Genomic DNA, 56,869 nt, shown 5'->3' on the forward strand with positions numbered 1-56,869 from the left:
CCGCGCGTTGCTGGCCGCTGGCCGCGGCCGGGACCCGATCGGGCGCTCCCGCGGCCCGTCGGGTCCCGGCCGGCGCGGTCAGCGGGCCCGCTTGGCGCTGGCCTGCTCGACGGCGGCCCAGTGCTCGTCAGCCACCCACAGCCGGGCGAATGTCCGGGCGGCGTCCTCGGCGTGCTCCTCGGTCAGCGGCGCACCGGCGGCGCGGCGCAGGACGTGCTTGATGCCGCGGGCGGGCGCGCCGGTGAGGGAGTGGGCCAGCGCCCGCCAGCCCTCGTCGAACCCGGCCCGGGGCAGGACCTGGTCGACCAGCCCGAGGCCGAGCGCCTCGGCGGCGGTCAGGACCCGGCCGGTGCCGGCGAGCAGCAGCGCGCGGCCGGGCCCGACCAGCGCGGCCAGCCGTTCGGCGCCGCCCCACGCCGGCATGATCGCCAGCGTCGACTGGGTGAATCCGATCTTGATGTCGTCGGCGGCGACGCGGATGTCGGCGGCCACCGCGACCTCGGCGCCGCCGCCCAGGGCGTGCCCGTTGACGGCGGCGATCACCGGGGCGGGAAACGCGGCGAGCCGGTCGCAGATGGCGCGCATCCGCAGGGCCATGGCTGTCGCCTCGTCCTCGGTGCGCAGGGCGGCGAGTTCCTTGAGGTCGCCGCCGGAGACGAACGCCCGGTCGCCGGCGCCCCGGATGACCAGGGCCCCGGCGCCGTCGGCGGCGTCGAGGGCCTTCTCCAGCTCACCCATGGTGGCCAGGGAGATGGCGTTGCGCGCCTCGGGCCGGTCGATCGTGATGACGGCGAGCCCGGCATCCAGCTCTAGATCAATCATGGACCCAACTCCAGGTTGAGAATACTATTCTAATTTGAGAGAGTAGCATTCCCGCCCGAAATGCACCGTTCCCTGTGAGATTGCCGGCGCCTCGCCACATGAGGGGCGTCCACGGCCCGCGGGGACGGGGGAAAGCTGTGGAACCTGCCCCGTTGTCCTGGGAGAGTCTGGGAATCGCACAGATCGGAGCTCGCGCGATGCGCACCGTCCCCCCTGAGCTGGTCAAGCGGTACGAGTCCGAGGGCTGGTGGACGCCCGAGACGCTGGGCGACATTCTGGCCACGGGCCTGGCCGCCGCGCCAGACGCGCAGTTCCGGGTCCATTCGGCGGCGCGGCCCTTCAGCGGCACGTTCCGCGAGGTCGAGCTGGTCGCGCGCCGGCTCGCGGCCGGGCTGCGCGCCCGCGGGGTCGGCCCCGGCGACGTCGTGGTGTTCCAGCTGCCGAACTGGATGGAGGCGGCGGCGACCTTCTGGGCCTCGGCGTTACTCGGCGCGGTCGTGGTGCCGGTGGTCCACTTCTACGGCCGCAAGGAGGTCGGCTACATCCTGGAGCGGACGTCGCCGAAGGTCTTCGTCACGGCGCAGGGCTTCGGGCGGCTGGAGTTCCAGCCCGATCTCGTCGCCGGGGTGCCCGTCGTCGGCGTGGTGGGGCGCGGGAGCGGCGAGCCGCTGGCGTTCGACGACCTGCTCGCCGACGACCCGATGCCCGGCACCGTCGCGGCGGACCCGGGTGCCCCGGCGGTGATCGCCTTCACCTCGGGCACCACCCGCGACCCCAAGGGCGTCATCCACAGCCATCAGACCCTCGGCTTCGAGACGCGCCAGCTCGCCGGGCTCTACCCGCCGGACCGCGGCCGCCAGCTCACCGCCGCGCCGGTCGGGCACTTCATCGGCATGCTGAACGCCTTCCTCATCCCGGTGCCGGAGGGACGTCCGATCAACCTGGCCGACGTCTGGGACCCGGCGCAGGCGCTGGAGCTGATGCGCACCGGCGGCCTCACCGTCGGCGGCGGCGCCACGTACTTCATGACCAGCCTGCTGGACCACCCCGACTTCACCCCCGAGCACCTGGTCGGGATGCGCTACGCCGGGCTCGGCGGGTCGTCCGTCCCGGCGGCGGTCACCACCCGGCTGGACGAGCTGGGCATCACGGTGTTCCGCTCCTACGGCAGCACCGAGCATCCCTCGATCACCGGCTCCCGGTACACCGCGGCTGCGGACAAGCGCCTGTTCACCGACGGGGACGTCCTGCCCGGGGTGGAGATCCGGCTCGAACCGGACGGCGAGATCCTCAGCCGGGGGCCGGACCTGTGCCTGGGCTACCTCGACGAGGAGTTGACCGCGCAGGTCTTCGACGCCGACGGCTGGTACCACACCGGTGACGTCGGGGTGCTCGACGCCGACGGCTACCTGACGATCGTCGACCGCAAGGCCGACTTCATCATTCGCGGCGGGGAGAACATCAGCGCGCTGGAGGTCGAGGAGGTGCTGCTGACCATGCCCGGTGTCGCCGAGGCCGCGGTGGTCGCGGCGCCCGACGCCCGGCTCGGTGAGCACGCGGCCGCGGTGCTGCGCCTGCAGGACGGCGCCGTGCTGCCGACCCTGGACGAGGTGCGCGCCCACTTCCAGCAGGCGGGGCTGGCCAGGCAGAAGTGGCCCGAGGAGCTGGTTGAGATCGCGGACTTCCCGCGGACCCCCAGCGGTAAGATCCAGAAGGCTGTCCTGCGGGCAGGCATCGCGCGCCGGGACACCGCGCAGCAGGCAGACATCGCGCGGGACACCGCGCAGCAGGCAGACATTGCGGCACGGCAGGGAAGAGAATAGGGTTCTCCGTATCAGTAAGGGAGGATCTCATGCCTACGCGAGTGTCGCCGTACCCCGTCTTCGACGCGGACAACCACCTGTACGAGACCGAGGACGCCTTCACCAAGTTCCTGCCGGAGGCGTATCGGGGCGCGATCCGGTACGTCCAGGTGGACGGCCGCACGAAGATCGCGATCCGGGGCCAGATCAGCGACTACATCCCCAACCCGACCTTCGAGGTCGTCGCCCGCCCGGGCGCCCAGGAGGAGTTCTTCAAGATCGGGAACCCCGAGGGCAAGTCCTACCGTGAGATCATCGGCAAGCCGATGCGGTCGATCCCGGCTTTCCGTGAGCCGAAGTCCCGCATCGAGCTGATGAACGAGCAGGGCCTCGAGCGGACGCTGATGTTCCCGACGCTGGCGAGCCTCATCGAGGAGCGCATGCGGGACGACCCGGAACTGACGCACGTCGTCATCCACGCCCTCAACGAGTGGCTGTACGAGACCTGGCAGTTCAACTACGAGAACCGCATCTTCACCACGCCGGTCATCACCCTGCCGATCGTCGAGAAGGCGATCGAGGAGCTGGAGTGGGTCGTGGCGCGCGGGGCGAAGGCCATCCTGATCCGGCCGGCGCCGGTTCCCGGTTTCAACGGCTCGCGGTCCTTCGGCCTGCCGGAGTTCGACCCGTTCTGGGAACGGGTCGTGCACCACAACATCCTGGTCGGCCTGCACTCCTCGGACAGCGGCTACAACCGCTACACCCAGGACTGGGAGGGCAAGGTCCGCGAGTACCTGCCGTTCCAGCCGGACGCCTTCCGCATGTTCGGCCAGTGGCGCCCCATCCAGGACACGGTGGCCGCGCTGGTCTGCCACGGTGCGCTGTCCCGGTTCCCGACCCTGAAGATCGCGGTCATCGAGAACGGCGCGTCCTGGGTCGCCCCGCTGCTCTCCGAGCTGAAGGACATCTACAAGAAGTACCCGCAGCAGTTCCTGGAGAACCCGATCGAGGTGGTCCGGCGCAGCGTCCACGTCAGCCCCTTCTGGGAGGAGGACATGGCCAGGCTCTCGGAGCTGATCGGGGTCGACCGGGTGCTCTTCGGCTCCGACTACCCGCACCCCGAGGGCCTGGGCGACCCGGTGAGCTACGTCGAGGTGCTCAAGGACCTCAGCGCGGAGGACCAGGCCAAGATCATGGGCGGCAACCTGGCCAGGCTGATCGACGCATGAAATGGGAGACCATCCCGGAGATGGTGCTCAGCGCCGCCGACCGCTTCGGTGACGCCGAAGCGGTCGTCGACGGGGCACTGCGCCTCACCTACACCGATCTGGTGGGCCGGGTCCGTACCGCCGCGGGTTCCTTCGCGGCGGCGGGCGTCGGCAAGGGTGACCGGGTGGCGATCTGGGCGCCGAACTCCGCCGAGTGGATCATCGCGGCCTTCGGGCTGCTGACCGCCGGTGGGGTGCTGGTGCCCGTGAACACCCGTTACAAGGCCGAGGAAGCGAACGACATCCTCACCCGCAGCGGGGCGAAGATGGTCCTGGTCCAGGAGGGCTTCCTCGGGCAGGCGTACACCGGCATCACCGCCGTGCCCGCCGTCGACATCAAGTCGGGCTTCCTGACCTCCGGGGCGCCGCTGGACGCACCGGTGGTCACCGATGGTGACGACATCGCAGACATCCTGTTCACGTCCGGGACGACCGGGCGTCCCAAGGGCGTCATGATGAACCACCACCAGACGCTGCGGCTGTACGCGGAGTGGTGCTGCCAGGCGGATCTGCGGGAGGGCGACCGGTACCTGATCGTCAACCCGTTCTTCCACAACTTCGGCTACAAGGCGGGGATCGTCGCCGCCCTGATCCGGGGCGCGACCATCGTGCCGGTGGCCGTCCTGGAGATGGACCGGCTGCTCGAGCTGATCGAGCGGGAGCGGATCACCATGCTCCCCGGCCCGCCGACGCTGTACCACTCGCTGCTGGCGGCGCGGGGCAGCGCGGACGTCTCCTCGTTACGGTGCGCCGTCACCGGTTCGGCCGACATCCCGGTCGAGCTGATCCGGCGGATGAAGCAGGAGCTGCCCTTCCAGTCGATCATGACCGGGTACGGCCTCACCGAGGCGGGCACCGCCACCGCCTCACGGCCGGGGGACTCCTTCGAGGACATCGCCACCACCGTCGGCAAGGCCTGCGACGGCGTGGAGATCTCCATCGCCGACGACGGCGAGGTGCTGATCCGCGGCTACACGGTGATGCAGGGCTACCTGGACGACCCCGCCGCCACCGCCGAGGCGATCGACCCCGACGGCTGGCTGCACACCGGCGACCTGGGCACCCTCGACGAGCGCGGGTACCTGCGGATCATCGGCCGCAAGAAGGACATGTTCATCGTCGGTGGCTTCAACGCCTACCCGGCCGAGATCGAGGGCTTCCTGCTGGGGCATCCCGCGGTCGCGCAGGTCGCGGTCATCGGTGTGCCCGACGATCGCCTCGGCGAGGTCGGCAAGGCGTTCGTGGTCCGGCGCGGGCCGGTCACCGCCGACGAGCTGATCGCGTGGAGCCGGGAGAAGATGGCCGGCTTCAAGGTGCCCAGGCACGTCGAGTTCCTGGAGAGCCTGCCGCTGAACGCGTCCGGAAAAGTGATGAAGGACCAGCTGCGCTAGCACCGCACCGAACACCGAACAGGGCAAGTCGAGGTATCGGTTTCCGCCTCCAGAAAGTAATGAAGCGACGATGAGCGATTCTGTCCAGACCAATTCCGGCCTGCCGGTCAGTCCGGTGTACGGCCCCGCCGACCGCGGGGCCGAGCCACCGGAGCCGGGCCGCTTCCCCTTCACCCGCGGCAACTACGCCAAGGGGTACCGGGGGCGCACGTGGACCTTCCGCCAGTACTCCGGCTTCGGCACCGCGGAGGAGTCCAACAGTCGGTACCGCTACCTGCTCGACCAGGGCGGGACGGGCCTGTCGGTGGCGCTCGACCTGCCCACCCAGTGCGGGTACGACTCCGACGACCCGGAGGTGACCGAGGAGGTCGGCCGGGTCGGCGTCGCCGTCGACACGCTCGCCGACGCCGAGGTGCTCTTCGACGGCATCCCGCTGGACAAGATCAGCACCAGCTTCACCATCAACGGCACCGCCGCGATCCTGCTGGCCTTCTACGTGGCCGCCGCGGAACGTTCCGGGGTGCCCCGGTCGAAGCTGACCGGCACGATCCAGAACGACATCCTCAAGGAGTACGCTTCCCGCGGGACGTGGATCTGGCCGCCGACGCCGTCGCTGCGCCTCATCGCCGACACGATCGAGTTCTGCGCCGCCGAGGTGCCGCGCTTCAACGCCATCTCGGTCGCCGGCGCGCATTTCCGCGACGCCGGCGCCAACGCGGTGCAGGAGATGGCATTCACCCTCGCCGACGGTGTCACCTACTGCGACACCGTGATCGAGCGCGGACGCCTGACGATCGAGCAGTTCGCCCCGCAGGTCTCCTTCTTCTTCTACACCCACGGTGACTTCTTCGAGGAGATCGCGAAATACCGGGCCGGCCGCCGACGCTGGGCGACCATCGTGCGTGAGCGGTACGGCGCGACCGCCGACAAGGCGTCGATGTTCCGCTTCGGCTGTGTCGCCGGCGGCGCCTCGCTGTACGCGCCGCAGGCGCAGAACAACATCGTGCGGGTGGCCTACGAGGCGATGGCCTCGGTGCTCGGCGGCGTCCAGTCGATGTTCACCGCCGCCTGGGACGAGCCGTTCGCGCTGCCCAGCGAGGAGTCGGCGACCCTCGCCCTGCGCACCCAGCAGATCCTCGCCCTGGAGACCGGCGTCACCCGCACCGCGGACCCGCTCGGCGGCTCCTACTTCGTCGAGGCGCTCACCGACGCCACCGAGGCCCGCATCGTCGAGATCATGGACGACCTCGAGGCGCACGGCGGCATGGTCCGCTGCATCGAGGACGGCTACCTGCAGGGCCTGATCGCCGACGAGGCCTACCAGCTGCACAAGGACATCGAGGACGGCACGGTGCCCATCGTCGGGGTGAACCGGTTCGTCGCCGACGAGCCGGCACCCGACCTGGCCACCTACGAGCTGGACGCCGACGGGCGCGAACGACAGCTGAAGCGGCTGGCGAAGGTGAAGGCCGAGCGGGACGGCGCCGCCGTGCGGGCCAGCCTCGACGCGCTCGCCCGCGCCGCCGAGGGAGACGGGAACCTGATGCACAACCTGATCGACTGCGCCAACGCCTACTGCACGGTCGGCGAGATGGTCGCCGCCCTCAAGGCGGTCTGGGGCGAGTTCCAGCAGCCGGTGGTGTTCTGATGCCGGCCCGGGTTCTCGTCGCCAAGCCCGGCCTGGACGGGCACGACCGCGGCGCGAAGATCATCGCGCGGACGCTGCGGGACGCCGGTTTCGAGGTCGTGTTCACCGGCATCCGCCAGCGCATCGAGGACATCGTCACGATCGCGCTGCAGGAGGACGTGGCGCTGGTCGGCCTGAGCATCCTCTCCGGCGCGCACATCGCGCTGACGGCCCGCACCATCGAGGCGCTGCGCGCGGCCGACGCGGGCGACATCGCGGTCGTGGTCGGCGGCACCATCCCGCCGGCGGACGTCCCGAAGCTGCTGGAGGCCGGCGCCGCCGCGGTGTTCCCGACCGGTACGCCCCTCGACGAGGTGGTCACCCGGGTCCGGGAGCTGACAGCGGCCTCCACCACGTCCTGACGTCGGCCGCCGCACCGGGTGCGGCTGCCGGGCTGCAGGGAAGCGCGCGAGCGCGACATCGATGTGACGAGATCGGGAGGGTCCAGTGCGGGTCGGCGTGATGATCGGACCGGAGCGGGGTGACTCCGCGCGCAAGGTCGGGCGGATGATCGACGACGTCCTGTGGGCCGAGGGCGCGGGGATGGACACCGCCTGGATCCCCCAGGTGCCCTCCGACTTCGACGCGCTCATCGCGGTCGCCCTGATGGGTGCCCGCACCGAGCGGATCGAGCTCGGCACGGCGGTCGTCCCGCTGCAGCCGCAGCACCCGATCGCGCTCGCGCGCCAGACCCTGTCGGCGCAGGCGGCCACCGGCGGGCGGCTCGCGCTCGGCATCGGGCCGTCGCACCACTGGATCGTCCGCGACATGCTCGGCCTGCCCTACGACAAGCCGGCCGGGTTCACCCGCGACTACCTCGAGGTCCTCAAGGCCGCGCTGAGCGGGCCGGGGCCGGTGGACGTCGAGAACGGCACCTTCACCGTCCACAACCCGATGGAGATCGGGCCGGTCGCCCCGCTGCCGGTGTTCCTCGCCGCTCTCGGGCCGGTCATGCTGCGCATCGCCGGTGAGCAGGCCGACGGCACCGTGCTGTGGCTCGCCGACGAGCGTGCCGTCGGCGAGCACGTGGTGCCGCGGATCACCAAGGCGGCGGCCGACGCCGGCCGCCCGGCGCCGCGGATCGTCGCCGGCATCCCGGTGTGCCTGTGCGCGCCGGGGGAGGAGGACAAGGCCCGGGAGCGGGCGAACCGCATCCTCGGCGAGGCCGAGGTGTCCCCGAACTACCAGCGCCTGCTTGACCAGGGCGACGCCACCAGCGTCGGGGACATCGCCGCGGTCGGCGACGAGGCCGCCATCCTCGCGGCCTTCCGGCGGTTCGCCGACGCCGGCTGCACCGACCTGTCGGTGCGGCTGCTGCCCATCGGCGACAACCGCGACGAGCTGATCGCCTCCAAGCGGCGGACCCGGGAAGTGATCGCGGCCCTCGCGGCGGAGGTCAGATGAGCCCGGGACCCCTGGCCGGCATCCGCATCCTGGAGGTCGGCCACATCCTCGCGGGCCCGTACGCGACGATGATGCTCGCCGATCTCGGCGCCGAGGTGACGAAGCTCGAGCCGCCCGGCGGGGACCTGTCCCGGCAGGTCAGCGACGCCTATTTCGCCAGCCTCAACCGCGGCAAGCGCAGCATCCGCCTCGACCTGACCAGTGAGGAAGGGCAGGCCCGCCTGCACGAGCTGGCGGCCGACGCGCACGCGCTGCTGGTCAACCTCAAGCCGTCGGCGATCCGCGCCTTCGGCCTGACCTACGACGCGCTGCGCCAGTACAACGAGAAGATCGTCTGTGTGGCGCTGACCGGATTCGGGCTGTCCGGGGGCGACGAGCCGGCGTTCGACTACGTCATCCAGGCGGCCACCGGGGTCGCCGCGCTCACCGGTGACCCCGACGGCCCGCCGACCCTGCCCGGGTACTCCTCGGCGGACAACTCCGCCGGCCTGACCGCGGCGCTGGCGCTGCTCGCCCAGATCGTCTCCGGCCGCGGCGGGCAGCTGGAGGTGTCGCTGCGCGACGTCATGCTCTCCCAGCTGAACTACCGGGCCTCGGCCTACCTCAACGAGGGCACCGAGCCGCGGCGGATGGCGTTCGGCGCGCACTCCTTCTACGTCCCGGCGCAGCTGTTCCCGACCGCCGACGGCTACCTGGCGCTGTTCGTCACCCACGACGGCTTCTGGAAGAAGTTCTCCACCGAGGCCGGCGTGACAGGCTTCGAGACGATGGCGGAGCGGGCGGCCCGGCGGGAGGAGGTCCTCGCCGTGGTCACCAAGGCGCTGGCCGGCGACACCGCCGAGGGCTGGGAGTCTCGGCTTCGTCGCCTCGGTGTCCCGGCGGCCCGGGTGCGCACCCTGCCCGAGGCGCTGGAGGCGACCCCCGACATGGTCGTGCGCGCCGGCGACTTCCGGCTGGTCGCCAACCCGATCCGGATCGCCGGCCACGAGCCCGACTACGGGCCCCCGCCGCGCCTGGGCGAGCACGGAGACTCGGAGCAGCGGTAGCGGGTCCGGCGGAGGCGACTCCGAAGTGTCGAGGATCTTGGGCGTTCTGGACTGGAGCCCGTCGCCGAATCCCGAGCCTCGGGCTTCCGCTTCCGCCGATTCCGTCGCCGCTGCTCCCGAGCAAGAAGTGAGGATTGGGGTTGCTGCAGCAACCGAAATCCTCATTTCTTGCGGACTGCCGGGTGACTTCGTGTCCTGATTTGTCGATATCGGGGTGAATTGCTGGTGCTGTGCGGCGGCGCGGGATCCCCGGTGGGTCGCCGTGCGGTGGGTGGGCGCAGACCGCCAGGTCATTATCGGTGCCCCGGGGTCCGCCACTCCTCGAGATCTTGCTACGCGCTCTCTGACGACGAAAATCCTCCACACCTGCCCGGCGGCAACGGCCCGTAAGGCGCGGCCGGCCGGGGCTCAGGCGCTCTGGCGCTGGAAGACCCGGGTCCCCCACAGCGCCAGCAGGGCTGTCAGCGCCACGGTGACCAGCGTGCCCACCCACACGTGCTGGTCGCCGAAGTCGCCGCGGAACAGCGCGCGGCTGGCGTCGACGACGTAGCTCAGCGGGTTGGCCTGGGAGGTGTGCCGCAGCCACGCCGGCGCCAGCGACATCGGCAGCAGCACACCGGACAACAGCAGCAGCGGCAGCGAGACGCCCTGCACGAACGGGGCGAACGCGTCCTCGTCCTTCAGGATCAGACCCATCGCGTAGGACGCGGCCGAGATGCCCAGGCCCAGCAGACAGACGAGGACGAGTGTCGACGCGACGCCGCTCCACGAGGCGCGCAGCCCGAACGGCAGGGCGACGACGACCAGCAGCAGGGCCTGGACGGCCGTCACGACCATGTTGCTCAGGGTCCGGCCGAGGATGAGGGAGGCGCGGCTGGCGGGGGTGACCCGCTGGCGTTCGATCACGCCTTCACGCAGTTCCTGGATGATGCCGAAACCGGCGAAACCCGCGCCGAAGATCGTCAGCTGGAGCAGCAGGCCGGGGACGAACACCCGCCAGGCGTCGTCACCGCCGAGGCCGCCGCCGGTGACGTTCTTCAGCAGCGGGCCGAACAGCACCAAATAGATGATCGGCTGGGTCAGGCCGAAGAACACCCACACCGGGTTGCGCAGCAGCACGCGCATCTGTCGCTGGAAGACGACCCAGATCTCGGTTCGCATCACGCCGCCGCCTCGTCGCGCAGGGTCCGGCCGGTCAGGGTCAGGAAGACGTCGTCGAGCGTCGGCCGCTCGACGCTGATCGAGGTCGGGCTCAGGCCGGCGGCGTCCAGACCGCGCAGGATCGGCGCGACGGCGACCGTGCCGTCGTCGACCGTCACATGCAGCCCGGTGTCGGTGGCGACCAGGTCGCGGATCGGATGCGCCTCCTTCACCACCGCCTCGGCGCGGTCGCGGGCCTGCAGGTCGGGCAGGCCGAGCCGGACGACGTCACCGGCGACCCGGGACTTCAGCGCGGCCGGTGTGTCGTTCGCGACGATCAGGCCGCCGTCCATGACCAGGATGCGGTCGGCGAGCGCGTCCGCCTCGTCGAGGTAGTGGGTGGTCAGCACGACCGTCACTCCCGCGTCGTCGCGCAGGGAGCGGATGTGCGTCCACAGGTTCGCGCGGCTCTGCGGGTCGAGCCCCGCGGTCGGCTCGTCGAGGAACACCAGCCGCGGCCGGTGCATCAGGCCGATAGCCACGTCGAAGCGGCGCCGCTGACCACCGGACAGCTCCAGCAGCGCGCGGCACTCCAGGCCGGCGAGGTCGAGCCGCGGGGCGAGCTCCGCGACACGGGCCCGCGCGTCCGCCGCGGACATGCCCTGCAGCCGGGCCTGGGTGACGAGCTCCTCGCCGACCCGCAGCCCCGCGCTGGGCGCCGCGCCCACCTGCGCGACGTAGCCGATGCGCCGGCGCACCTCCCGGGCCTGGCGGACCAGATCCAGGCCGGCGACCGTCGCTGTGCCCGAGCTCGGGAGAAGCAACGTGGTGAGCATGCGCAGGGTGGTGGTCTTGCCGGCGCCGTTGGGACCGAGCAGACCGACGATCTCGCCTGCGCGGACGTCGAGGTCGATGCCGCGGACCGCGTCGAGGGGACCGGTCTTCGTTTTGAAGGTGCGGGTGAGGCTCCGCGCCTGAATCAGATCATCCGCTGCCACGGGCGCAGCATCACACAGGGGCCTACGACTAGTCAAACTTGAGTAAATGGAGCCTCGTCGTTGCCGGGTGTGGCCGTGCCGGGGAGCGTGCCCGCGCCGGTGCCGCAGTCGGGCCCGGGCGCGGGGGGGGCGGGATCGCCGGCGAAGCGGTACGCGCCGGCGCGGATCCGGTTGATGAACTGGCGGGCCCAGGTGATCTCGGCGCGGATCCGGCCGGAGGTGAAGTCGAAGATCTCGCGGACGTGCTCGGGGATGCCGCCGTCGGCGCCGGTGGCCCCGTCGACGATGGAACCGCGTGTGAACGCGGCCTCGGCCAGCTCCGACTCCAGGGCGGTGACGCGCGACTGCAGCGCCCGCACCAGCTCGTCGCGCGGCATGAAGAGCATCAGGCACAGGGCGGGGATCAGCGGTTCCGCCGGGCGGCGCACCGTCCACCAGGCCTCCCGCAGCAGGAGGGTGAACTCCTTCTCACCCTCCGGGGTGAGGACGTAGGCCGTCCGCTCCGGCCGGTTGCTCTCGCTGTCCCGCGCGTGCACCGCGATGCACCCGTCCCGTTCCAGGGTTCGGATCGCGCCGTAGACCGAGCCGGGGCGGACGTTGGCCACCTCCTCCAGCCGCCAGGTCACCAGCTCGCGGCGCACGTGGTAGCCGTGCACCGGCTGCATGACCCGGATCGCGCCGAGGACGAGGAGGCGGGTCGCTGACGACATGTGACTACTTTAATCAATCTTGACTGAGTCGAGCCGGCAGTCGGAGGGGGTGTCACTCGTACCGGACGACCGCCGAGGCCGAGTCCGGGACGCCCTGGCAGGTGAGCACGTAGCCCTCCTCGATCTCCTCCTCGGTGAGGGCCTCGTTGACGCGCATGGTCGCCGTGCCCTCCACCAGCTTGGCGATGCAGGTGGCGCAGGTGCCGGACTCGCAGGAGAACGGTGGGGCGAGCCCGCCGCGCCGGGCGCTCTCCAGGAACGTCTCACCGGGCCGCCGGGGCACCGAGATCTTCTTGTTGCGCAGGATGATGGTGACGGTGCCCTCGACCTCCGGCTCGGCGTTCGCCGCCCCGTCGGCCCCGTCGGCGCTGTCGTCCTCGGGGGCGATCACCGCGGCGGCGCCGAAGCGCTCGGTGAAGACCTTGCCCGGGCCGGGAAAGGCGTTCTCGACGAGGTCCATGAACGGCTCGGGACCGCACACGTAGACGTCGGCGTCGGTGTCGGTGCCGACGAAGGCCAGCACGGCGGCGGCGTCGAGATAGCCGCTGTCGCTGTCGAGGTGACGCACCACGGTGAGCCGGTCGGGATACCGCGCGACCAGATCGGCCAGGGCGGCCTCGAAAATCATCGAGGGCGCGTCCCGGTCGGCGCACAGCAGCCGGACCTCACGCTTCGTGCTGGCGAGAGCGCTTTTCGCCAGCGAGATGACCGGCGTGATGCCGCTGCCGCCGCAGAATCCCAGCAGCGGGGCGTCGTTGTCCTGCAGGCAGAACACGCCGAACGGCCGGGTGATCTCGACTTCGTCACCCGCGGCGACATTGTCGATGAGCCAGTTGGAGACGCGCCCGCCGGCAACCCGCTTGATGGTCGTCATCAGCTCGGTGTCGGTCTCGGGTGCGCTGGACATCGAATAGGAGCGCAGCAGCTCCTCGCCGTCGATCTGGACCCGGAACGTGCAGAACTGGCCGGCACGGTAGGTGAACGGGCCGCTGCTCGGAGCGAGGACGAAGGTGCGGGTGTCGGCGGTCTCGCGGATGATCCGGGTGACGGTCGCCCTCTGGAACAGAGGGGGTCTCGGCATCTACGGCCTCCTTCTGGTATGAAGATTCTACTGAGGTGAGAATATAATTTCCGGGAGTGGGAGGGGAGCCTTCCACCGGCGTCTCGGACGTGCTGCTGGCAGCGTGGTGACCATTCGATTCGATCCGCGTGATGACCCGTTCGAAAGGAGCGGCGATGAGTGATCAAGCCGCGCTCGTCTTCGAGGAACGGCAGTACAGCCTGGCACATCTCGAGGCGCTGACCGACGGGATGGCGGGAGCACTGGCGAAGCACGGGGTCCGGGCCGGTGAGCGGGTGGCGCTCATGGCCTCGAACCGACCCGAGTTCGTGCTCGCCGTCCGGGCGGCCTGGCGTCTGGGAGCCGCCATCGTAGCGCTGAGCCCCTCCTGGAAGCAGGCCGAGATCGAGCACGCGCTGGCCATCACCGGTGCGCGCCTGGCCGTCGGCGACCAGGAACTGCTCGGGAACCTGCTGCCGATGTGGCACCTGGACGAGCCGATCCCCACCGGCGGCGGGCCGTTCCCGGCCACCGACCCGGACGCGGACGCGCTGCTGGTCTTCAGCTCGGGCACCACCGGCCTGCCCAAGGCCGTCCGGCACACGGCGAGATCCTTCGCCACCGCCGTCGGGCAGTGGCGCGACGTGCTGGGCCTGACCGGCGCCGACCGTATCCAGGTGACCACCCCGCCGTCGCACATCCTGGGCATCCTCAACATCGTCACCGCGCTGGAGACGGGCGCCTGGTTACGGCTGCACCGCCGCTTCGACCTGGACCTGGTGCTGCGCTCGATCGAGCGCGACCGGATCACCGTGGAGATGGCGGTCGCGCCGATCGCGCTGGCGATGGCCTCGCACCCGGCGCTGGAGTCCTACGACCTGTCGTCGCTGCGCTACATCATGTGGGGCGCCACCCCGGTCACCGCCAGTGTCGCCGAGACGGTCACCCGCCGCAGCGGCGTCGGCTGGGTGCCCGCCTACGGGGCCAGTGAGCTGCCCGTCATCGCCTGCAACCCGCTGACCGGCGCCCGGCTCGACAGCGTCGGGAAGGCCGCCCCCGGGGTGACCCTGCGTGTGGTCTGCCTGGAGACCGGCGCCGTGCTCGGCCCCGGCGAGACCGGCGAGATCCAGGCCCGCTCCGACTCGCTGATGGCCGGCTACCTGCCCGCCGAGGCCACCGCGGACGCCTTCGCCGACGGCTGGTACCGCACCGGCGATGTGGGTGACCTGGACGCCGACGGCTGGCTGCGGCTGACCGACCGGGTCCGGGAGATGGTCAAGGTCCGCGGGTTCCAGGTCGCCCCAGCCGAGGTCGAGGGCGTCCTGCACGGCCACCCGGCGGTGGCCGACTGCGCGGTGTTCGGCATCCCCGACCCCGCGGACGGCGAGGCCCTGGTAGCAGCCGTGACAGTCGCGGCCGGGGCGACGAGCGCCCCGGTGGACGCCGAAGCGCTCGTCGCCTGGGTGGGCGAGCGGCTCGCCTCCTACAAGCGGCCACGCACCGTCGTGTTCGTCGACGACATTCCCCGCCTGCCGTCCGGCAAGGTACTGCGGCGAGTTCTCAAGGAGCGCTATGGACGTACGTCTGACCACTGAGCAACGCGACCTGCGGGACGCGGCCGCGCGGCTGGCCGACGACCTCGGCCCCGGATCCGTGCTGGATCTCGACGACACCGAGCGCGTCGAGCGGCTGGAGAAGGCGGTCGCGGCCACCGGCTGGCGGTCGCTGCGCTCCGACGGCGCCTCCGGGGTGGAGGTCGCACTCGTCGTCGAGGAGTTCGCCCGCGGGCTGGTCGACGTCCCGCTGCTCGGGCCGCTGCTCACCGACGACCTGCGCGCGCGGCTCGGGAACGAGGCCGAGCCGGCCGAGCCGGTGGCGCTCGCCGTCGGCGACGAGGCCGTCGACGCCCGCGGTCTGCGTGGCGCGCTCGGCCTGCGCGCGGCCGGCGCCGGCGCCGGCGGTGCCGGCGGCACGGTCGGCACAGTCGGTGTCGGCGAGCCCGTGTTCGGGATCGACCTGACCCGGACCACCGCCGCGGCGAGCGGGCCCTTCGAGCCGGTCGGCGAGCTCTCCGCGGATGACGCGCTGCGCTGGCAGGCGCTGGCGCTCACCGTGACGACCGCCGACATCCTGGGCGCGGCCCGCGGCGCGTACGCGCTGGCGTGCGAGTACGCCAAGGTGCGCTCGCAGTACGGCCGCACCATCGGCTCGTTCCAGGCCATCGCCCACCTGCTCGCCGAAAGCCTCGCGCTGATCGAGGGCTCGGTGAGCGTGCTGCGCTACGCGGCGTGGGCCGTCGACGAGCTGGAGCCCGCCGAGGCGGTTCGCGCCGGGCAGGTCGCCAAGGTCTACACCGCCCGCGCGGCGCAGACCATCTGCGAGACGTCCGTGCAGGTCCACGGCGGTATCGGCAACACCTGGGAGTGCCTGGCCCACGTCTTCCTGCGGCGCGTGCTGACATCCGGCGCGCTGTTCCCGGTTTCTCTGGAGGAGATCGACCTTGGACTTTCGTGATTCGCCGGAGGAGGCCGCGTTCCGCGCGCGGCTGCAGGCGTGGCTGGCCGAAAACGCGAAGAAGTTCCCCACCTCGGGCGACGAGTACTGGGCGAAGGCGGGGGAGTGGCATCAGGCCCTGCACGCCGCCGGGTTCTTCGGGAGCACCTGGCCGAAGGCGTACGGGGGGCAGGAGCTGCCGGCCGTCTACGACGTGATCGTCGACGAGGAGCTGGCCCGCGCCGGCGCCCCGGCCCGGCCGAGCCTGGGCTACCTGGTGATCGGCCTGGGCCGGCACGGCAGCGAGGCGCTGCGCCAGCGGTTCCTGCCCGGGATGATCAACGGAACCGAGCGCTGGTGCCAGGGCTTCAGCGAGCCCGGCGCGGGCTCCGACCTGGCCTCGCTGACCACCACGGCCACCCTGGAGGGCGACCACTACGTCCTGCACGGCCACAAGATCTGGACGAGCTACTCCGACGAGGCCGACTGGTGCCTGGTGCTGGCCCGCACCGACCCGGCCGCGCCGCGGCACAAGGGCATCTCCGGGTTCATCGTGTCGATGCACCAGCCCGGCATCGAGCAGCGCCCGCTGCCGATGATGAACGGGGTGACCAAGGAGTTCGGCCAGGTCCTGTTCGACGGGGCGACGGTGCCGGTCGACCAGATGGTCGGCGCGCCCGGCGAGGGCTGGAAGCTGGCGATGACCGTCGTCGGGCACGAGCGGGAGCCCTCGACGCTCGGCTTCACCGCGCGGTACGGCAAGACCGTCCGCAACCTGGCGGCGACCGTCGACGGGCCGCCGTCGGACGAGCTGCGCTGGGCCGCGGTCCAGACCGAGATGCTGCGGCTGCACGTGCGCCGGCGGCTGTCCGAGCAGCTCGACGAGGTCAGCCACGGCCCGGACGGATCCCTGGACAAGCTGCTGATGACCTGGGTCGAGCAGTCGGTCGGGCACGCCTGCCTCGCCTCGGGTGGCACCCGTGACCCCGAGCTGCTGGGCACCTATCTGTACAGCCGCGCGCAGAGCGTCATGGGCGGCACGTCGCAGATCCAGAAGAACATCATCGCGGGCCGGATCATCGGCCTCGAGGTCTGAGCACGGGCCTGGGCGAGGCCTGGGCCCGGCCGGGGCTGGACTGGGCGCGGAACCGGCGAGCCGGTCATCCCGATGCGGCGGCAACCGCGGGGTGGGATGACCGGCCTCGGCCGGGTGCCTAACTACTTGGGCGGGAAGCGCAGCGCGCCGTCGAGGCGGATGACCTCGCCGTTGAGGTAGTCGTTGGTGATGAGCTGCTCGGCGAGCGAGCCGTACTCGACCGACTGGCCCATCCGCTTCGGGAACGGGACCTGCGGGCCCCAGTAGGCCTCCAGCTTGTCGGCGGCCTTGCCGTAGGCCGGGGTGTTGATCGTGCCCGGCGCGATCGCGTTCACCCGGATACCCAGCGGCGACAGGTCACGCGCGGCGACCAGCGTCATGGAGATGACGCCACCCTTGGCGGCGGCGTACGCGATCTGGCCGATCTGGCCCTCGAAGCCGGCGATCGAGGCGGTGTTGACGATGGCGCCCCGGGCTCCGCCTTCCAGCGGCTCCTCCTGGGCGATGGCCGCGGCCACCAGCCGGGTCACGTTGAACACCGAGGTGAGGTAGTACGTGATGGTCGTCGTGAAGGCGTCCAGGCTGTGCGGCGAGCCGTCCTTGCCGACGAGGCGCCCACCGCCGGCGGGGCCGCCGTGGGTGTCGACCGAGATCCGCAGCGGGCCGAGGGCCTTGGCCTCGGCGATCGCGGCGAGGATGTCCTCCTCGGAGGTGGCGTCGGTGCGGACGTAGCGAATGCCCAGCTCGGACTCGAGGGCCTTGCCCTTCTCGTCCGCGACGTCGGCCACCACGACCTTCGCGCCCGCGGCGTGCAGGCGGCGGACGGTGGCCTCGCCCAGGCCGCCGGTCCCACCGACGACGAGCGCGGAGTTTCCGCTGATCTCCATTAAGGTTTCCCTCTCTTGCTAGTCAAGCTCTCGCTCTGGAAGACTAACATTCTCATGAATGCGATCCCGATCAGAAATATCGCGTCTTCCGCCGCCTGCCGGCCCCGGTTCACGCGGGCTGGCGATCAGACCCGGGGTGCCGGAACAACCGGCCACGGCACGTCTGCCAGGCGGCGGGCCGATGGATCCCCCGGCGGTCCCCGATGAACATTCTGGAGAATGTCGCCGCCGCGCGCGCTGGTTCACTGCGCGCTGTCGGGCGGTTGCTCAGCATGGCCGAGGGTGCCGGCCGCGGCGAGCTGCTGGCGGTGCTCGAACCGGCCCCGGTCCGGGTGCTGGGAGTGACCGGTCCGCCCGGTGCCGGCAAGTCGACCACCATCGGTGCGCTGGTCGGCGCCTACCGGGAACGCGGGCTGAGGGTGGCGGTGCTCGCGGTCGACCCGTCCTCGCCGTACAGCGGCGGCGCGCTGCTGGGTGACCGCATCCGGATGGCGGCGCACACGACCGACCCGGGGGTGCTGATCCGTTCGCTGGCGGCCCGGGGCCACCTGGGCGGGCTGTCCGCGGCCGTGCCGGCCGCGGTCCGGGTGCTCGCCGCGCTCGGCTATGACCTGGTGTTGCTGGAGACCGTGGGCGTAGGGCAGTCCGAGATCGAGATCGCCGCGGTCGCGGACCCGACCCTCGTCGTGCTGACACCGGGCGCGGGGGACGCCGTCCAGGCCGCCAAGGCCGGCCTGCTGGAGGTCGCCGACCTGCTCGTGGTCAACAAGGCGGACCGCGACGGCGCCGAGCAGACCGTGCGCGAGCTGCGTCAGGAGACGGACGTGCCGGTGCTGACGCTGGTCGCCTCGCGGGGAGAGGGGCTGCCCGCCCTCCTCGACGCGATCGACGCCCACCACCGGGCGGACACGGTGGCCCGCCGGACGGCCCGGGCGCACGCCCAGATCCTGTCCCTGGCGCAGAGCCGCCTGCGTGAGCATCCCGACCTGGCGGCCCTGGCCGCCGAGGTCGCGCAGGGTCGGCGCGACCCCTACACGGCCGCCGAGCTGCTGCTGGGCGGCACCGAGGATGTGCGCGCCGCGGATGCACGCGCGGCGGATGCGCGCGCCGCGGGTGTGCTCAGGCCTGGCTCGTAGCCGAGCCCGTCACCGCGCCCGGACCGGCGAAGCCGGAAAAGCAGAACTCCCAGGCCTCGTCGACGGTGATGGGATGAGCGTTCTCACTCGCGGCGACGCCGTTGGACTGGGAGAGGAACATGGCGGTCTGCATCACCATCGCGGCCGCCCGGCGGGGCCGCAGGCCGGTACGCAGCTGACCGGCTTCCGCCGCCCGGGTCATCATCTCGGTGATGAGGGTGAGCAGCGGTGCGTGCGCCACCCGTACCTCGGCCGGATGCGACACCAGCAGCTGGGGCGCGAAGTCCGTGAACAGCGGCCGGCGCTGCCGGGCCTGGTCGGTATGACTCTGCTCGAACAGCAGGTGGACGGCGATCCGCAGTTGGTTGACGGGGTCGTGCTCGGCCTCGGTGGCGGCGCGGATCTCCTCGGCCGACTCGTTCAGCGCGTTCTCGAACAGGGCGAGCAGCAGTTCGTGCTTGCCGCTGAAGTGCTGGTAGAAGCTGCGCAGCGACTGGCGGGACCGGTCGACGACCTCCTGGACGGTGAGGTCGAGGGAGCCCTTCTCGGCGATGATCGCCTGGGCGGCGTCCAGGAACTGGACCACCCGCTGCTCGGCCCGGATCTTGGCGGCCCGGGTCGAGCGCTCGACGGCACGCTGCTTCCAGGCAGGCTCTTCCTTCGTCGTGCTCACGGGCAGCTCCGTCTTCTGGGCCATGTATCAGAACGTACTGCACTGGCGCTACAACATTCGGCCAACCGCGGCTGGTAGCCGCACCACAGAGGTGGGAGACCCTGGTTTCGGATGTCGAGAATGTTATTCTCGCACCGGGATGGCCGGGCTGGCTACCAGCGGGTCGGCGTTGGGTGGAACCTGCGACCCGACTCTGGGATGTTGGGAGATCCGAGGCGGTCCAGCGGACGTCGGAGCAGGTGACGAAGTGGGTGACGAAGGCGGCGAGGCTGGCCGCACCTGGTACATCCGGGTTCGGGCGGGCCGTACGCTCACCTGAACCTCGAAGTCGTCTTGATGGTTCGGGCGCTGCCGGTACTGCGTGCTCGGGCTGCCCCGGAACTGAGGAGCCTGGTGTGTACATCAACTACGAAGTCGCCGACCGGATCGCGACGATCAGCCTCAACCGGCCCGACGCCGCGAACGCACAGAACATGGAGCTCCTGGAGGAGCTCGACGCGGCCTGGACGAAGGCCGCGTCGGACAACGACGTCGCGGTCATCGTGCTGCGGGGAGAAGGCAAGCACTTCTCCGCGGGGCACGACCTGAAGTCCAGCTCTCCCGGCCCGGAGAAGATCACCCTGGAGTGGATCTACCAGGTCGAGGCGCGGCGGTACCTGGAGTTCTCGCTGCGGTGGCGCAACGTCCCGAAGCCGTCGATCGCCGCGGTGCAGGGTCGGTGCATCGCCGGCGGGCTGCTGCTGGCCTGGCCCTGTGACCTGATCGTGGCCGCCGAGGACGCGCTGTTCTCGGACCCGGTGGTGGCCATGGGCATCGGCGGCGTCGAGTACCACGGGCACACCTGGGAGCTGGGGCCCCGCAAGGCCAAGGAGATCCTGTTCACCGGCCGCGCGGTCACCGCCACCGAGGCGGAGCAGATCGGCATGGTGAACAAGGTGGTGCCCCGCGAGGAGCTCGACGCGCAGACCCGGGCGCTCGCCGCGCACATCGCCACGATGCCGAGCTTCGGGCTGCGCCAGGCCAAGCGGGCGGTCAACCAGACCCTCGACGTGCAGGGCTTCTACGCGGCGATCCAGTCCGTGTTCGACATCCACCAGACCGGGCACGGCAACGCGCTGAGCGTCAGCGGCTGGCCGGTCCTGGTCAACCTCGACCAGATGAAGTCCGCGATCAAGCAGGCGAACTAGGGCCCTGCCCGGGCCTGGGGTCGTGCCCGGTCCGTCCGGCTCGATCCCGCGCCCTGCTCCATCCCGCACCGCACCAGTGCGACGCGTCATCCGACGGCGTCGGCCGAGTTGGAGGAGGCGCCATGACCGCAACGGACGAGCGGGAGCTGCCCGGGCCCGCGACAGGCGGCCGGCGCCCGCTCGAAGGGCTCGTCGTCGTCGGCCTGGAGCAGGCCGTCGCGGCCCCGATCGCCACCCGGCACCTGGCCGACATGGGGGCGCGGGTGGTGAAGGTCGAGAACCCGCGCGGCGGCGACTTCGCGCGCCACTACGACGGCGCGCTCAACGGCATGGCGGCGCACTTCGTGTGGTGCAACCGGGGCAAGGAGTCGGTGACCCTCAACTGGACGGACCCACGCGGAGCCGAGGTGCTGGAACGGCTGCTGAGCCGCGCCGACATCCTCATCCAGAACCTCGGCCCGGGTGCGGCGAGCCGCCGGGGCGTCGCCGCCGAGCAGGCGTGCGCCCGTCACCCGCGGCTGATCGCGGTCGACATCTCCGGCTACGGCGAGGGCGGCCCGCTGTCCCACAAGCGGGCCTACGACCTGCTGGTCCAGTCCGAGGGTGGCTCCTGCGCGGTGACCGGTGAGCCGGGCCGACCGGCCAAGGCGGGCATCCCGCTGGTCGATCTCGCCACCGGCATGTACGCGCTGAGCTCCGTGCTGGCGGCCCTGCACGCCCGGTCGGCGACCGGGCGGGGCTCCGCGATCGCCGTCAGCCTGTTCGACGTCGTCGCCGAGTGGATGGGGTACCCGCTCAACTACACCCAGGGGACCGGCGTGGAGCAGGAGCCGGCCGGGGTCGGCTCGCCCGCGGTCGCGCCCTACGGCGCCTACCTGACGGCGGACGGCCAGACCGTCGTGCTGGGAACGACGAATGACCGCGAGTGGCAGCGGCTGGCCCGCCAGGTCCTCGACCGCCCCGACCTGGCCGACGACCCGGCCTTCGCCGGCAACGCCGACCGGGTCCGGGAGCGGGCCCAGCTGGACGAGGTGATCGCGGCGTGGGCGAAGGGCGTCACCCTGGACCGCGCGCAGCAGATCCTGGACGACGCGGAGCTCGGCAACGCCCGGCTCAACGGGGTGCAGGACGTCCTCGACCACCCACACCTGGCCGCGCGGGACCGCTGGCACGAGATCGACACCCCCACCGGCCCCACCCGCGCGCTGCTGCCACCCCCGATCGCGGCCGAGTGGGCCCCGCCGATGGGCGCCGTGCCGGCGCTCGGTGCGCACACCGACTCCGTCCTGGCCGAGCTCGGGTACGCCCCGGAGGAGATCACCGCGCTGCGCCGGGATCGAGTGGTCTGACGCCGGGCCCGCGGCGGGCGCCCGGGATGACTCCGCCGGGGGACTTCCGCGCGGCGGACCTCTGCGCGGCGGACCTCTGCGCGGCGGACCTCTACGGGAGGCTTCCACAGGGACCACCGGGTTCGGAAGATCGTGTACGGACAGGTGCGCGGTCAGGAATGCGGTCGACTTAATACAAACGACCTTGTGCGACTGCCCCATAATGTGGCTAACATCATGCTCCGTCATGTGAGTATGAAGATCCGCGTATGTGGGGAGTGTCGGAGCCGTGCTTTGTGGCATCGCCGGGCGCCCCCTCTCGCTCGTCCAGCCTGGGGGAAAAATGCGCACGGGTGGTTTACGGTGCCTGTTATGCGCGGCGGTGGCGGTTCTGCTCGCGGGCGTGTCGGGCTGTGCCGCGCAGTCGGGAGCACCGGAGGCCACCGCCGCTGCCTGTGACAGCCCCGGCGTCACGGCCGACCAGGTCCGGATCGGCCTCGTGGTCTCCGACACCGGCACCGGTTCCCTCGCGTTCTCCTCCGCGCGCGCCGGGGTGGACGCCCGTCTCGGCCTCGCCAACGCCGAGGGCGGCGTGCACGGGCGCAAGGTCGTCTACGACTGGCAGGACGACAAGGCCTCCCAGAGCGACAACGCCCAGGTCGTCAGGGACCTCGTCGACGGAGACTCCGTGTTCGGGATCCTGTCCGTCAGCATCGCGCTCGGCGGCTCGCTGGACGACACAGAGAAACAGGGCGTCCCCGTCGTCGGTCTCGCGGTGGAAAGCTGGGCCCGGTACCAGAACCTGTTCGCCTACGCCTACCAGACCTCCCCACAGACCGTGGGCCGCTACATCCAGGCCGCGGGTGGCAAGAAGGTCGGCATCCTGGTCACCGGCTCGCAGGACTCCGTCCTGTCGACCACCAACCTCTACCGGGACGCGTTCCGGCAGATCGGCCTCGACAGTACGGACGTCGTGTCCTTCGCCAGCGCCAGCACGAGCCCGCTGCGGGCCGCCCAACAGCTGGCCGCGGCCGGCGCCGACTCCCTGCTGGGTTTCACCTCCGCCGAGGACATGGCCGCCGTGATCGGCGCCGCCCGTCAGGCGAACCTCAACCTCGCCGCGAGCGTCTCGCTCAGCGGCTACGCCCGTTCCACACTGTCGTCGCTGGGGCGTGGGCTCGCCGGGGTCTCCATTCCCGTGTACTTCCGGCCCTTCGAGGCCGGTGGTGCCGGCCTCGATCGTTACCGCGACGCCATGGTCAGGTACTCGCCCGAGACCACGCAGCCCGAGCAGGAGTTCGCCATGTACGGCTACCTGTTCGCCGACATGTTCCTGCGCGGCCTTGAAGTGGCCGGCGACTGCCCGACCCGGAACTCGTTCATGACCGGCCTGCGCCAGCAACGCAGCTACGACGCCGACGGCCTGCTCGCACCGATCAACCTGGGCACCAACGCGAAGAACCCGCTCAGCTGCTACGCCTTCGTGAAGGTCAACCCCGCCGGCACCGCCTTCGACGTGGCCAGTGAACGTCTCTGCGCCGACGGCACCACTGGCTGACCCGAGTCCGCGGCACCGTCGGCGCACCGCCGCCGGCGGTGCGCCGACGGTGCGGTCAGAGGTTGATCAGGCGCGGGGCGTGACCCTGCTCGCGGATGTGCGCGCCGGCCTGGCGGGTGAGGTCGCGAGCGCTGCCTAGCAGCCCGTCGAGGGTGAGGGTGCGCCGCAGGTGATGGTGGAAGTCGTGCTCGGCGGTGAAGCCGATGCCGGCGAGGACCTGCTGGCAGTGGCGGGCGGCGTCCAGGGAGGCGCGGCCGGCCGCGGCCTTGGCGAGCAGGCAGGTGAACGGCTCCGGCGACGCGGTGGCGGCGTTCAGGGTGGCTTCGGCGCCCTCGAGCGCGACGAGGGTCTCGGCGAGCCGGTGACGGACCGCCTGGAACGACGCGATGGGCCGACCGAACTGGGTACGGGCCAACGCGTGCTCGCGGGCGAGGGCGAGCATCGCGCGGCCGGTGCCGAGCAGCCACCAGCCGAGCGCGCGACGGGCCGCGGCGAGGTGGAGATCCGGGTCACCGGGCTCCGCCAGGCGCAGCGGCAGCGTCGGGTCGAGGAGATCGCCGGCGCCTTCGGAGGGCGGCTGCGCCGCGGGGGCGTCGGCGCGTTCCCAGCGGACCCAGCGGCCGCCGGTGAACGGCAGCGTCACGGTGGTGCCGAGCGGCTCACCGCCGGCCTGGGCCACGACGTCGTTGAGGACGGAGGCGTGGCTGCCGGTCTCGCCCAGCAGGGTGAACACCACCGGGATGGCGGTGTCCGGCTCCTCGGCGAGCAGGTCGGCCCAGCCGAGCTCGTCCAGGGCGGCATCCAGGGCGGCCCCGCTGCTGCCGGTCATGGCCTTGCGGAAGGTCTCGACGATCAGGTCGTGTTCGGCGGTGTCCACGGTTACCCCTTTACTCCTTGCCGAGGTCGAGCAGCCGGCGGGCGATGATGTTCCGCTGGATCTCGGCGGTGCCGCCGTAGATGGTCGCGGCACGGGAGTAGAGGTACTCGGAGCGCCAGCGGGGGTCCGTGAGCTCGACGGCGCCGGGAAGCAGGTCGCGGGCGGTGTCGAACAGGCGCTGTTCGGCGGTGGCGAGCAGCACCTTGTCGATGGACGTCTCCGGGCCCAGGCGGGCGCCGTCGGCGAGGCGGCGCTGGGTCGCGTGGGAACGGCAGCGGATCGTGTGCAACGCCAGGTACGCCGCGCCCAGATCAGCGTCATCGGCCCCGGCCGCGCCTGTGGTCGCGGTCGTGGTCGCGGTCTCGCCGACGAGCCGCTCCAGCCGCTCGTAGAGGAACGCGACCCGATGCCAGAAGCAGGTGGACCGCTCGTGGGGGAGCAGGTCCATCGCGAGCTGCCAGCCGTCACCCGGCCGGCCGAGCATCCGATCGCCCGGTACGACGACGTCGTCGAAGAACACCTCGGCGAACTCGTCGATGCCGTGCATGGTGCGCAGCGGACGGACCGTGATCCCCGGCGTGTCCATGTCGACGAAGAACGCGGTGATCCCGCCGTGGCCCGGCGCGGTGCGGGTGAGGAGCACACAGCGCTGGGAGTACTGCGCCAGGCTCGTCCACACCTTCTGCCCGTTGACCACCCAGTCGTCGCCGTGGGGCTCGGCGCGGGTCGACAGCGAGGCCAGGTCACTGCCCGATCCGGGCTCGGAGAAGCCCTGGCACCACTGCTCGGCGCCGGACAGCAGCAGCGGCACCATCTCGGCGGCCAGCGCCGGCGGCGCGTAGGAGATCATGGTGGGGGCGAGGACCTCGATCATCGAGTAGATCCCCGGCTCCGCCAGGTCGCGGCTGGCGACCTCCTCACCGAGTACCGCGCGCAGCGCCGCGGGCCCGCCCAGGCCCCCCACCTCGGCCGGCCAGCCGTACCGCATCCAGCCGGCGTCGTACAGGGCGCGGCGCACCCGGGCCAGCTGCGCGACCTGACCGTCGAGGGAGTGGTCGGGGCCGGCGGAGAGGTCGTTGTGCGTGAACCACTCCCGGACGGCCGCCCGGAACTCTCCGATCGTCGCGGGCTCGGTCACGGGGCTGGTCACGGGGTCGGCTCGTACGCGTGTGGACGTCCCGAGTCGTGGTCACCGCTGCGGCGGATGAAGGTCATCTTCCGGGTGCGCAGGCGCCAGCCGTCCGCCGTGCGCTGGTAGGTGTCCGAGTAGTAGCCGATCCGCATGTCGTGCTTGGAGTGTTCGATGAAGCAGAGCGGCTGGGTGCCGGTGCCGCTGTCACCGTCGAGGTCGACCAGCGCGGTCCCGGTCAGGAACAGCCCCTTGGGTGCGGCCGCGACCATCTTGGGAAACAGGTCGAGGGTGAAAACGTCACCGAAGGCGCTGTAGGTGCCGTCCGGAGTGAAGACCGAAAGCAGCCCGTCGATGTCGCCCTTGGTGATGGTCACCGCGTACTTGGCGAGCAGCTGCTGGATCTCGACGACATCGTCAGTGGACAAAGCCCTTGCCACCCTTCATCGCGAACATCGCGTTCTACCGCACGCGTTCTACCGCATATGTTCTACCGCACACGTTCCATGGATACCGGGTCTGTCGACCTCGCCGGGGGCCGACAGACCCGGTGCCTGGTTCCGGGTACCCGTGGAGCAGCACCCGCGAACGCCGTTCCCGTCAGACGACGGGTTCGACGATCACATCCAGGTAGGCGGCACCGCTGTCGGGCACCCGCGGCTGCTTCCACACCTCGACCGGGAACGACACCATGACCAGGGACTGCATCAGGTGCATCACGGTGCGGGCCTCCTCGGACAGGTCGTCGAGGGGGAACTTGTCGCAGAAGGTGATCGCGTCCTCGAGAAGCGGGAAGGCCGCGTCGTAGAACTCCTGCATCTCGTCCATCGTGGAGGCGAGCCGCTTGGCGTAGCGCTCCGGCTCGGTCGCCAGATCCCAGGCCAGGTACGGCTCCAGGGCCGAGAACTCAGACGGCAGAGGCATCGCTGTACTCCTTCACACGGTCGCCGACTTCCTTGTGCAGGGCCCGGAGGAGAATCTCCTGGTCGCACAGCGGGAACTCACTGACGGTACGGGTGGCCAGCATGGTCTGCGTGGCCTCGAGGGTGTTGGCGTCCTGGAGCGCGTACTCCTTGAACGTCACCGCGGCCAGCTCCTGCGCGAGGCGCTCCCGGGCGTTCTTCGGCGGGACGAAGTAGAGGTTCGCCTCGAAGATGTGCTTGTCGACCGCGGTCGGCCAGTACAGGTAGGTCAGGTACCAGCCCGGCGCCCAGATCAGCAGCGTCATGTTGGGGAAGAACTCGAACGAGTCCTGGCCCCAGGCGCGGTGCCCGGCCGGGTTGAGGGCGGCCGGCAGCGGGTCGAGCCCGTCGATGGCGGGGCGGTCCCACGGGCCGAACAGGCCGCTGCGCAGCACCCGCTCGATCGGCTTGACCATGTTCAGGTCCTTGGGCGGGGACATGCCGCCCCACGAGGAGACCATCGAGTGCGGGCTCTTGAGCTCGTAGTGCAGCGCCTCGAAGCCGAAGCCGATGAGCTTCTCGGCCTCGGCCTTGACCGCCTGCTTCTGGTGCAGGATCGGCGCGTGGTAGAACTCGGCGAAGGCGTCGATGAACAGCTTCCAGTTGGCGCCGATCTCGGCCTTGTACGAGTAGACCTCGGTCATCTCGCCGAACGGGTAGCCCTCCAGGCCCTTGGCGAAGTCGCCCAGGTACTCGGCAAGCGTCTGCTGCGGGTTGAGGTTGATGAAGATGAACCCCTCCCACACGTCGCAGGGGACCTCCTTGAGGCCGTAGTCGGCCTTGTCGAGGTCGAAGAACTCACCCTCCTGCTGGACGAAGGTGAGCTTGCCGGTGAGGTCGTAGCGCCAGGCGTGGTACTTGCAGATGAACTGCCGGCAGCTGCCCTCGGTCTCCTCGCCCGGGAAGTCGTTCCAGACCAGCTTGTTGCCGCGGTGGCGGCACACGTTGTGGAACGCGCGGATCTTGCCGTCACCGCTGTTGACGATGATCAGCGAGGTGTTGAGGACCGGCAGTTCCTTGGTGAAGTAGCTGCCGGTGCGGGGGAGGCGCTCGACCCGGCCGACGTGCAGCCAGCTGCGCTTGAAGACCGCCTCGCGCTCCTTCTCGTAGTACGCGGGGTCGATCGAGTCGGTGTAGTCGACGGGCGCGGTGCCGAGCTCGGGATAGTGCTGGGTCCAGCTGCCCGCGTCGGGCTTCTTGTAGTGGGGCACAGGTCTACCTCTCGTGTTCGAGCTCTATGCCGACAGTGCTGCGGGCCGTGGCGAGCAGGTGAGCGGCCCCGATGGCGCAGGACGGATCCCGTCTCCTGGCGGCCGTCGACGTGGTCCACGGGTCAGCCGACGACGAGGCTGAGCAGAACGACACACCCATCGTCGTCCGGCCTCCCCTCGTCGTGGTGAGAACTCCGTTCTCGCGGTCGATAATTAGGTTTCCATGCGAGGGGTGTCAGAGTCAACGCCAAGCCCCGTGGTGGCGCGGTGTCTCACTGCTTGGAGTTGGACGGTCGTGTGGCGTCACCATGGGTGGGTCGTGGCTCCCAGGCGGACGCCGGCCCGCGGCTGCGCCCCGGCGCCGGTCGGCCGGAAGTTCTCTCCAGTCGAGAAGAATCCTCCCTCTTGTGGAGAGGAGGATGCCATATCGGGCTCGGCCCGTGTACCGCGGAGTGGACTCCGTGCCCGGCGAGGCTGCCGGGGTGGTCCGACCTGCTTTCTCGGACGGCCCCGGAACAGCCTCTTTCAGTGATGGCTCAGTCGCCCCGAACGAACGGATAGATGCGGGTGAAGTCGACGCCCGGCTCCGCGTCGGCGAATGCCTCCCACAACGACGAGGTGACCGTGCCCATCGACAGCGGACCGTCCAACTCGCGGACCTCGCCGAGATACAGGCGCAGGTCCTTCGCCATCAGCGTGTTCGTGAATCCGGCGGCGTAGTTCTCGGTGAGGACCTGGCGCGGGAACTTCTCCGCGGTCGCGTTGTTCTGCCCGCTCGCGGAATTGAGCACGTCCAGCATCGTGGCCATATCCAGGCCGGCGGCGGTCCCGAACGCCACCGCCTCGCTGGTGGCGGCGAGCGCCACGGCGGCGAGGAAGTTGTTCGCCAGTTTGAGGGCCTGGGCGAGACCGGGGCGGTCGCCGACCCTGCGCCGGCGGTCGGTGAGCGCGGCCAGGACCGGTTCCGCCCGGGCACACGCCTCGTCCGTGCCGGCGTACATCACCGTCAGTGTCCGCGCCCGGGCGCCGGCCACTCCGCCGGACACCGGCGCGTCGACATGGCCGATGCCGCGGGCGGCGAGCAGCTCGGTGATGCGCCCGGCGGCGCTCACCCCGATCGTCGACGTGTCGATGACCAGCGTGACCCGCCGGTCGGCGGCGTCGGCGAGCTGGGCGGTGACCTTCTCGGAGACGGTGCCGTCGGGCAGGCTCAGCACGACGACCTCGGCGGCCCGGGCCACGGCGGCGACGTCCTCGACGAAGGTGGTGCCTTCCGGTGCGCGGGCAGGGCCGGCGGCGTCGTGCACCACCAGGTCGACACCGGTCGCCGCCACGTTCGCGGCGAGCGCGCCGCCCATGTTCCCGAGTCCGACGAACCCGACGCTCGGCCCGGTCACTGCCCGGCGCGTTCTGCCCGCAGGGCCTTGACCGCGCGGCGGGCCGAGATCGCGGCCGGCGCGCCGCAGTAGGCCGCGACCTGGAACAGCAGCTCGTCGATCTCCGCGTCGCTCACGCCGGTGCGGCTCGACGAGCTCGCGTGCAGGCGGAACTCCTCCATCCGGCCCAGCGCCGCGGTCATCGCCATCACCAGCAGGCTGCGATCCCGGGTGGACAACACCCCCTCCCGGGTCCACACCCCCCACGCCTGTGCGGTGATGTGGTCCTGGAACTGCTGGCTGATCTCGTCGGTGTCACCGGTGGCGCTGTCCACGTAGGCGTCGCCCAGCATGGCCCGGCGCATGGCGTAGGCGGCACGAAGCTGCTCGCTCTGTTCCATGATCGATTCAGATCCTTCCCTGGTGCCGGTAGTGCTGTCAGGACGTGCTCTCAACAGGTGCTCTCAGTAGAGGGACAGGCTGACGGTCTTCACCCGGGCGTACTCGGCCAGGGCCTCCAGCCCCTTCTCCCGCCCGTACCCGCTGGCCTTGTAGCCCCCGAACGGTGTCTCGATGGTCATCGGCCCGCCGTTCACCGCGACCTGCCCGGCGTCGATGCGCTCGGCGAGGCGCAGCCCGCGCGCGACGTCGCCGCTCCACACACTGCCGACGAGGCCGTACTCGGAGTCGTTCGCGAGCGTGAGCGCCTCGGCCTCGTCGTCGAACGGCATCGTGACCAGCACCGGGCCGAAGATCTCCTCCCGGGCGACCGGCAGGTCCGGCGCCACCCCGGCGTAGACCGTGGGACGCAGGTAGAAACCCCGGGCTCCCGGCCCGTCCAGGTAGGGTCCGCCGCCGGTCACCGGCTCCAGCCCGGACGCCCTCGTCGCCGCGAAGAAGTCCAGGACCTTCGTGTACTGCGCCTCGGTGATGATCGGGCCGAAGTCGACGCCGGGGGTGAGGCGCTCCACGCCGGCGACCACCCGCTCCACGAACGCGTCGTGCACGGACGCCTCGACGAGCAGGCGGGTGGTCGCCGAACAGACCTGCCCCGCGTTGGTCGCGGCCGACGCCACCGCGGCGGCGGCGGCCCGCTCCAGATCGGCGTCGGCGAACACCAACAACGGGGACTTGCCGCCGAGCTCAAGGGTGACCGGAACCAGCCGGTCGGCGGCGATCCGTGCCAGATACCGGCCGGTGGGCACCGATCCGGTGAAGGTGATCCGCCCGACCCGCGGATCGGTCGCCAGCGGCGTGCCGACCTCCGGGCCCGTCCCGGTCACCACGTTCAGGACTCCGTCGGGCAGACCGGCCTCGCTGGCGAGCCTGGCCAGGCACACCGTGGAGGCCGAGGTCAGCTCCGAGGGCTTGGCGACCACCGCGTTGCCCGCCGCCAGCGCCGGGGCCAGCGCCCGGCAGGCCTGGTTCAACGGCAGGTTCCACGGGGTGATCACCGCGATGATTCCGTACGGTTCGAGCCGGGTGTAGGTGTGGCTCGCGCCGCCCTGGTCGATCACGCGGCCGTGGTGGGCCCGCAACACCCCCGCGTAGTACCGGAAATAGGCGGCCGACATCTCGATCTCGGCCTTGAGCTGGCGCGGAACCTTGCCGGTGGCGGCCCACTCCAGCTCCGTCAGCTCGGGCGCGTGCGCGTCCATGGCGTCGGCGACACACAGCAGGATCTCGCCGCGGTCCGCTCCGGAGCGGCGGGCCCAGTCCGGCTGCGCCGCCGCTGCCGCCGTGACGGCATGCTCGACGTCCGCGGCGGAACCCGCGGCGATCTCGTCGCCGGGCTCGCGGGTCGCCGGCTCCAGCGTGGGCAGGTAGCCCCCGCCGGTCGGCACCACGGCCTTGCCGTCGATCCAATGATCATGGCGAACGGGCACGTCAGCTCACCTCCGGGAGCGTCGCGGTCACATCAGGAGACGTCACAGCCCGAGCGACTTCGCGATGATCGTCTTCATCACCTCGCTGGAACCGCCGTAGATCCGACCGACGCGCGCATCGGCCCACGCCCGCGCCACCGGGTACTCGTTGATGTAGCCGTAGCCGCCGAACAACTGCAGACAGGCGTCGATCACGCGGCCCTGCATCTCCGTGCAGTAGAGCTTGACCTTCGCCGCGTCCGCCGGTGTCGCCTCGCCAGCCACATGCGCGAGCAGGACCTGGTCCAGCAGCGCCTGCCCCGCGTCGACCTCCGTCGCGCACCCGGCGAGCACGAACTTGGTGTTCTGGAAGGTGTTGAGGGTCTTGCCGAAGAGCTTGCGGCCGTTGACGTACTCGACGGTCTGCTCAACGATCGACGCTGCCGCGCCCTGTGCGTTGATCGCGATCGAGAGCCGCTCCTGGACGAGGTGCGAGGTCAGGTAGGTGAACCCCTGCCCCTCCTCGCCGAGCAGGTTCTCCGCCGGCACCCGCACGTCGTCGAAGAAGATCTCCACCGCTTCCTGGATGTGCAGCCCGATCTTGTGCAGCGGCGCGCCACGGCTGACTCCCGGGAGGTCGCCGGGGATCACCAGCAGCGACAGGCCGGCGTGGCGCTGCGTCGGGTCCGTCTTCACCGCGGTGAGGAACAGATCGGCGTTCAGCCCACCGGTGATGAACGTCTTGGACCCGTTCACCACGTAGTAGTCACCGTCGCGGCGCGCGGAGGTGGACATGCCAGCGAGATCCGACCCCGCGCCCGGCTCCGTCAGCGCCAGCGCCGCGACCAGTTCGCCGCTCGCCAGACCTGGCAGCCAGCGCTGCTTCTGCTCGGCGTTGCCGTGGTCGACGAAATACGGCACGGAGATGTCGGCGTGGATGCGCAGCGGGCCCAGCGCATAGCCGGCCCGGGCGGCCTCCTCGGTGACGACGGCGTTGAACAGGAAATCGGCGCCGCCGCCGCCGTACTCCTCCGGAATGCAAAGCCCGAGAATTCCGAGGTCGCCGGCCTTGTTGTAGAAGTCACGTGGTGGGAGGCCGGCCTCCTCCCATTCCTGGTAATGGGCCCCGATCTCTTTTTCGAAAAAGGACCTTACGGCGGCCCGGAAGGCGTCGTGTTCGGGGCCGTAGACCGTGCGTCGCATCCGGTCACCCTCTCGCGGTCGAGGCGGATGAAATCCGCCGTGGAATTGAAAGGAATCGAAAGGAGTCGAAGAGGGGGAAAGGGAGGCCTGACGGGCGGGGCGCCGAGGTGGACTCGGCGGATCATGCTGGCCTGCTGGGGCTGCTAGCAGCCGGTGGGCCAGCGCTGCCTGCCCAGACGCAGGTCAGGGCGGCGGGCCGCCGGGCCGCCTACAGCGTCCGCGCCGACCATGAATTCCCGCGCATGTGGTTCCCTTTCACCGCCGACGTGCGTGGACACTAATCCGGGCGCGGTGGTCTGGCGGCCCGGTAAGAATCCGTCGGGGACGATCCGGGTGACCTTCGGCGCTGATCTCGCCGTCGACAGCATCGGTCGGATGCCTCCAGGTCGCCTCGGGCGGGTTCGCCGCGGACGGTTCGCGGCAGGAATTGCGCGGTCGCGCGCCGGTGGATCGCTGCTTAACGTACCGTCGTGCCCCGGACGCAGTCCAGCGCGGAGTTCGTTGATCCACGGAGAGTTGCCTCGCTAATTGCCGCGATGACGGAAGGTGCCGGCACCCGCCGCCGGGGGTTACGGCGGCGGTCACGGGCGCTGCGCCGCTGCGCCGCCGGCTCGTGCCACCGGGTGGTGGGGCGTGCTGGGTGGCTCCCACGAGGGGCGGAACCTGTTCGGGTGAGGTTCACCAACACGGATGTGAGTCTCTGCTAACGTAAGCCGTCGCCTGAAAGGTGGCATGCGTGCTGCATCACCCGGAGCACTGTTTCGCCACCGGCCGCTCCCCGGGTGTCGTGTCCTGTCCGGCACGAGGGCCTGTGAGGTCGCCGAGCGGCGGCACGGAGATCCGGCGGCGCCCAGCGACCGTTGTTGCCTGCTTGCAGTGGACGGATGAGAACCGGCACCGATGCGCGAGTGAGGGGTGGACAGGTTGGACAAGGTGGTTCCGAGCGCGGCGCTCGCCGTGGCGGACGTCCCTGACGGGGCGTCGCTGGCGGTGGGCGGGTTCGGGCTCTGCGGCATCCCGAGCGGCCTCATCCGCGCGCTTCTCGACGCGGGCCCCAAGGACCTTGAGACGGTGAGCAACAACTGCGGCGTGGACGACTGGGGTCTCGGCCTGCTGCTGCGGGCGGGCCGGATCCGTCGCACCACCGGCTCGTACGTGGGTGAGAACAAGGAGTTCGAGCGTCAGTTCCTCGCCGGCGAGCTCGAGGTCGAGCTCGTCCCGCAGGGCACGCTCGCCGAGCGTCTCCGCGCCGGCGGCGCGGGGATCCCGGCCTTCTACACCCCGGCCGGTGTCGGCACCCAGGTCGCGGACGGCGGCCTGCCCTGGCTCTACGACGGTTCGGGCGGCGTCGCGGTCGCCTCGCCGCCCAAGGAGACCCGCGAGTTCGACGGCAGGAGCTACGTGCTCGAGCGTGGGATCGTCTGCGACTTCGCGTTCGTCCACGCCTGGAAGGGCGACCGGCACGGCAACCTCGTCTACCGGGCCAGCGCCGCGAACTTCAACCCGCTGTGCGCGACCGCCGGCCGGGTGACCATCGCCGAGGTCGAGGAGCTGGTGGAGCCCGGCGAGCTCGACCCCGCCCAGGTACACACCCCGGGCATCTTCGTGCAGCGTGTCGTGCACGTGCCCGACACCCAGAAGCGGATCGAGAAGCGGACGGTGAGCTGACATGGCCCTGACTCGTACCGAGCTCGCGGCCCGCGTCGCCAGGGAGCTGGAAAGCGGGCAGTACGTGAACCTGGGCATCGGCCTGCCGACCCTGGTTCCGAACTACCTGCCCGCCGGCGTGACCGTGGTGCTGCACAGTGAGAACGGAATCCTCGGTGTCGGCCCCTACCCGGCGGAGAGCGCCGTCGACCCGGATCTGATCAACGCCGGCAAGGAGACGGTCACCGTGCTGCCCGGCGCGTCCTTCTTCGACTCCGCCACATCGTTCGGAATGATCCGCGGTGGGCATGTCGACGTCGCCGTCCTCGGGGCGATGCAGGTCTCCCGCGCCGGAGACCTGGCGAACTGGATGATCCCCGGCAAGATGGTCAAGGGCATGGGTGGCGCGATGGATCTCGTCCACGGCGCCCGGCACGTGATCGTCATGATGGAGCACGTCGCCCGCGACGGCAGCCACAAGATCGTCGACGAGTGCACCCTCCCGCTGACCGGCCGTGCCTGCGCCCAGCAGATCATCACCGACCTGGCGGTCATCGACGTCGTGGCCGGTGGCGGTCTCGTGCTTCGGGAGACCGCTCCCGGCGTGACCGTCGACGACGTGCGCGCGGCCACCGGCACGGAGCTCACCGTCGACCTGATCTCCGTCTGAGACCGGCGGCCGGCCGCAGCGGGAGCCGGTCGCGGATCGGTTTCGATCGGCCCGGCCGAGAGCGGCGCGGCCACGACGAGTGAGCGGGGGGCGGTTCCGCGGTACCGCCCCCCGGGAGACTGCTGGGGCCTGCTTCAGATCTCTCGGCCGGCCGACGGGACTGCGGATCGGCCGGCCGCGCACCGCGGGCTCAGCTCACGTTCCCCCCTCGCCTCCGCGGGTCGGATTCCCGTCACAAGCAGACATGTTTCCTCCGTGTCCGTAGTTCGGTGACCGCCAGGGCTCGTCCCGTACGCCGAGCCCCGGCCGCCGCTTCGCCGGCGGGCGGCTCACGGCGAACGGAACTCTGGCTGATGTGCGAGGCGAGCCCTGACGGCCACCGCCCCACCGGCCGCCGTTCAGAGCGCCCTGCGGGTGATCGTCCACTCGTAGCGGCGCCCCTGTGGGCTGGGGTCTCGCCACTCCACGATCCACTCGCCGGTTTCTGCGCGGTCGGGGGCTCTTGACGGTCCCGTATCCGTTGCGTTCCGTGACGCCCGGCTTGAAGTTCGGGTCGGCGAACACGAACGTGATCGTGAAGTCGGTCAGCGGCGATCTGCCGTTGGACGGCATGATGTCGTTCCAGACAAGGCGGTCGCGGTCCTTCTCGCGTAGTTCGTTCCAGAGGCCGCGCGGCCGGTACCAGAAACGCCAGACGGTGGGTTTGGTCAGGGTCGGGGTGAAGATGAGCCAGATCTGCAGGTACTCCTGGTGGAGGATCGGCCGGGCCCGCACGAGTACCTGCCCGTCGTCACTCTCGTCCACCGAGCAGTCGAACTCGATGTCCTCCAGGCGGTCGGTCCGGCGCCAGTGGTACGGCATGATCGGCCTGATCAGCCGGTTCACGACCTGCGAGTTCGGCGTGACATGAACCTCCTCCTCCACCCGGTCGTCCTCCTTGGTCCGCCCGATCGTGATCCTGACGTGGACGACCTCGTCGTGGGGTGCGGCCTGGCGGGTGACCACGTCCTCGATATCGCAGATAACGTCCTCCGTAGACGTCGAATCTTTCGTCCGGGAAATCCGGTAGAGGTTCATGAAGATGTAGACGAGATATAGCGTCAGGACCGCTGTAATCGCACGCAGAACGATCTGGGCGGTTCCCGCCGTCAGGCCGGCGAGCGAGCAGACGCCGCCGCCGACGGTGAACAGGAAGGCCGCTACGTCGCGGAGGCCAGCCCACGACGGACGCTGACGGTTGGTGCTCACCGGGGGTGCCTCACGCCTTCGGTCAGGGGCGCCACCGCCACCGCCACCGCCATCTTCGGTGAGGGTGCTCGGTGGGCGCGTATCTGGGCGAGATCCTGCGGCGGATTCTCGTGACGCCCACCGTGTGTAGGCGCCAAATGATTGAGCCTGGGTGGCCTGAAGTGCATCAGGGCTGTTCGTGCACCTGAATCTTGCTTGCCAGAAAAACCTTCACCCCAAAGGGCTGTTACGTTGCGTAATTCTTCTTGCACTGTGGGGGTTTCGCGGTGCAGAATCGAGATGCGTCGGGCCGAAGAAATGCCTGGCTGCATGGGCACATGCCTGTCGGGGGGAAGCGAAATGGTCGAAGCGGTGCGGGTGACGGCGTGTTCCGGCGGCGAATCGCTACCGATCGGCCCAGGTCAAGGTGGCGAGGGTGGCCAGGCCCCGTCCGTGGCAGGGCCCAGGCCGGCGATGCAGGTCCGCGAGGGGCTCCGCGGTCGTGATGACGCGGTACGGCTGCCTTTCGGCGGGCGGCTACCGGCCGGTTTCTTCCTGGCGGCGTCTCTTCTTGCCGGGGCTTTCCTGTTGCTTCTCGTGGTGGTACCGATCAACAGGTAAGCGGTGGCCGGCTCCGGCCGGGAGCCTTTCTGGTGACCCGGCTCACCGGGGGTGCGGCTCCGCCTGGCTCGGTACTGCCGGCCTGAACCACGACAGATGTCCGCGTGTGCCTGCGTGTGCAGCAAGGACGCGCATCGCTCCTCTTTCTGACGGAGTGTGAGATGCCGGCAGCACGGGATTCGGGTGGCGTCGAATCCGGTGCCGTCGAAGTCATCATGCTGATGTGATCTTGGTGCGGTGAGGGGTCGGAAGGCTCTTCACCGCATACTGACCGGCTCAGAATACCCAGGCGCCGCTGGATGGCAAGTAGATGCCGGAGATGTGGCTTGACCTGGCGTGCCGGCCGCCGGTGTTTTGTGGCGCTCTCGGGGGCGTCTGCCTGCGCATTCGGCCGCGCCGGTACCGGTCGTGACCAGAGAACTCCGAACTGTTCCCGGCCAATTGGCTGCAAGAAAATCGTTCGGAGTGAGATCACACACCCGAGAATTTCGCTTCGATTCGGCGGGATCAATGTTCTCCGCGGTGCGCAGTGAGCCTGCCGTTCGCGGTTCCGCAAGCATCGCCTCGGTCCGGAAACCCTCGGCGGCTACTGTCTCGTCAGGTCCGGTCACGGCCGGTGGGTCGCCCGGTCACGGGCAATCCACCGGCGGCGTGCCGGCCCGGTGTGGTGCGCTGTGCGGATCCTGCGGGATGGCTGCGGCGCGTCAGCCGGTTCCCCGCTACAGGGAGGCGACGGCCTCGGGAGCGCCCTGGACGTCCACCTGCGCCGCCGTGCGCCGCCCGAAGGCGTGGAGGAGGATCTCCTCCGGCAGCCCGGCGACGATCACCGTCGAGGTGCCGCGGCGCAGGACCCGCCGGGCGCCGGTGTCGGTGCGCTCGGCGATCACCTCCGCGCCGGTGCCGCGGTACCCGGTGCGCCCGAGCAGCCGCACCGCCGACCAGACGCGCTCCCGCGACACGGGGTCGAGCGCCCGCGGGGTGAAGCCCGGGACGGCGCGGTCCACATCGGCGTAGTGGACGTAGAACTCGTTGACATTGGTCGCGTCGTCGAAACGGCGCAGCCGGGCCGGGTTCCATCGCGCGGGCCCGCTTCGGAACAGTTCCACCAGCTCCGCGAAGCTGTGCGCCTGCCCCGTCGAGCGCTCGGCACGTTCGGTGACGCCGTGCAGGGCGGGGATCACCAGGCCAGGCCCGGCGCGGGGGACGCGCTCGCGGGTCACGAGGTGGGCGACGAGGTCGTGGGTCGTCCAGCCGGTGCACAGGGTCGGCCGGTCCGGCCCGACCTCGGTGAGCAGATCAGCCAGCAGGGCCCGCTCGACCCGCGCCCGGCCGGTTCCGCCGGCGGGCTCCGCCGCTTCCTCAGACGACATTGAGGTCGACCTCCACGTTGCCGCTGATGGCGTTCGAGTACGGGCAGACGCCGTGCGCCTGCTGGACGAGCGTCTCGGCCGTCGCGCGGTCGAGCTTGGGGATGTGGACGTCGAGCTCGACCGCGAGACCGAACCCGCCGGTGGGCAGGGTTCCGAGGGACACGCTGGCGGAGACCTGCGACCCCTCCAGGTCGGCGGACGCGGACTTGCCGACGAGCTTGAGCGCGGAGTGGAAGCAGGCGGCGTAGCCGGCGGCGAACAGCTGCTCGGGGTTGGTGGCGCCGCCGGGGCCGCCCATCTCCTTGGGGATACGGACGTCGACGTTGAGCAGGCCGTCCTCGCTCTCGGTGTGGCCGTTGCGGCCATCTCCGGAGGCGGTTGCGATCGCCGTGTAGAGAGCATCCATGATCTTCTGGCTCCTTGTAGATAGATTGCATCAAACCATATTGCGCACAATCTAATGATGCAAGAGATGTCTGCTACTGTCGGTGGCGTGGCGGAACGCCTACCCCAGCTGGAGCTGGGCAACCAGCTCTGCTTCGCGCTGTACGCGGCGAGTCGGGCCGCGACCCGTGCCTACGGGCCTGAGCTGGCCGAGCTCGGCCTCACCTACCCGCAGTACCTCACCATGCTCGTGCTGTGGGAGGCGGACGCACCGCTCGCGGTCGGTGACATCGGCGCCCGGCTGCACCTCGACAGCGGCACCCTCACCCCGCTGCTCAAACGCCTCGAGGATCTCGGCCTGGCCACCCGCACCCGCGACCGGGCGGACGAGCGCCGCGTCCTCATCGCCCTGACCGAGCCCGGGCGCGAGCTGCGCGCCCGGGCGGCGGAGGTCCCACTGCGCCTCTTCCAGCGCTACGGCATCGACATCGACACCGCCCAGAAGCTCATCCGAGACCTGACGGCGCTCACAGAGTCAATCCAGGCATCGACCTGACGCCAGGCCTTGACCTGAGCTGCCGCCTCGTTCTCAGACGTCGGTCTCGTCGGCCGCGCTGGCCTCGCGGGCGGCCTGGCAGAGGATGATCGCGGCGCCCAGCGTGCCCATCGGCGAATCGGCGCGCCGTGTCCAGGCGAACGGTGAACGACGACAGAAGAGCACCGGAATCGTCGTGGGCGGCCCGAAACTGGCCTTCGCTCGCACCCTGAAGATCGACCGGCCGAGGTTGATCAAGGTCGAGCAGGGGAAAATCCTCATTCCGCGTTTCCGTCGACGAGAAGCTGGCACGCGCGCAGACCGCGGCGATCCTGTCCGCCCTCGCAGATCCGGCCGCCGAGGAACACGCCGGCAGGGCCGTCGAGGTCTACACCGGCACCGGCCAGGCTGGAATGCTCGGCGGCTCGTTCAACGCCCTCGCACGCAGCTACCTGCACCGTCCCGAACCGGACCCGGAGCGGGCCGCCGACGCTGCCCGCTCCGCACTCGACGCTGTCGGGGCGCAGCGAACGAGCTGGGTCGCGGACGTGTCCGCGCAGATGTGGCGGCAGTTGGACGCCCGCTGGCCGACGCTGGACGCCGTCCGGGAACTCGGCCACCTCGTCGAGGCGGGCCGCCGGAACACCCTGCCATCCACTGATGTCTGACCGGGCCGGGGGCTACGGGTCGTCCCACTGCAGAATCGCGCCTACCCCTCCGACCGGCGTGTCCCAGGTCAGCGGGTCCAGAGCGGCCTGCCCGTATGCCTCACCCTCAGCCTGACGGACTGGGAATGCTGAAGAACATCGTTCGACAACAAGGACAACGGTCGGTCGACCCGGTGTGGGGGCTGTGGCCCTCGGTATGCCCTGTCGAGGCTGTCCAGCCGCATATCCGTATGCTTCCGGAACCGAGAAGGACAGCCGGCGGCGGCGACCAGGAACCCGTTGAATCTGTAGGTCCCCCGTACCGAGGTCCGGGGGAACCCCGACCTGCGCTGTCGGCTGACCGTCACCTTGAGGAGTGATGAGCGGTGCTGGCGTGAGCAGGCCACGCGAGGATGCGATAAGGGACGCCCTGGCGCTCCGTCTCGATCTTGTCGAAAAGGGCCTGAGATGCCTGGCGACCGAGTATCGGATCCAGAGTGGGGTCGGGGCGGGTGGCCGTATAGATATTCTCGCGAGGGACTCTGATGGCTGTTACGTGATCATCGAGTTGAAGCGCACTGACTCTGCGGCGCGAACTGCCCTGCACGAGCTGCACAAATACGTGGAACTCTTCCGGCGGGAGAGGGGGCTCGGTGATGCCGACCTGCGTGTTGTCGTGGTGGCGGTCGAGTGGCACGAACTCCACCTGGCATTTAGCCAGGCGGCTCGCGAATGGTCTGCTGACCTTCGAGGGTACCGCCTCGTGTTGGAGAGTGACGGCGTGACGCCAGCCGCTGTCGAGCAGATGAAGCCGTTTTCGGAAGCGACCGTGCGCAGCCTGACACCGGTGCAGCTTCTCGTTCAGTCCAGAACCGGTGACCTCGATGCTGTCTGGCGGTGGATGGTCGAGAAACTCCGGGCGTTCGGCGCCCGCGATTTCGTCGGATTCGACGTCACTCACCCCGTCTACGACAACGGAATATATCTCGTTCTCGGCCGTATGAATTCGGTTCTGACGGGCCAGTTGAGTCGGGTGGCGGGCGGTCGCGGGATCTTCGACGGTGAGTTCGCGCGCGGCGAGGCTGCGGTTGGCATCTCGGATGCCCCGCCGGGCTATGAGACGGAGTACGAGGCGCTGGTGCGGCTGTGCTCCTCCCCGGTTCCATTCGTTCTGGAAAAAGGCCACCCCCACGCCCTCTCGCAGCTGGTCAGTGATCCCGACTGGTCGGTCGGAGCGCCACGCCGTACCGGTGTGTACGAGGATGAGCTGATCTTCCCGAAGGAAGACCTCGTTCTCGATTCCTCGGCGGGAGGGCTTTCTGACGTCAAGTTCACCGGTGTGGCGCGCGCGGATCACGCCGCGCGATGGACGCGCTGTCTCGAACGCATCGATTTCGCCCTCTCGGCAAACCCGACGTGGGCCCCCATCGTCGCGGCGTGGTGCCAGGAGTTGGCGGATCGCAGCGCGAGCACCAATCTGCTCGCGCATGTCTACAATCCCTGTGACTTTCCAGCGACAGTGGCGTTTGGGTGGCCGGGGCGCATCAACGACTTCATACCGATGCTGCGGTGCGTCGCCGCCGTGCCAGATCAGCCGCGCCGGTCTCTATACGGCGGACTCATGGCCTACGACAGGGGCATGGATCCGCCCAGTGCCTTTGAACTGTCCTTCGGCACTGTGGAAAAATGGGTCATCGCTCGCAACGCTGGCCTGGCCTGGCAGCTGGACGAGCACTTTCTGCGCCTACTCGGGCTGAGGTACGCCGTTTTCGAGGTGATCGGCGGGCAGACGTCGCGCCGCTTTCTCGACATGGAGGGCGGTGCGCTGGTCCGGCGGGTGCCCGCGGCATTCACCGGTGGGCCTGGTACCTTCGACGAGTGGCTCGATCGGCATGAACCACCGCTGGCGGGCGACCGGGCCGATGATCGAGGCGCGGCACCGATGGCAGAGCACGGTGGGTGCCTGTTCGGTCACCGCCGACGGCCGTGAACTGTGGTGTACCGGCAGCGGCTACCGGGACGAGATGCTGGCCGGTTTCGACGTCGAGCAGACCGCGGAACGGGTCACCGTCCGGGCCTGGCTCGCCTTCGGCCCGGACGGGCCGACGTCCTTCGGTACGGGGCCGGTGCGGACTTTGCCGGACGGGTGCCGCCTGGGCAGGATGTACCGCCAGGCCGCCAGGCCGCCAGCCGCCGGTGGAGCACTGTGGTGTACCTCGACCAGCCCCTCGGCGGACGTCCGGTGGTCGACGTCGGCATCCCCGAACCCGACGGTGCCGGGCGGGCCCGCAGAGCCTGGCTCGCCGAGCGGGAATGACCGCGCGGCGACGGCGGTGGGACCGTTGTGGGGAACGTAGATAGTCAACGCTGTTGACGTTCCCGTGTCACTTTGTTGATCTTGAAGGTCGGGGGTCGAAGCGCGGGCACCGGGGTGGACGGGGCACGCGGAGTGAGTCGCAGGGCCGGGGCAGGCCCGTGACACTGGAAGGGTTCCTACCGGGTAGGGCTCATGGCACCGGCGACCGGTGCCGGCGACGAGAACCTGGGAGTGCCGATGACCGCGGCTCACAGCACCACCGTGTCCGAGCTGTCCGCGGTGGCCGAGGAGGCCGTGGGGCTCGTCCGCCGCTGGGCCGCCGAGGCGGCGGACGAGCCGGTGGACGCCGCCGCCGCACGGCTGGCAGGGGTGCTGCGGGAGCCGGGGGGCCTGGCGTTCACGGTGGGGTTCGTCGACGGGGTGATCCGGCCCGAGGACAGGCGGGTCGCGGCGCGGAACCTGGCCCGGCTCGCGCCGTCCGCGCCCGGGTTCCTGCCTTGGTATCTGCGGGCCGCGGTCCGGGTCGGCGGGGTGGCGGGGCCGGTGGCGCCGGGGCTGGTGATCCCGGTGGCGCGCCGGGCGCTGCGGGGCATGGTGGGGCATCTGGTCGTCGACGCGACCGAGCGGCGGCTGGGGCCCGCGATCGCGGCGGTGCGTGAGCCGGGTGTGCGGCTGAACCTGAACCTGCTGGGTGAGGCGGTCCTCGGTGAGCGGGAGGCGGCGCGGCGGCTGGCGGGCACGATGGCCCTTGTCGAGCGGCCGGACGTCGACCATGTGTCGATCAAGGTGTCGGCGGGCACCGCACCGCATGCGCCCTGGGCGTTCGAGGAGACGGTGGCCCAGGTAGTGGACGCGCTTCACCCGCTGTACGCACGGGCGGCGGGGACCCGCCCGGCCACGTTCGTCAACCTGGACATGGAGGAGTACCGGGATCTGGATCTGACGATCTCGGTCTTCACCAGGCTGCTCGACCGGCCGGACCTGCGCCGGCTGGAGGCCGGGATCGTCCTGCAGGCGTACCTGCCCGACGCGCTGGGAGCGCTGGTCCGGCTGGGGGAGTGGAGCGCGAAGCGGGTGTCGGCCGGAGGTGCCCCGATCACGGTGCGGATCGTGAAGGGCGCGAACCTGCCGATGGAACACGTCGAGGCATCGCTGCGCGGCTGGCCGGCGGCGCCGTACGGCTCCAAGGAGGAGACCGACGCCAACTACAAGCGGCTGCTGGACCACGCGCTGCGGCCGGAGCGTGTGGACGCGGTCCGTATCGGGGTCGCCGGGCACAACCTGTTCGATCTCGCCTTCGCCTGGGTGCTCGCCGGGCGCCGCGGAGTCCGGGGCGGTCTGCGGTTCGAGATGCTGCGGGGGATGGCGCAGGCGCAGGCCCGGGTGGTGGCCCGCGAGGTGGGCGGCCTGCTCCTCTACACCCCGGCCGTGCGGCCCGCAGAGTTCGACGTCGCCATCTCCTACCTGGTCCGGCGGCTGGAGGAGGGCGCCAGCCAGGAGAACTTCCTGTCGGCGATGTTTGACCTGGCCGGTGACAACGCCGGCGGCAGCGGCGGCGACGGTGGTGGCGGCGGCCTGCTGTTCGCGCGGGAAGAGCGGCGGTTCCGGGCGTCGGTGGCCCGGCTGGAGGCGGAGGCGGCGGTCCCGCAGGCTGCCCGCCGCACCCAGAACCGGCAGCTGCGGTCCGTGTCGGTGCCTGACATCGACATCGACGCTGACGTTGAGACCGAGACCGAGACCGAGACCGAGACCGACGCCGGGGCGGGCTTCCGCAACGCGCCGGACACGGATCCGTCGTTGGCGGCGAACCGGGCGTGGGCGCGGCGCATCCTGGCACGGGCCGGGACGTCCGCCCTCGGCGCGGATCTGGTCGAGCGGGCCGCCGTGTGGACGCCCGCCGAGCTCGACGACATCCTCGCCGGTGCTGTGGCGGCCGGGCCCGGCTGGGCCGCGCTCGGCGGCGCCGGCCGCGCGAAGGTGCTGCGTCGCGCCGCCGACCAGCTGGAAAGCCGTCGCGCCGAGCTGATCGAGGTCATGGTCGCCGAGGCCGGCAAGACCTTCGACCAGGCCGATCCGGAGGTCTCCGAGGCAGCGGACTTCGCCCGTTACTATGCCGACCGGGCGGTGGAGCTCGATCACGTCGACGGGGCGGTGTTCACCCCCTCCCGCCTCGCCGTGGTGACACCGCCGTGGAACTTCCCGGTCGCGATCCCCGCCGGCTCCACGCTCGCGGCGCTCGCCGCCGGCTCGCCGGTGGTGCTGAAGCCTGCCGGCCAGACCTGCCGGTGCGGTGCGGTGCTGACCCAGGCGCTGTGGGACGCCGGTGTGCCGCGCGACGTCCTCCAGCTGGTGTATGTGGATGAGGGGGAGCTGGGGCAGGCGCTGGTGAGCGACCCGAGGGTCGAGCGGGTGCTGCTGACCGGGGCGTTCGAGACCGCGCAGCTGTTCCGCTCCTGGCGGCATGATCTGCCGTTGCTCGCCGAGACCAGCGGCAAGAACGCGATCGTGGTGACGCCGAGCGCGGATGTCGACCTGGCGGTGCGCGACGTCGTCGCCTCCGCCTTCGGCCACGCCGGCCAGAAGTGCTCCGCCGCGTCCCTTCTCGTCCTCGTCGGCTCGGCCGCCCGGTCACGCCGGCTGCATGACCAGCTGGTGGACGCGGTGCGTTCACTGGTCGTGGGGCCGGCCCACGTCCCGACGTCCCAGATGGGGCCACTCGTCGAGCCGGCCGCCGGGAAGCTGCTGCGGGCGCTGACGACGCTCGGGCCCGGCGAGCGGTGGATCGTGGAGCCACGCCGGCTCGACGGCGAGGGCCGGCTATGGTCGCCGGGGGTACGCACCGGAGTGGCCCGGGGCTCGGAGTTCCACCGCACCGAGTACTTCGGCCCGGTGCTGGGGATCATGGCCGCGCCTGATCTCGCGACGGCCGTCGAGCTCCAGAACGGCGTCGAATTCGGGCTGACCGCGGGGCTGCACTCGCGTGACCGGGTGGAGATCGAGTACTGGCTGCGGCACGTCGAGGCCGGCAACCTCTACGTCAACCGGGGCATCACGGGCGCCATCGTGGGGCGTCAGCCCTTCGGGGGGTGGAAGCGTTCGGCGGTCGGGCCCGGAACCAAGGCCGGAGGTCCGTCCTACCTGCTGGCCCTCGGAACCTGGGCGAGCACGCCGAGTACCGCCGCCGACGCGACGCCTACGCCTACGCCTAGGCCGGCTCCGGCTCCGGCTCCGGCTCCGGTCGCCGGTCAGCTGCTGGCCGCGGTCCGGCGGGCTCCCCTGGCCGGGGAGGCCGCGGAGGAGATCGTCGGCCTCGAACGAGCGCTCCGCAGCGACGCCGCGGCCTGGGCGCACGAGTACGGCGTCGCGCGTGAGGTGGGTGGGCTCGTCGCCGAGCGCAACGTGCTGCGGTATCGACCCGTGCCGGTCGAGGTCCGGCTCGTGGACGAGGGGTTCGTCGCCCTGGTGCGGGTGGTGGCGGCGGGCCTGCTGGCCGGCTCGGCGATCCGGGTGACCGCTGCGGTGGAGCCGCCCGCAGGCCTGGGGTCAGCGCTGCGTGAACTGGGCGTTCCCTGGCGGCTCGCGGCCGAGGGCGAATGGCTGGCCGAGGTCGCACGGGCCGCGGCCAGGGGGCGCGAGCTGCGGGTCCGGGTGACCGGCCGGGACGCCGACGCGCTGGCGCGGGCAGCTCGCGCGCTGGCGGACGTGACCCGGGGCCGGCCCGGGATCGTCGTGCACGCGGGTCCGGTGACGGAGTCCGGCCGGCTGGAACTACTGCCGTTCCTGCGGGAGCAGTCGATCAGCGTGACCGCGCACCGGTTCGGAGCCCCGGACGACCTCGTCGCCGGACTGGTCTGAGTCACCAGACTGGTCAGAGCGATCGGACATGTCTGAGTCGTGCCACCGACGGCCGTAGAAGATGCGTGCAAGGCGACATCACGGTAAAAATCTTAAGCTCACCTAACTATTCTGAATCCTCGTGTGCCAGGTCGGAGACCGGACGGGCCCGGGTGCGGTCGTGCGACGGTCGCGACGAGCGGCGCGAGCTGTACCACACGCGCCCACGTCCGGCCGGTGGGTGCGGGACGGGCAGGGCATACCTTGATACGACACGCAGTAGTAGACGCGAAGCGGAGTTTCGGTGACTGATTCGGTGATCATCTATACGCTGACCGACGAGGCGCCGGCCCTGGCGACGTACTCGTTCCTGCCGGTGGTGCAGGCGTACGCGTCGACGGCCGGGGTCGAGGTCGTGAGTCGTGACATATCCCTGGCCGGGCGGATCATCGCCAGCTTCCCGGAGCACCTCGAACCGTCCCAGCGCATCGATGACGCGCTCGCCGAGCTCGGTGAGCTGGCGAAGACGCCCGAGGCGAACATCATCAAGCTGCCCAACATCTCGGCGTCCATCCCGCAGCTGAAGGCCGCGGTCGCCGAGCTGCAGCAGCAGGGGTACGCGCTGCCGGACTACCCCGACGACCCGAAGACCGACGAGGAGCGCGAGGTCCGCGCCCGGTACGACAAGATCAAGGGCAGCGCGGTCAACCCGGTGCTGCGCGAGGGCAACTCCGACCGGCGTGCCCCCGCCTCGGTCAAGGGCTACGCGCAGACCCACCCGCACCGCATGGGCGCGTGGAGCGCGGACTCGAAGACGAACGTCGCCACCATGGGCGCCGACGACTTCCGCAGCACCGAGAAGGCCACGGTGATCGCGGCGGACGGCGCGCTGCGCATCGAGCTGGTCGGTGACGACGGCACCACCACGATCCTGCGCGAGTCGGTGCCGGTGCTGGCCGGCGAGGTCGTCGACGCCTCCGTAATGCGCGTCGGCGCGCTGCGTGAGTTCCTCACCGCGCAGGTCGCCCGGGCCAAGGCCGAGGGCGTGCTGTTCTCCGTGCACCTGAAGGCCACGATGATGAAGGTCTCCGACCCGATCATCTTCGGCCACGTGGTACGGGCGTTCTTCCCCGAGACGTTCGCCCGCCACGGCGCCGTCCTCGCCGCCGCCGGCCTCACCCCGAACGACGGTCTCGGCGGCCTCTTCAAGGGCCTGGAGGCACTGCCGGAGGGCGCGGAGATCAAGGCGTCCTTCGAGGCGGAGCTGGCGAGCGGCCCGGCCCTGGCCATGGTCGACTCCGACCGCGGCATCACGAACCTGCACGTCCCCAGCGACATCATCGTCGACGCGTCGATGCCGGCGATGATCCGGACCTCCGGCCACATGTGGGGACCGGACGGCGCCGAGGCCGACACCCTCGCCGTCCTGCCCGACAGCAGCTACGCGGGCATCTACCAGGCGGTCCTCGACGACTGCCGCGCGCACGGCGCCTACGACCCGGCGACGATGGGCTCGGTGCCCAACGTCGGCCTGATGGCCCAGAAGGCCGAGGAGTACGGCAGCCACGACAAGACCTTCGAGATCCAGACCACCGGCACCGTGCGGCTCGTCGACACCGGCGGCACCGTCGTGCTGGAGCAGACGGTCAGTGCCGGCGACATCTTCCGCGCCTGCCAGACCAAGGACGCCCCGATCCGCGACTGGGTGAAGCTCGCCGTCAGCCGCGCCCGCGCCACCGGCGACCCGGCGGTGTTCTGGCTCGACGAGACCCGCGCGCACGACGCCCAGCTCATCGCCAAGGTGCGGACCTACCTGACCGAACACGACACCGACGGCCTGACCATCGAGATCAAGGCGCCGGTCGACGCGATCACCTTCTCGCTGGAGCGCATCCGCCGCGGTGAGAACACCATCTCGGTCACCGGCAACGTGCTGCGTGACTACCTCACCGACCTGTTCCCGATCCTGGAGCTCGGCACCAGCGCCAAGATGCTCTCGGTCGTGCCGCTGATGAACGGCGGCGGCCTGTTCGAGACCGGCGCCGGTGGCTCGGCGCCCAAGCACGTCCAGCAGCTGGTCAAGGAGAACTACCTGCGCTGGGACAGCCTCGGTGAGTTCCTCGCCCTGGCGGTGAGCTTCGAGCAGCTCGCCCAGACCACCGGTAACGCCCGCGCCCAGGTGCTCGCCGACACCCTCGACCGCGCCACCGCGACCTTCCTCAACGAGGACAAGTCGCCGACCCGCCGCGTCGGCGGTATCGACAACCGCGGCAGCCACTTCTACCTGGCCCTCTACTGGGCACAGGAGCTGGCCGGCCAGAGCGCCGACGCCGAGCTCGCGCAGGCGTTCAGCGGCCTCGCCGAGACGCTCTCGACGCAGGAGAAGGCGATCGTGGACGAGCTGCTCGCCGTGCAGGGCTCGCCCGCCGACATCGGCGGCTACTACCAGCCCGACCCGGCGAAGGCCGCGACGGTGATGCGTCCGTCGGCGACCTTCAACGAGGCCGTCGCCACTCTGGCCTGACAGCCGGCAGACCGAGCTCCACCGGCTGGATCCGCACTGGGTCCGCGTACTGCCCGGAACGGGCCCTCAACCGCCGGTTGAGGGCCCGTTCCGCTGCCGCGGGGGCACCGCGAGCCGGCGGTTCAGCGGCGCGACCGGGTGGTTCCGACCGGGTGGTTCCAGCGGCCACGGTTGAGCGACCGCGGTTCAGCGGGTTGAGCGACCGCGGTTCAGCGGCCGCCGTCGAGGGCGTCCGCGAGGACGTCGTGGCGGTGGTGCAGCCCGGGCTCGTTCCGGCCGAACACCAGGTTCGCCCGCGCGCCGGAGGCCAGGTTCGCCTGCACCCGGGCGGCCAGCGCGTAGTCCTCGTCGCGCACGGCACCGTGGGCGTACTCGAAGATGCTCCGGGCGGCCTCGGCCATTCCCGGCTCGCTCACGTCCATCGACGACGCGTTCTGGTGGACGGTCACCGAATGACCCGGGCGCTCCCCCGGATACACCCGGAAGATCTCCCCGTTGGCGACGGTGACCGACAGAACGATGTTGGGGAACAGGGCATAGATCAACACGAGGTTGTTCAGCGGCACCCACTCCTGCTCCGGCTGGTTCGCCAGGTCGGTGATGTGCCTCATCGGGAAGATCAGCCGGTGGTGGCGACCGAAGGAATCGAACAGGGCGCAGTTGCTCTTCGTGATCTGGCCGAAGGTGTCCCGATGCACCGTGGCGAAATGGTAGCTCTCGGCGAAGGTGTCGAGCGCCAGTTTCCAGTTGACCGGCGCATCGAGAACCTTTTCGCCGACCGGCGCCCAGTTCCCGATTCCCCAGGAGGCCAGTTCCGGGCCCAGCGGGCCCAGATGCGCGTCGACGTCCAGCGGGCCGGCCTGGGGATCCAGCCCGACCCACAGGAAGCCGGAGTGCTCGGCCGCGGGCAGCTCGGTGAGCTGGGCCTTTCCGCCGAGCGTGGCCGGGAAGCCCTCCCGCCCCGGACCGCCGACGAAAGCGCCGTGTGCGTCATACGTCCAGGCGTGCCAGGGGCAGACGAAGCGTTCGGCCGTGCCGCAGCCGGTGGCGAGCGGGGCCTGACGATGCAGGCAGATGTTCTCGAAGGCGCGGATCGCGCCGTCCGTGCCGCGGGTCAGCAGCACCGGGACGTCCATCACCGTCTTTGTGCAGTAACTGCCGGCCGCGGGCAGCTCGGAACTGTAGCCGACAAGCTGCGGTGACCGCCGGACGAGCTCGCGTTCTTTTTCGAACTGTTCCGAGCAGGTATATGCCTGGGCGGCCACGCCACCTTCTGCAGGTGTCATGTCGGTGGTTCTGTCGATTGCTGTCTTCAGCGCCCGTCGGGTGAGATCGACGAGTTCGTCGCGGTCGATGTGAGGCCTCCCCAGAATCGATGACGTCGCCAGCCCGCAGGCCCGGGCGGCCCGACGCGATCAGTAGCCTGAATTGTATGTGCCTACCACGAACGGTTCCTGACGGGCCTAAGTTCCCAGCCGGACAGGAAGGGTGGCACTCCTGTGCGTCACGGGCCTGTGGGGCGACTGGGGCGAACGGGGCGGCTCCGCCGTCACAGCGAGGCGTGCGGGCGGCCTGCCGGGCGGTGGATGGCTCTGCCGTGCTGTGATCTGTGGCGAACGGCGGGGATCCGCGTCGCGGTCGCGCGACGCGCTCCCCGGTGCGGTGGCGGCGGCACCGTGTGGCCCGGATCACGGTGCGGGCTCCTGGTGCGTTTGCCGCCGGCGAAAAGGCGCCCGGTCAGGTGGGTCTGCCCGTCCACCGTTCACGCGGACGAGGTTTCCGCCGACCGTGACGCCGGTCACGGAAATGCCCCGCAAGTGATCGCCGTCACGCATTCCTGTCGCGTCCGGGACTCATTTCTGCGCAATGTGGCCCACGACATAGACGTGGCTAACACCGGACCTCGGTCGACCCCCGTGAGTGCGTCGGACGTCACGTTCGCGACCGGGATTCTTTCGGGATTGTGAGTCATTATGGATATGGCGGTGGAAATAGCGCCGCCGCTGGACAAGTCGCAAGGAGGCAGCCATGAACCTCTTCTTCTCCGACCACTCCGGCCTGTACCGGAAGCTCGCCGCCCGGCGTGCCGTTCGCCGCGTTCGTCACCAGTTCGAGGAGATCCTCGAGTCGGCGGACACCTCGCCGGGCCTGCGGCAGGACATCCAGGCCCTCTACGCCCGTCAGGACTGGGGTATCCCGGCGAAGTCGCCGCGGTAAGCGCCTCGGCAGTGGCAGTTGGAGCGGTGAACGGACTCGGACCTGGACGGGCCTCGGCTTCGCAGCGGCGGCCGGCCGTCTCGGTCTCGGCCGCAGTGGTGCAGCCGAGGTGGTGCAGCCGCATTGACGGAGTCCTGAAGGCGCGGTCGCGGCGGAATCGGTGCCGCCGCGACCGCGCCGCGGCTGTGAGCCGTGGTTGACCACGAGCTCCCGGAGAACCAGCTCGTGAACCGATGCGGCGCCCGGGTAGGTCCTTGCCGCCGGCCGTTTCCGTCGCTCACTGCTTCTGGCAGCCGGTGAGGAGGATGAGGGCGACGGTGTCGTACGCCTCGGTGGGTGTTGCGTCTCTCACCCGCCCCGCGGGGCGCCGGATACCCATCCCACCAACCTCGGGGACCGATGCAACCCCATTGGCGAAACCCTGAGAAGCGGCGGACCTGGGTCATCAACATCGGCCTGGCGGTCCGTGGTCGCCCGTCAGCGGCAACCTCAGCCGTCGCCACCCGGCTCCGCGGCGACCAGAATCCTCGTCTGATCACCCTTCGCCTCTTCGGATACCGGAGTGGGCGGGCAGGGACGTGGGTGGAACGCTAGAACCGCGTTCCGAAGGCTGCGCGCAGCGCGGTGATCTTGTCGTCGCGCTCCCGGCCCGCCCACGGGGTGCCATGGGCGGCCCCGGTGGTGCCGGTGTTGACGGTGGCGCCGTGACCTGGGACCGATCCCCGGTGCCGGCGCCAGCCAGCCTGGCCGGCGGTGCAACGTCCGGCAGCCGCGGCGAGAGAGCCGCCCGCTGTCGCTGTCGCCGGCGCGGCTGTGGCCGTCGCGGTGGCGGCGGCCGAGGTCGGCATCGGGGCCGGACCTGAGGTCGCTGCGGCGGCGGCCGGCTGGTGGCGCAGGCGGACGGGTACCCCGGCCGCGCGGAGCGCCGCGGCGTATGCGACGCCGTCGTCCCGGCGCCGATCCCCCTCGAGGACGGACACGTAGGCCGGGGGCAGCCCCCGCAGGTCGGTGGCCCGGGCTGGAGCCGCGTAGGCCGGCACATCGGCGGTCCCGGCAAGGTCCGGGCCCAGATAGGCATCCCAGCGGGCACCTGGGGCCTGGCCTGTGAGATCCACAGGGGCCGGCGTGGCGCCGGCACGTCGGTCGTCCAGCTCGGGGCGGCAGAGGCACTGGAAGCACAGGGCCGGGCCGTTGCGGTCCCGAGTGAGCAGCGTCAGCGCCGCAGCCAGGCCGGCGCCGGCGTTCACCCCGTGCACGGCGATCCGCCCGGGATCGATACCGAGGCGCTCGGCGCGGTCGACGGTCCACAGCAGGGCCGCGTAACAGTCCTCGATCGCGGCCGGGTACGGGTTCTCGGGGGCGAGGCGGTAGTCGACCGAGATCACGACGGCGCCGAGCGCCCGGCTCAGCTCGATGTTGGCCCGGTGGTCCGTGCCCAGCGCACCCGCGACGAATCCGCCGCCACGAAGATGCAGGACCGCCGGGGTCGGCCGGGTGCCGATCAGCGGTGTGTAGATGCGCACTGCCACGTCCGGTGCGTCCGGAGGGCCGGGAACGCTCGTGTCGGTGATGTTCACGCCGGTCAGGTCGATCTCGCGGGTCGCGGCGAGGATCAGCTCCATGGCCCGGGCTCGGCTCGCGGTGATGTCGTCGAGGACGGCGAACGGCGTGATCTCGACCAGCGCCGCGCGCTCGGAATCGAACCGGTAGGGCATCGCGTCCTCCAGCACCAGTGTCGGGCATCCGCAGCCTGAATCCGCCCCCTTGCGCCCAGACCATGCCCATCGTGACCCCGGAAGCGGGTGACGAGGCCCCGAAACCCGCCTATCTGCCGGATCGGCATTCCGGGTGTCCTCGGGAGAGGATTCTGCGCGGTGTCACCGCCTGTGCCGCGCGTAATGGCGCGCGGCCAGGGCTGCCGGGAGTCCGGGTCGGCGACGGGGAAGGCTCACTGGTTGGTGAGCCGGTCGGCGATCTGGTCGACGAAGCCCTGCTCGATGTCCGGCGGCGGCACGTTCTGGACGTTGATGACCTCGAGCTGGACGGCCACCTCGCCCACGTAGAAGTAGAGCGTGTCGCGGACGTAGCCGTAGGTGCCGTACTGGTCCGTGACACCCAGTGAGGTTCGGATGAGCGCGGTGGCCCCGCGCGGCGGGGGCGGGGTCTCGACCGCGACGAGCTCGTAGGTGTATCCGTTCTCGTCCGGGCCGGCGAACTGCTCTTCCAGTGCCGCGCGGTAGCAGTCACCGAACAGGGGGCTGGTGACAATCTCGGCGTTCTGGCGGATCTGGCTCGCGGGCAGTATCTTCGCCCGGCTGACCGCCTGGAACTCGGATTCCTCGGTGCTGGTGAACAGATCGCCGGTGGTCTCGTCCGAAGGTGCCGGCGGGTCATATTCCGGGAAACCGGCGCAGGCGGCGACAGCGGTTTCTATCGCGCTGTCGCCGTCGCTGTCCGGATCGTCCGCGCCACCCGAGCTCTCGAAACCCGCGGTTTCCGGACCCGCTGCGAGCACGTAGTCCGCCGCGCTCAGCTGGCTTGCCGGTGCGGCGGTGACCTGCGTTGATGGGGTTTCCGGCCCGGTCGGGGCAGGCTTCGTCGCGGGTCGGGCGGTCGGTGACGCCGTCGGCGTGCTGAGCGTGAGGGAGCCCTCCTGGCATCCCGTGAGCACGGCTGCCAACGCCGACGCGGCGATTGCGCCGAGCACGGGTCGTCGCCCGCCCCAACCCTGCCGAATGCTGCCCATCTCCGACCTCCATGAGGTTCGCGCAGCCGTCACGCGAACTGCGTGAATACCTTGCTGACAAGGAACACCATGCCGGAGAAAAGCGAGTGGGAGTGCATGCCTCGGATGTCTTTCATGGGACATGGGATGGGCCCGGAATACCCGCCGGGGCAATTTCGCGGGGTGGCTTCCGGGCCCCTCTCGTGGTGCCGCCCTTGACAGGAGGGTGGCAGCCGGCTTGCCGGTTCGGCACGTTACGGGGAGTGAACGATCGGGATGGATCCGGGGTGTGCGGCCGCGGCCACGGGGGGTCCGCCGAAGAGGTCCAGCCAGGCGTGGACGGTGTCGGCGGTGGATCTGGCGTGCTCGTTGAGCATCGACTGGTGGCTGCCCGCGGCGTGCACGAGGTCGAAGTCGAGATCCCAGGTGTCGGCTCCGGCCGCCGACACCGCACCCGCCGGCGTCGGCCTCGGTTCGCCCCCGGTGTGGGACGCCCGGGTGTGGGCGGCCTCGGCCGGGGTGGGCGACGCCGAGGCGGCGTTGCGGCGGGGGAGGCCCTCGGTGGCGCGGACCAGGACGATCGGTGTGCGCACCGGGGTCGGCCGCCAGCCCTCGAACAGGTCCAGGTAGGCGCCCTGCGCGGTCACCTGCGCCTCGGTCATGAGCGCGAACGCCTGATCGTTGACGGCGATGCCGCGCAGCTCCTCGGCGACGTCCGCGTCGGGGATCGCGTCGCCGGGCAGCCAGGTGTCGAGCAGGACGACGGCCGCCAGCGCGATCCCCCGTGCCTCCAGCCGGGCCGCGACGGCGTGGGCGAGCCACCCGCCGGACGAGTAGCCGGCGAGCGCGACCGGGACGTCCGCGAAATGCCGGGCCATCGTGTCGGCGTGCAGGTCGACGACGAGATCGGCGGTCGCCGGCAGCAGCTCGCCGTCACCGAAACCGGGGTGGGCGAGGGCATGGACGTCCCGGCGGCCGTGCAGGTGCAGGGCGAGGCGGGCGAAGGTGTGTGGTCCTGACGGGGCCACCATCGACGGGAGGCAGACCAGCGCGGGGCCGGCCGGACCGGAGGCGAGCGTGACCGGGGATGGCCGGTGGGGGAGTGCGTCCGGGCTGGTGAAGGTGGGCCGCAGCCGCGCGGCGGCACGCAGCACACCGATTCCCGCCGCGAACTTGCCGTCGGCACACGCCTGGCGGTAGAGCTCCCGCACACCGCCGGGCGCGGAGCCGGCTGCGGTGGTGATGCCGCCGCGGTTGCCCGGCGCGCCCCACCCGCTTTCCGGTCCCGGCCTCCGGCCCATTTCCGGCCCCGGTCCCGGCCCCGGGCCCATGCCTGCCGCGCGATCCAGGCCGCCGGCAGCGCCTCCGCTCGTGGGCGGGTCCGCGCTGGCTGCCCGGGCGGCGAGCAGTGCCGCGAGGTGGGCCGCCAGATCGGCGACGGTGGGGTGTTCGAAGACGACGGTCGTGCTCAGCCGAAGGCCGGTCAGCTCGGCGAGTCGGCGGCCCAGCCGCACGGAGGCGACGGAGTCGAAGCCGATCTCCAGGAAGCGTCGGGCGGTGTCCACGTCCGCCGGGTCGGCATGCCCGAGAATCTCGGCCACCGCAGCCCGGACGAGATCGTGCAGGACGCGCCGGCGCTCGGCGGCCGGCAGCGCGCCGAGGCTGACGGAGGTGGGCCGGCCCGGGTCGGAGCGGTCCGCGGCCTCAGCGGTGTCCTCGGCCTCTCCGGCCTGCCGGGTCGGCCAGGCCTGCCGGGCCTGCCCCGGCGCCCCGCCCGCGGTGGCCGTCGAGCCGGCGGCGTTGGCGGGCTGGGTGGTGCCGGGCCGGGAGGGACCTGTGCTCGCGGTGATCTCGTCGAACAGCCGGGACGGCCGCGCGGCGGTGAAGACCGGCAGGAACAGCTCCCAGTCGACGTCGGCGAACGTGACCACGTCTCCGCTCGGGTCCGTTGCCTGCCCCATCAGCGCGGCGACCGCGTCATCGGCGGGCAGCGGACGCAGACCGCGACGCTGCAGGTACGCCTGCCGGGATGGCTCGGCGGCCATGCCCGACCCCGCCCACGGGCCGTAGGCGACGCAGGCGGTGGGCAGGCCGGCGGCCAGCCGGAACGCGGCCAGCGCGTCGAGATAGGCGTTCGCCGCGCTGTAGGCGCTCTGCCCGGAGCTGCCCCACGTCGCCGCGATCGAGGACAGCAGCAGGAGAGGGACGTCGCCTGCGATCCGGTGCGTCAGCTCGGCGGCGGCGGCCTTCGGCGCGAGGACGCCCGCGATCTGGTCGAGATCGAGCTCGTGCAGCGCCGCGGTGGGCCCGAAGACGCCCGCGGCGTGGACGACCGCCCGAAGCGGCACCTCCTGGTCGGCGACGAGGCCGGTCAGGAGCGCGGCCAGCTGGTCGCGGTCGGCGGTGTCGCAGCGACGCACCACGACGTCGGTCCCGTGCCCGGCCAGCTCGGCGCGCAGGGCTGCCGCGCCCGGCGCGTCCGGGCCCCGGCGGCTCGCGAGCACCAGTCGCCGGGCTCCGGCGCGGGCGAGATCACGGGCGATCCGCGCGCCGAGCGCCCCTGTCCCGCCGGTGACCAGCACGGTCGCGCCACGCACGTCCCAGGTGGACGGACCCGCCGTGCCCGCTGTGCCCGCCGTGCCCGCTGTGCGCGCCGTGCCGGGTGTGGTCGTGGTGGTCGCCGGGGTGGCGTCGTGGACGAGGCGGGGCACGAACAGCGCAGACGTCCGTACGGCGAACTGGTCCTCGCCCTGGCCCAGGGCCAGCGCGGCGCCGAGCCAGGCGAGCGCGGAGTCGTCCAGCGCGGGAGGCAGGTCGATCAGCCCGCCCCACACCTCGGGGCGTTCGAGTGCCAGGGTCCGTCCCAACCCCCACAGGGGCGCCCCGGTGGGGTCTCGGACGGGGTCGTCGGTGCCGGTGGTGACCGCCCCCCGGGTCAGGGCCCACAGCGGTGCCCGCAGCCCGAGGTCGTGGTGCGCCTGCGCGAGCGCGCAGGTGAGCGCGAAGCCGGTGGTCAGCGCCGGGTGGTCGGGATGCGCCGTGGTGTCCATCGGGAGCAGGGCGAGCACGCCCCCGCGGCCGACGGCGGTCGTCGGCGAGTTCGGTGCCGCAGGCGAGTTCGGTGCCGCCGGCGCCCTCGTGGCTGCCGGCGCCCTCAGGGCGTCGAGCTGGGCGCCAAGGCAGGCGTCGAGACGGGCGCGCAGCCGCGCGCGGTCGGCGTCGGTGTGCTCCAGCTTCAGTTCGGTGGTGGTGGCACCGAGGCGTTCCAGAATCCAGCGGATGCGGGAGACCTCCTCGTCGCCGACGCCGGCGGGAGGCCGCAGCACGACCCAGGGGCCTGACAGCGGTGAGCCGGAGCCGCCGGTGCCGGTGAGTGCCGCCGCGTCGGCGAGTGCCGCGGCTCCGGTGAGCGCGGCGTTGGCGGCGTCGGGCAGCGCGCGCCAGGCAGTGTGGTAGCGGGCCGGGCCCGGGGTCTGCGCCGAACTGTCCGTGCCGTGGGCTCCGGCCGGGGGCGCGGCGGCGGGGGCGGACGGCTCCATCCAGTACCGCCGGCGCTGGAACGGATAACTCGGCAGATGCAGCCGCACCGGCCTGGTGGCCGCTCCCGGCGAACGTGCGACCCACGTCTGGGCACGCCCCTGGGGGACGAGCTGCGGATCGAGGCGTGGATCGAGCTGCGGATCGAGCTGGGGCTGCGGTCGGAGGTCGGGCTGGTTCGCAGGCTCCCAGGCGATCGCGATGCCGTGGGTGTGCAGCTCGGCGAGGGCGTGGTGCAGCGCGGCGGGCTCGGACCGCCCACTCGCCGCGACACTGACCAGCCGCGGCATCGGCCCCCGTCCACC

General features: G+C 71.0%; 46 protein-coding genes and 1 pseudogene (1 of these 47 cut by a window edge). 22 read left to right on the plus strand and 25 right to left on the minus strand.

All coding sequences use genetic code 11. From position 1 onward, the window contains the following. Window positions 1–78: 78 nt before the first annotated feature. A complete protein-coding gene (locus tag FREUN1FDRAFT_RS13775) occupies window positions 79–822 on the minus strand; it encodes an enoyl-CoA hydratase/isomerase family protein (protein WP_006540677.1) in 744 nt (247 codons plus the stop codon). A gap of 197 nt (window positions 823–1,019) precedes the next feature. Between FREUN1FDRAFT_RS13775 and FREUN1FDRAFT_RS13780 the strand changes: the two genes are divergently transcribed. The 7 genes from FREUN1FDRAFT_RS13780 to FREUN1FDRAFT_RS13810 all read left to right on the plus strand — a co-directional run bounded on the left by FREUN1FDRAFT_RS13780 (window position 1,020) and on the right by FREUN1FDRAFT_RS13810 (window position 9,420). Beyond that, on the plus strand, window positions 1,020–2,645 hold the full coding sequence (locus FREUN1FDRAFT_RS13780) for an AMP-binding protein (protein ID WP_006540678.1): 1,626 nt from the start codon (window positions 1,020–1,022) through the stop codon (window positions 2,643–2,645). Window positions 2,646–2,674: 29 nt separating this feature from the next. After that, window positions 2,675–3,853, plus strand: a complete 1,179-nt coding sequence (locus FREUN1FDRAFT_RS13785; protein WP_006540679.1) for an amidohydrolase family protein — start codon at window positions 2,675–2,677, stop codon at window positions 3,851–3,853. After that, the gene (locus tag FREUN1FDRAFT_RS13790) at window positions 3,850–5,283 is read left to right on the plus strand and encodes a FadD3 family acyl-CoA ligase (protein ID WP_006540680.1); all 1,434 of its coding nucleotides are present in this window, start codon (window positions 3,850–3,852) and stop codon (window positions 5,281–5,283) included. The genes FREUN1FDRAFT_RS13785 and FREUN1FDRAFT_RS13790 overlap by 4 nt, the downstream gene beginning before the upstream one ends. A 70-nt stretch (window positions 5,284–5,353) precedes the next feature. Continuing rightward, the gene (locus tag FREUN1FDRAFT_RS13795) at window positions 5,354–6,931 is read left to right on the plus strand and encodes a methylmalonyl-CoA mutase family protein (protein ID WP_006540681.1); all 1,578 of its coding nucleotides are present in this window, start codon (window positions 5,354–5,356) and stop codon (window positions 6,929–6,931) included. Beyond that, a complete protein-coding gene (locus tag FREUN1FDRAFT_RS13800; RefSeq protein WP_006540682.1) occupies window positions 6,931–7,332 on the plus strand; it encodes a cobalamin B12-binding domain-containing protein in 402 nt (133 codons plus the stop codon). The genes FREUN1FDRAFT_RS13795 and FREUN1FDRAFT_RS13800 overlap by 1 nt, the downstream gene beginning before the upstream one ends. Before the next feature lie 85 nt (window positions 7,333–7,417). Then, the gene (locus FREUN1FDRAFT_RS13805) at window positions 7,418–8,374 is read left to right on the plus strand and encodes an LLM class F420-dependent oxidoreductase (protein ID WP_006540683.1); all 957 of its coding nucleotides are present in this window, start codon (window positions 7,418–7,420) and stop codon (window positions 8,372–8,374) included. Further along, a complete protein-coding gene (locus FREUN1FDRAFT_RS13810) occupies window positions 8,371–9,420 on the plus strand; it encodes a CaiB/BaiF CoA-transferase family protein (RefSeq protein WP_006540684.1) in 1,050 nt (349 codons plus the stop codon). Before FREUN1FDRAFT_RS13805 ends, FREUN1FDRAFT_RS13810 begins: the two co-directional genes overlap by 4 nt. 408 nt (window positions 9,421–9,828) lie before the next feature. Here the strand turns inward: FREUN1FDRAFT_RS13810 and FREUN1FDRAFT_RS13815 are convergent, their stop codons facing one another. From FREUN1FDRAFT_RS13815 to FREUN1FDRAFT_RS13830, 4 genes are read right to left on the minus strand one after another with little or no spacing between them, the layout of a single operon-like run. After that, window positions 9,829–10,581 (minus strand): ABC transporter permease, encoded by a 753-nt coding sequence (locus FREUN1FDRAFT_RS13815; RefSeq protein ID WP_006540685.1) that lies wholly within the window; start codon window positions 10,579–10,581, stop codon window positions 9,829–9,831. Continuing rightward, window positions 10,581–11,558: an ATP-binding cassette domain-containing protein gene (locus FREUN1FDRAFT_RS13820; protein ID WP_006540686.1), complete on the minus strand. Its 978-nt coding sequence runs from the start codon at window positions 11,556–11,558 to the stop codon at window positions 10,581–10,583. The genes FREUN1FDRAFT_RS13815 and FREUN1FDRAFT_RS13820 overlap by 1 nt, the downstream gene beginning before the upstream one ends. A 32-nt stretch (window positions 11,559–11,590) precedes the next feature. After that, window positions 11,591–12,268, minus strand: coding sequence for a PadR family transcriptional regulator (locus tag FREUN1FDRAFT_RS39805; protein WP_006540687.1), 678 nt, complete (start codon window positions 12,266–12,268; stop codon window positions 11,591–11,593). Window positions 12,269–12,320: 52 nt separating this feature from the next. Next, entirely contained in the window at window positions 12,321–13,349 is a 1,029-nt protein-coding gene (locus tag FREUN1FDRAFT_RS13830; RefSeq protein ID WP_006540688.1) for a ferredoxin--NADP reductase, read from the minus strand. A 155-nt stretch (window positions 13,350–13,504) separates the two neighbouring features. Here FREUN1FDRAFT_RS13830 and FREUN1FDRAFT_RS13835 point away from each other — a divergent pair, with 155 nt between their 5' ends. From FREUN1FDRAFT_RS13835 to FREUN1FDRAFT_RS13845, 3 genes are read left to right on the plus strand one after another with little or no spacing between them, the layout of a single operon-like run. Further along, complete coding sequence (locus tag FREUN1FDRAFT_RS13835) at window positions 13,505–14,923, plus strand: class I adenylate-forming enzyme family protein (protein ID WP_006540689.1); 1,419 nt, start codon at window positions 13,505–13,507, stop codon at window positions 14,921–14,923. Next, window positions 14,901–15,842 (plus strand): acyl-CoA dehydrogenase family protein, encoded by a 942-nt coding sequence (locus tag FREUN1FDRAFT_RS13840; RefSeq protein ID WP_006540690.1) that lies wholly within the window; start codon window positions 14,901–14,903, stop codon window positions 15,840–15,842. Before FREUN1FDRAFT_RS13835 ends, FREUN1FDRAFT_RS13840 begins: the two co-directional genes overlap by 23 nt. Further along, window positions 15,829–16,917 (plus strand): acyl-CoA dehydrogenase family protein, encoded by a 1,089-nt coding sequence (locus FREUN1FDRAFT_RS13845; protein WP_006540691.1) that lies wholly within the window; start codon window positions 15,829–15,831, stop codon window positions 16,915–16,917. The genes FREUN1FDRAFT_RS13840 and FREUN1FDRAFT_RS13845 overlap by 14 nt, the downstream gene beginning before the upstream one ends. Window positions 16,918–17,039: 122 nt before the next feature. Here the strand turns inward: FREUN1FDRAFT_RS13845 and FREUN1FDRAFT_RS13850 are convergent, their stop codons facing one another. Continuing rightward, window positions 17,040–17,804 (minus strand): SDR family NAD(P)-dependent oxidoreductase, encoded by a 765-nt coding sequence (locus FREUN1FDRAFT_RS13850; protein WP_006540693.1) that lies wholly within the window; start codon window positions 17,802–17,804, stop codon window positions 17,040–17,042. 203 nt (window positions 17,805–18,007) lie between these two features. Here FREUN1FDRAFT_RS13850 and meaB point away from each other — a divergent pair, with 203 nt between their 5' ends. Next, the gene (gene meaB, locus FREUN1FDRAFT_RS13855) at window positions 18,008–18,940 is read left to right on the plus strand and encodes a methylmalonyl Co-A mutase-associated GTPase MeaB (RefSeq protein ID WP_006540694.1); all 933 of its coding nucleotides are present in this window, start codon (window positions 18,008–18,010) and stop codon (window positions 18,938–18,940) included. On the opposite strand, the gene FREUN1FDRAFT_RS13860 is transcribed toward meaB, so the two are convergent. Further along, window positions 18,924–19,637, minus strand: coding sequence for a TetR/AcrR family transcriptional regulator (locus FREUN1FDRAFT_RS13860; RefSeq protein WP_006540695.1), 714 nt, complete (start codon window positions 19,635–19,637; stop codon window positions 18,924–18,926). The genes meaB and FREUN1FDRAFT_RS13860 overlap by 17 nt on opposite strands. A 371-nt stretch (window positions 19,638–20,008) precedes the next feature. On the opposite strand from FREUN1FDRAFT_RS13860, the gene FREUN1FDRAFT_RS13865 reads away from it, so the two are divergent. The 3 genes from FREUN1FDRAFT_RS13865 to FREUN1FDRAFT_RS13875 all read left to right on the plus strand — a co-directional run bounded on the left by FREUN1FDRAFT_RS13865 (window position 20,009) and on the right by FREUN1FDRAFT_RS13875 (window position 23,686). Next, entirely contained in the window at window positions 20,009–20,800 is a 792-nt protein-coding gene (locus FREUN1FDRAFT_RS13865) for an enoyl-CoA hydratase (RefSeq protein WP_006540696.1), read from the plus strand. 122 nt (window positions 20,801–20,922) lie between these two features. Further along, window positions 20,923–22,149 (plus strand): CaiB/BaiF CoA-transferase family protein, encoded by a 1,227-nt coding sequence (locus FREUN1FDRAFT_RS13870; RefSeq protein WP_006540697.1) that lies wholly within the window; start codon window positions 20,923–20,925, stop codon window positions 22,147–22,149. Between the two features lie 322 nt (window positions 22,150–22,471). Then, entirely contained in the window at window positions 22,472–23,686 is a 1,215-nt protein-coding gene (locus FREUN1FDRAFT_RS13875; protein WP_006540698.1) for an ABC transporter substrate-binding protein, read from the plus strand. Between the two features lie 55 nt (window positions 23,687–23,741). Here FREUN1FDRAFT_RS13875 and FREUN1FDRAFT_RS13880 read toward each other — a convergent pair whose 3' ends face one another. From FREUN1FDRAFT_RS13880 to FREUN1FDRAFT_RS13920, 9 genes are all read right to left on the minus strand, one after another. Further along, window positions 23,742–24,563: an acyl-CoA dehydrogenase family protein gene (locus FREUN1FDRAFT_RS13880; RefSeq protein WP_006540699.1), complete on the minus strand. Its 822-nt coding sequence runs from the start codon at window positions 24,561–24,563 to the stop codon at window positions 23,742–23,744. A 10-nt stretch (window positions 24,564–24,573) separates the two neighbouring features. Continuing rightward, the gene (locus tag FREUN1FDRAFT_RS13885) at window positions 24,574–25,713 is read right to left on the minus strand and encodes an acyl-CoA dehydrogenase family protein (RefSeq protein ID WP_006540700.1); all 1,140 of its coding nucleotides are present in this window, start codon (window positions 25,711–25,713) and stop codon (window positions 24,574–24,576) included. Further along, window positions 25,710–26,120: a nuclear transport factor 2 family protein gene (locus FREUN1FDRAFT_RS13890; protein WP_006540701.1), complete on the minus strand. Its 411-nt coding sequence runs from the start codon at window positions 26,118–26,120 to the stop codon at window positions 25,710–25,712. Before FREUN1FDRAFT_RS13890 ends, FREUN1FDRAFT_RS13885 begins: the two co-directional genes overlap by 4 nt. 172 nt (window positions 26,121–26,292) lie before the next feature. After that, window positions 26,293–26,616: a hypothetical protein gene (locus FREUN1FDRAFT_RS13895; RefSeq protein WP_006540702.1), complete on the minus strand. Its 324-nt coding sequence runs from the start codon at window positions 26,614–26,616 to the stop codon at window positions 26,293–26,295. Then, entirely contained in the window at window positions 26,600–27,865 is a 1,266-nt protein-coding gene (locus FREUN1FDRAFT_RS13900) for an aromatic ring-hydroxylating dioxygenase subunit alpha (RefSeq protein ID WP_006540703.1), read from the minus strand. Before FREUN1FDRAFT_RS13900 ends, FREUN1FDRAFT_RS13895 begins: the two co-directional genes overlap by 17 nt. Window positions 27,866–28,401: 536 nt before the next feature. Next, window positions 28,402–29,262 carry an NAD(P)-dependent oxidoreductase gene (locus FREUN1FDRAFT_RS13905; RefSeq protein WP_006540705.1) on the minus strand — a complete coding sequence of 287 codons (861 nt, stop codon included), beginning with the start codon at window positions 29,260–29,262 and terminating at the stop codon, window positions 28,402–28,404. Continuing rightward, window positions 29,259–29,642: a carboxymuconolactone decarboxylase family protein gene (locus FREUN1FDRAFT_RS13910; RefSeq protein WP_006540706.1), complete on the minus strand. Its 384-nt coding sequence runs from the start codon at window positions 29,640–29,642 to the stop codon at window positions 29,259–29,261. The genes FREUN1FDRAFT_RS13905 and FREUN1FDRAFT_RS13910 overlap by 4 nt, the downstream gene beginning before the upstream one ends. Window positions 29,643–29,705: 63 nt before the next feature. After that, a complete protein-coding gene (locus FREUN1FDRAFT_RS13915) occupies window positions 29,706–31,127 on the minus strand; it encodes an aldehyde dehydrogenase (protein ID WP_006540707.1) in 1,422 nt (473 codons plus the stop codon). Window positions 31,128–31,169: 42 nt separating this feature from the next. Next, the gene (locus FREUN1FDRAFT_RS13920; protein WP_006540708.1) at window positions 31,170–32,309 is read right to left on the minus strand and encodes an acyl-CoA dehydrogenase family protein; all 1,140 of its coding nucleotides are present in this window, start codon (window positions 32,307–32,309) and stop codon (window positions 31,170–31,172) included. 924 nt (window positions 32,310–33,233) lie between these two features. Here FREUN1FDRAFT_RS13920 and FREUN1FDRAFT_RS13925 point away from each other — a divergent pair. Then, window positions 33,234–33,977: a CoA transferase subunit A gene (locus FREUN1FDRAFT_RS13925; RefSeq protein WP_006540710.1), complete on the plus strand. Its 744-nt coding sequence runs from the start codon at window positions 33,234–33,236 to the stop codon at window positions 33,975–33,977. Between the two features lies 1 nt (window position 33,978). Next, window positions 33,979–34,626 (plus strand): CoA transferase subunit B, encoded by a 648-nt coding sequence (locus FREUN1FDRAFT_RS13930; protein WP_006540711.1) that lies wholly within the window; start codon window positions 33,979–33,981, stop codon window positions 34,624–34,626. 195 nt (window positions 34,627–34,821) lie between these two features. Here the strand turns inward: FREUN1FDRAFT_RS13930 and FREUN1FDRAFT_RS13935 are convergent, their stop codons facing one another. The 3 genes from FREUN1FDRAFT_RS13935 to FREUN1FDRAFT_RS13945 form a co-directional block, all read right to left on the minus strand. Next, the gene (locus tag FREUN1FDRAFT_RS13935; protein WP_006540712.1) at window positions 34,822–35,874 is read right to left on the minus strand and encodes a hypothetical protein; all 1,053 of its coding nucleotides are present in this window, start codon (window positions 35,872–35,874) and stop codon (window positions 34,822–34,824) included. Window positions 35,875–37,193: 1,319 nt separating this feature from the next. Continuing rightward, entirely contained in the window at window positions 37,194–37,844 is a 651-nt protein-coding gene (locus tag FREUN1FDRAFT_RS13940) for a TIGR03085 family metal-binding protein (RefSeq protein ID WP_006540714.1), read from the minus strand. Continuing rightward, window positions 37,834–38,250 carry an organic hydroperoxide resistance protein gene (locus FREUN1FDRAFT_RS13945; protein WP_006540715.1) on the minus strand — a complete coding sequence of 139 codons (417 nt, stop codon included), beginning with the start codon at window positions 38,248–38,250 and terminating at the stop codon, window positions 37,834–37,836. The genes FREUN1FDRAFT_RS13940 and FREUN1FDRAFT_RS13945 overlap by 11 nt, the downstream gene beginning before the upstream one ends. A gap of 66 nt (window positions 38,251–38,316) precedes the next feature. Here FREUN1FDRAFT_RS13945 and FREUN1FDRAFT_RS13950 point away from each other — a divergent pair, with 66 nt between their 5' ends. Continuing rightward, window positions 38,317–38,784, plus strand: a complete 468-nt coding sequence (locus FREUN1FDRAFT_RS13950; protein ID WP_157474761.1) for a MarR family winged helix-turn-helix transcriptional regulator — start codon at window positions 38,317–38,319, stop codon at window positions 38,782–38,784. 33 nt (window positions 38,785–38,817) lie between these two features. Here the strand turns inward: FREUN1FDRAFT_RS13950 and FREUN1FDRAFT_RS13955 are convergent, their stop codons facing one another. Further along, entirely contained in the window at window positions 38,818–39,045 is a 228-nt protein-coding gene (locus FREUN1FDRAFT_RS13955; protein ID WP_006540717.1) for a hypothetical protein, read from the minus strand. 131 nt (window positions 39,046–39,176) lie between these two features. Here FREUN1FDRAFT_RS13955 and FREUN1FDRAFT_RS13960 point away from each other — a divergent pair, with 131 nt between their 5' ends. Continuing rightward, window positions 39,177–39,431, plus strand: coding sequence for a hypothetical protein (locus FREUN1FDRAFT_RS13960; RefSeq protein ID WP_006540718.1), 255 nt, complete (start codon window positions 39,177–39,179; stop codon window positions 39,429–39,431). Window positions 39,432–39,789: 358 nt separating this feature from the next. Continuing rightward, window positions 39,790–41,400, plus strand: coding sequence for an endonuclease NucS domain-containing protein (locus FREUN1FDRAFT_RS13970; protein WP_006540719.1), 1,611 nt, complete (start codon window positions 39,790–39,792; stop codon window positions 41,398–41,400). A 21-nt stretch (window positions 41,401–41,421) separates the two neighbouring features. On the opposite strand, the gene FREUN1FDRAFT_RS43785 is transcribed toward FREUN1FDRAFT_RS13970, so the two are convergent. Next, window positions 41,422–41,775 (minus strand): hypothetical protein, encoded by a 354-nt coding sequence (locus tag FREUN1FDRAFT_RS43785; RefSeq protein ID WP_157474765.1) that lies wholly within the window; start codon window positions 41,773–41,775, stop codon window positions 41,422–41,424. Window positions 41,776–41,919: 144 nt separating this feature from the next. Here FREUN1FDRAFT_RS43785 and FREUN1FDRAFT_RS13980 point away from each other — a divergent pair, with 144 nt between their 5' ends. After that, on the plus strand, window positions 41,920–45,582 hold the full coding sequence (locus FREUN1FDRAFT_RS13980) for a proline dehydrogenase family protein (RefSeq protein ID WP_006540721.1): 3,663 nt from the start codon (window positions 41,920–41,922) through the stop codon (window positions 45,580–45,582). A 283-nt stretch (window positions 45,583–45,865) separates the two neighbouring features. After that, complete coding sequence (locus FREUN1FDRAFT_RS13985; protein WP_006540722.1) at window positions 45,866–48,085, plus strand: NADP-dependent isocitrate dehydrogenase; 2,220 nt, start codon at window positions 45,866–45,868, stop codon at window positions 48,083–48,085. Between the two features lie 209 nt (window positions 48,086–48,294). Here FREUN1FDRAFT_RS13985 and FREUN1FDRAFT_RS13990 read toward each other — a convergent pair whose 3' ends face one another. Further along, window positions 48,295–49,440 carry an aromatic ring-hydroxylating dioxygenase subunit alpha gene (locus tag FREUN1FDRAFT_RS13990; protein ID WP_369809794.1) on the minus strand — a complete coding sequence of 382 codons (1,146 nt, stop codon included), beginning with the start codon at window positions 49,438–49,440 and terminating at the stop codon, window positions 48,295–48,297. 673 nt (window positions 49,441–50,113) lie between these two features. Here FREUN1FDRAFT_RS13990 and FREUN1FDRAFT_RS13995 point away from each other — a divergent pair. Further along, entirely contained in the window at window positions 50,114–50,302 is a 189-nt protein-coding gene (locus tag FREUN1FDRAFT_RS13995) for a hypothetical protein (RefSeq protein WP_006540724.1), read from the plus strand. Between the two features lie 590 nt (window positions 50,303–50,892). Here FREUN1FDRAFT_RS13995 and FREUN1FDRAFT_RS14000 read toward each other — a convergent pair. The 3 genes and pseudogenes from FREUN1FDRAFT_RS14000 to FREUN1FDRAFT_RS14010 form a co-directional block, all read right to left on the minus strand. Next, entirely contained in the window at window positions 50,893–52,032 is a 1,140-nt protein-coding gene (locus tag FREUN1FDRAFT_RS14000) for an alpha/beta hydrolase fold domain-containing protein (RefSeq protein ID WP_232295183.1), read from the minus strand. 218 nt (window positions 52,033–52,250) lie between these two features. Further along, window positions 52,251–53,048 carry a hypothetical protein gene (locus FREUN1FDRAFT_RS14005; RefSeq protein ID WP_006540728.1) on the minus strand — a complete coding sequence of 266 codons (798 nt, stop codon included), beginning with the start codon at window positions 53,046–53,048 and terminating at the stop codon, window positions 52,251–52,253. A gap of 233 nt (window positions 53,049–53,281) precedes the next feature. Next, window positions 53,282–56,869: pseudogene (locus tag FREUN1FDRAFT_RS14010) on the minus strand (type I polyketide synthase) (it continues 3,227 nt past the right edge of the window).

The organism is Parafrankia sp. EUN1f (assembly GCF_000177675.1).
In the GTDB taxonomy this organism is placed as follows: domain Bacteria; phylum Actinomycetota; class Actinomycetes; order Frankiales; family Frankiaceae; genus Parafrankia.

Excerpts from the sequence above, each read along its gene's own strand:
- FREUN1FDRAFT_RS13860 (WP_006540695.1), bottom strand. The coding sequence starts at position 19,637 with ATGGCCCAGAAGACGGAGCTGCCCGTGAGCACGACGAAGGAAGAGCCT.
- FREUN1FDRAFT_RS13955 (WP_006540717.1), bottom strand. The coding sequence starts at position 39,045 with ATGAGGATTTTCCCCTGCTCGACCTTGATCAACCTCGGCCGGTCGATC.
- FREUN1FDRAFT_RS13815 (WP_006540685.1), bottom strand. The coding sequence starts at position 10,581 with ATGCGAACCGAGATCTGGGTCGTCTTCCAGCGACAGATGCGCGTGCTG.
- FREUN1FDRAFT_RS13930 (WP_006540711.1), top strand. The coding sequence starts at position 33,979 with ATGGCCCTGACTCGTACCGAGCTCGCGGCCCGCGTCGCCAGGGAGCTG.
- FREUN1FDRAFT_RS13870 (WP_006540697.1), top strand. The coding sequence starts at position 20,923 with ATGACCGCAACGGACGAGCGGGAGCTGCCCGGGCCCGCGACAGGCGGC.
- FREUN1FDRAFT_RS13785 (WP_006540679.1), top strand. The coding sequence starts at position 2,675 with ATGCCTACGCGAGTGTCGCCGTACCCCGTCTTCGACGCGGACAACCAC.
- FREUN1FDRAFT_RS13995 (WP_006540724.1), top strand. The coding sequence starts at position 50,114 with ATGAACCTCTTCTTCTCCGACCACTCCGGCCTGTACCGGAAGCTCGCC.
- FREUN1FDRAFT_RS13810 (WP_006540684.1), top strand. The coding sequence starts at position 8,371 with ATGAGCCCGGGACCCCTGGCCGGCATCCGCATCCTGGAGGTCGGCCAC.
- FREUN1FDRAFT_RS13980 (WP_006540721.1), top strand. The coding sequence starts at position 41,920 with ATGGCACCGGCGACCGGTGCCGGCGACGAGAACCTGGGAGTGCCGATG.
- FREUN1FDRAFT_RS13950 (WP_157474761.1), top strand. The coding sequence starts at position 38,317 with ATGTCTGCTACTGTCGGTGGCGTGGCGGAACGCCTACCCCAGCTGGAG.
- FREUN1FDRAFT_RS13970 (WP_006540719.1), top strand. The coding sequence starts at position 39,790 with ATGAGCGGTGCTGGCGTGAGCAGGCCACGCGAGGATGCGATAAGGGAC.
- FREUN1FDRAFT_RS13850 (WP_006540693.1), bottom strand. The coding sequence starts at position 17,804 with ATGGAGATCAGCGGAAACTCCGCGCTCGTCGTCGGTGGGACCGGCGGC.
- FREUN1FDRAFT_RS13910 (WP_006540706.1), bottom strand. The coding sequence starts at position 29,642 with ATGGAACAGAGCGAGCAGCTTCGTGCCGCCTACGCCATGCGCCGGGCC.
- FREUN1FDRAFT_RS13780 (WP_006540678.1), top strand. The coding sequence starts at position 1,020 with ATGCGCACCGTCCCCCCTGAGCTGGTCAAGCGGTACGAGTCCGAGGGC.
- FREUN1FDRAFT_RS13895 (WP_006540702.1), bottom strand. The coding sequence starts at position 26,616 with ATGCCTCTGCCGTCTGAGTTCTCGGCCCTGGAGCCGTACCTGGCCTGG.
- FREUN1FDRAFT_RS13875 (WP_006540698.1), top strand. The coding sequence starts at position 22,472 with ATGCGCACGGGTGGTTTACGGTGCCTGTTATGCGCGGCGGTGGCGGTT.
- FREUN1FDRAFT_RS13960 (WP_006540718.1), top strand. The coding sequence starts at position 39,177 with ATGCTCGGCGGCTCGTTCAACGCCCTCGCACGCAGCTACCTGCACCGT.
- FREUN1FDRAFT_RS13920 (WP_006540708.1), bottom strand. The coding sequence starts at position 32,309 with ATGCGACGCACGGTCTACGGCCCCGAACACGACGCCTTCCGGGCCGCC.
- FREUN1FDRAFT_RS13840 (WP_006540690.1), top strand. The coding sequence starts at position 14,901 with ATGGACGTACGTCTGACCACTGAGCAACGCGACCTGCGGGACGCGGCC.
- FREUN1FDRAFT_RS13775 (WP_006540677.1), bottom strand. The coding sequence starts at position 822 with ATGATTGATCTAGAGCTGGATGCCGGGCTCGCCGTCATCACGATCGAC.
- FREUN1FDRAFT_RS13790 (WP_006540680.1), top strand. The coding sequence starts at position 3,850 with ATGAAATGGGAGACCATCCCGGAGATGGTGCTCAGCGCCGCCGACCGC.
- FREUN1FDRAFT_RS13945 (WP_006540715.1), bottom strand. The coding sequence starts at position 38,250 with ATGGATGCTCTCTACACGGCGATCGCAACCGCCTCCGGAGATGGCCGC.
- FREUN1FDRAFT_RS39805 (WP_006540687.1), bottom strand. The coding sequence starts at position 12,268 with ATGTCGTCAGCGACCCGCCTCCTCGTCCTCGGCGCGATCCGGGTCATG.
- FREUN1FDRAFT_RS13835 (WP_006540689.1), top strand. The coding sequence starts at position 13,505 with ATGAGTGATCAAGCCGCGCTCGTCTTCGAGGAACGGCAGTACAGCCTG.
- FREUN1FDRAFT_RS13940 (WP_006540714.1), bottom strand. The coding sequence starts at position 37,844 with ATGTCGTCTGAGGAAGCGGCGGAGCCCGCCGGCGGAACCGGCCGGGCG.
- meaB (WP_006540694.1), top strand. The coding sequence starts at position 18,008 with ATGAACATTCTGGAGAATGTCGCCGCCGCGCGCGCTGGTTCACTGCGC.
- FREUN1FDRAFT_RS13795 (WP_006540681.1), top strand. The coding sequence starts at position 5,354 with ATGAGCGATTCTGTCCAGACCAATTCCGGCCTGCCGGTCAGTCCGGTG.
- FREUN1FDRAFT_RS13800 (WP_006540682.1), top strand. The coding sequence starts at position 6,931 with ATGCCGGCCCGGGTTCTCGTCGCCAAGCCCGGCCTGGACGGGCACGAC.
- FREUN1FDRAFT_RS14005 (WP_006540728.1), bottom strand. The coding sequence starts at position 53,048 with ATGGGCAGCATTCGGCAGGGTTGGGGCGGGCGACGACCCGTGCTCGGC.
- FREUN1FDRAFT_RS13830 (WP_006540688.1), bottom strand. The coding sequence starts at position 13,349 with ATGCCGAGACCCCCTCTGTTCCAGAGGGCGACCGTCACCCGGATCATC.